We start from the raw sequence: 56,150 nt of genomic DNA on the forward strand, positions 1-56,150 counted from the left end.
GTCTCCGCCGTGGCCGCCGAGGGGTACCGCGAACTGGCCGAGCACCTGGCCGAGGCCCATCCCGCGCCCTCGACGCCCGACGAACTCGCCGCGGTGGCCGTCGCCTACGTGCGGTTCGCGCTGGACCACCCCGCCCTGTTCCGGGCGATGTTCGCCGAGCCCTGCGACCCGACGAGCGAGGAGCGGGTCGCCGCGACCGCCGCCATCTCCGCGTACGTCCACGGGATCGTGCGCGCCACCTTCCCCGACGTGGACGCGGACGCCCTGTCGACCACGGTGTGGGCCCTCGTCCACGGGCTCGCCTTCCTGCACCTCGACGGCAAGCTCGACACCTCCACGCCCGAGGTGGTCGCCGCCCAGGTCGACGGCGCCGTCCACGCCCTGTTCCACGCCTCCCCGGCGATGTCCCGGACCGCGGAGGCCGCGCGGACGCCCGCCTGACCCTCGGCACCGTTCCAGAACGGTGTCAGCGGTGGTCCGCGGCGAACCGCTCCATGATCCGCTCCAGGCCGTCCACGAGCAGGTCGACGAGTTCGGCCCCGGTGACGACCTCGTCGGTGGCGCCGACGGCCATCTCCTCGGCCATGGCCAGCCGGCCCCGCACGGCGAGCCGGTGCAGGGGCGCGGGCGCGTGGACGCCAGCGGCCTCCAGTACGCGGCCGGTCAGCACCTCGCGGTTCTCCTCGAAGACCTCCAGGACCAGTTCGTCGCCGCCCGCCGCGGCCCGTACGACGGCCACGTAGTTGCTCCTGCGGCGCTGTACGAAGGAGACGAAGCCGTCGACGATCCCCCGGACCCGCTCCGTCGGCGTGCCCTCCTCCGGCGCCTCCGCGTGCGTCAGCAGCCGGCGGCCGCCCGCCCGGACCACGGCGACGTAGTAGTCGCGCTTGCTCGGGAAGTAGTGGAAGAGCAGACCCCGGGAGATGCCGGCCTCGGCGGCCACCTCGTCGACGGACATCTCGTGGATGGGACGGGTGGTGAGCAGGCGCAGTCCGATGTCGATCAGCTGCGCCCGGCGTTCCTCCGGCTTCAGCCGCACACGGGTCGGCGCGGTCCTCGCGGTCACGGTCACCCCCCCTGGGCCGCTGGGCAATGCTCGACAAGGCGTGGTGACGGGCCCCGCCTACCCCTGCTCGTCGCCGCCGAAGGGTTCGCGGCGCAGGCGCCGGGACCGGAGCACCAGGAGCATCTCGAACCGGCGGTCGGGGTCGTCGAGCACGTCGCCCCACAGTTCGCGGATCTGCCGCAGGCGGTAGCGGGCCGTCTGGGGGTGCACGCCCAGGCGGTGGGCGACCTCCGGGGCCCCGCCGGAGGTCTCGATCCAGGCGAGCAGCGTGTCGGCGAGACGTCTCGCCTGGGCGGGGGCGACGTCGTTCAGGGGGGTCAGGCAGCGTGCGGCCGCCGCGTCGATGAGCTCCTGGGAGGGCAGCAGGAGCAGTTCCTCCACCCGGTCCGTGCAGTGGTGCAGTCCGCCGTGGGGCAGGAGGCCGTCCTCGATCAGCCGGACGGCGGTCTCCGCCCAGCGCAAGGACTCCACGGCGGCGGCGATCGGCACCGTCGGCCCGATCGCGCCGGACCAGCCGGCCGTGGCCCGGCGGACGTGGTCGGCACGGCCGGCGACGTCCGGGTCGGGGACGACCACGCGGGGCTGTTCGCTCTCCATGTCGAGGAGGACGCCCCGGCCGAGCGCGGGGGCGACGGCCTCGCGGGCGGGCCGGATCAGCACGCCTATCGCGACGGTCTCCGGCAGCTCCCAGCCGATGCGGGCGGCGCGCTCCCCGAGGGCCTGGGCGGGGTCGGAGTGCCGGCCCGACAGCAGCCGGTCGATCAGCCTCCGCTGGAGGCGCAGCCGCTCGCCCTCCTGCCGGGCCGCCGCCTCGGCGTAGCCGCGCACCGACTGCTCGACCAGGCCGTCCAGGTACTTGAAGCCGGCCTCGGCGAGTTCGTACATGGCGGGCGCCGCGATGTCGACCTGCTGGCCGATCTCGGCGAACCGCCGCCAGGCGAGCCGGACGCCGAGGCGGTAGACGGCCTGGAGCGAGTCGAGGCTGCGTCCTTTCAGACCCTCCACGCGGCCGAACTCCTGGAAGACCTCGTCGGGCACGCGCGGGTCGGCCTCCCCGGACAGGAGCTGCTGGACGAAGCCCTCGATGGCGCGCCGGATGCCGACGAGGGACTTCGGCTCGCCGGACCCGGCCTCCACGGGGCGCTGCCGGGGGAAGTCGTAGCGGATCGCGCGGAGGATCTCCCCCGCCAGGTCCGCCGACTCGGACAGCACGATGGCGGCGAACCGGTCCACCTTCGGTTGGGGGACGTCGCCCCAGACGAGTCGGGTCATCGGCTCGCCGGGGCCGTGTCATAGGTGACCAGCGGCACGTTCGGCTGCTCGGGTACGGCGTCGAGCACGGCCACGATCCCGAAGGCGGCGCCCACGGCGAGCACCGCGGCAATCACGACGGTTCCCGTTGCGGCGATCAGTCTGCTCATTGTGTCGGGTCAGCTCCTCGTTGGAGACGCCCCACCCCGGCCCCCACAGCCGACGGACAGTGTCAGCAGGACATTGACATCTCGTCAAGTGCTGCCTAGCGTCATCGGCCACAAGGGCTTGACCGGGTCCTGAGGTCCGTGCGTCTCCGTGCGAGTTGTCCCCACCAGGAGTCCCGGATGCGCCGTACCGCTTCACCATTGTCCCTGATCCTGCTCGGAGCAGGGGTTTTCCTGCTGGTCCTCGCGCCGCTGCTGACGAGCCACGTCCTGCTGGAGGCCAAGCGCACTCCGCTCGACGTCGACACGACGACCGTCTTCACCGGCACCGGCAGCTATTTCGACACCAAGCGGCTCAGGACGGTGCGCGAACAGCCCCTCACCATCACGCGGCAGGTCCGCGGCGACGTCGCCGAGGGCGCGAGGAGCGGGAACGCCGTGTGGGACGTGTCCACGTCGGTGGACATCGACGCCACGCTGCCGGCCTCCGACACCCGGGACTCCCTCCAGTGGACCCTGGAGCGGTGGGTGACGGACCGGCGCACGAACGAGCCGGCGCACTGCTGCGGCGAGTCGCCCGTCTTCGACGGCGAGGCCTACCTGAAGTTCCCCTTCGACGTCGAGAAGCGCGACCACCGCTGGTGGGACGGCACGCTCGGCGCCGTCGTACCGCTCCGCTACGAGGGTCCCGGCACGGTGCAGGGGCACGAGGGGCTGCGCTTCACCGGCAGCGTCCCGCCCACCCGCACCGGTGTGCGCCAGGTGCCGGGCAAGCTGGTGGGCCTGCCGAACCGGCCCCAGGTCCTCGCCGAGGAGTGGTACGCCAACGGCGGGATCGAGCTGGTCGTGGACCGGCCCACCGGGCGGATCCTCTACGCGGCGATCGGACCCCGGAAGACCCTGCGCGCGCCCGAGTCCGACAAGGACGCCGTCGTACTGCTGGACAGCGGGAAGCTCGCCTTCACCGAGGCCACGCAGCGGCAGCAGGTACGGCTCGCGGCGGCGGACGGCGGCAAGCTGCGGCTGCTCGGCAGCACCCTTCCCCTGGGGGCGGGCGTGCTCGGAGCGGTGCTCGCGCTGATCGGCGGGATTCTGGTGGCGCGGGGGCGAATTGCCCCAACTGCGCGCGACTGACGCTCACTTGGCGACACATCGCCCCGTCTGAGCGGCGGCCAAGTTGTCATACCGGTGAGTAGCCCTGCGTCGATCACCTGTCGAAGACTGACGTCCCCAACCAAGCACGACCTCACCCCGGTCACCCCTGCCCACCTCCGTTCCCCTCCTTTCCCCTCCTTTCCCCTTCCTTCCCACCCCCGTCCCGGCCTTTCCCCCGGCCCCGTCCCCGCCCCTTTCCCGGCCCTCGCCCGGCCCCGTCCCCGCCCCTTTCCCGGCCCTCGCCCGGCCCCGTCCCCACCCCTCGCCCGGCCTCGTCCCCACCCCCGCCCCGCCTTCCGCCTTCCGCCTTCCCGAACGAGTTGGAGCGCGCATGCCCCAGCACGTCCCTTCCCCACTGCTCGCGCCGGTTCCGCCGCCTCCCCACCAGCCCATGGTCGGGACCGTCCAGCCCCGCGCCCGCCGGAGCGAACCGCCCCGGCGCATCGCCTTCCTCGCCCACCGCGGCCTGGGCAATCCCGCCGCGGGGGGTTCGGAAGTCCTCATCGACCAGATCGCCTCCGGACTGACCGGGTTCGGTCACGACGTGACGCTGCTGTGCGGAGGCACCGCGGCGCGGCGCCCCTACCGCGTCGTGTCCGCCGGGGGCCCGCTCGGGCACTTCGCCGGCGCCCGGTCCGCCTTCGCCCGGCACGTCGGGTCGTGCGACCTGCTCGTCGAGGTGTGCAACGGCATGCCCTACCTGTCGCCGCTGTGGCACGACGGCCCGACCGTGTGCCTGGTCAACCACGTCCACACCGACCTGTGGGGGATGCGCTTCCCCCGGCCCGTCGCCCGTACGGGACGGCTGCTCGAACACTGGGCGCTCGCCCGGGCCCACCGGGGCAACCTCCTGGTCGCCGTGTCCCCCTCCACCGAGGAGGCGCTCCGCGCGATCGGGGTGCCGCCGGAGCGGATCCGCGTCGTGCACAACGGCGTCCACGAACCCGCGCCGCGGACCCCCCGGTCGGCGACGCCGGTCTTCGTCGCGCTCGGCCGGCTCGTCGACTACAAGCGCGTCGACCTCCTGCTGCGCCTGTGGGAGCGGGTCCGGCCGGTGACCGGCGGCCGGCTCGTCGTCATCGGCGACGGGCCGGAGCGCGAGCGCCTCGAACGACTGGCGGGCGCCGGCGTCGAGTTCACCGGCCAGGTGTCCGAGGAGGAGAAGCACCGGCTGCTGTGCGAGGCGTGGCTGCTGCTGCACCCCGCGGCCGTCGAGGGCTGGGGGCTCGTCGTGACCGAGGCGGGCGCGCGCGGCACGCCGACCGTCGGGTTCGACGTGCCGGGGCTGCGCGACTCCGTCCGGGACGGTGTCACCGGCGTCCTGGCGCGCGGGGAGTCGTCCTTCGCCGCCGCCTGGTGCACGCTGGCCCTCGACGCCCCGGGCCGGGAGGCCATGGGCGAGGCCGCGGCCCGGCACGCCGCCGCGTTCCGGTGGAGCGGCACGGTGCGCCGCTTCCGCGCCATCGCGACGGAAGCGGTGGAACGCGCCCGGCCGCGCGGCCGGGGCGGACCGGCGGAAGGCGCGCGCACGTGAGGGATCCGTCGTTCCGCCGTTCCCTGGCGCTCTTCCGGGCCTTCCTCCGCGAGCAGGACGACCCGCACACCGCGTACGAGCTCCTGGCGAGGGACGCCGCCGACCAGATCGAGCGCCACGTCCGGCTGGACGGCAGGATCGTCCTGGACGTCGGCGGCGGGCGCGGCTACTTCACGAGGGAGTTCCGGCGCCGGGGCGCCCACGGCTACCTGTTCGAACCCGACCTCGCCGAACTGGCGCCGGGCCAGAGGTCCGGGGCCGTCGTCGCGGACGGCTATCTGCTGCCGCTGGCCGACGGCACGGCCGACGTCTGCTTCTCGTCCAACGTCCTGGAGCACGTGCGCGATCCCGGCACGTTCCTCAGCGAGCTGGTGCGGGTCACCCGGCCCGGCGGCCTGATCTACGTCTCGTTCACCAACTGGCTCTCGCCGTGGGGCGGTCACGAGTGGGCGCCCTGGCACTACCTGGGCGCCGAGCGGGCGCGGGCCCGCTACGAGCGGCGCACCGGCCGGGCCGCCAAGCACCGGCTGGGCGAGAACCTGTTCGTGATCGGCGTCGGCCCGACCCTGCGCCGCGTCAGGGACCGGGACGACGTCGAGATCGTCTCCGCGCGCTCGCGCTACTGGCCCGTTCTCCCCGGGGCCGTCACCCGGGTGCCGGTGCTCCGCGAGTTCGCGACGTGGAACCTCCTCCTCCTACTCCGGCGGTGCCCATGACCACCACGCTCCACGCCCGTCCGCCGGCCCCGCCCGGTCCCGAGACCGGCACGGCGCCTGCTCCGCCGCCGAAGGCGTCCCGGCGCTGGCTGCTGGGCTTCTGGGCGGCGGTCCTCCTCGCCTTCCTGGCGGTCTCACCGGGCCGGATGACGTTCGACACCAAGCTGGGCGTCGTCACCGACCCGTGGAAGTTCCTGAACGACCTGGGCCAGTTGTGGCACGACCGGGCCGGTTTCGGCGGCATCGCCGACCAGTACATCGGCTACGTGATCCCGATGCTGCCCTTCCACGCCGCCGCCGACCTGGTGCGGCTGCCGGTCTGGCTGGCCGAACGGCTCTGGCTCTCGATCGTGGTCACCACCGCGTTCTGGGGCGCCCTGCGCCTGGCCGAACGGCTCGGCGTCGGCGCGCACGGCCCGCGGCTCGTCGGCGCGGCCGCCTACGCGCTGTGGCCGACGTTCACGATCGTCGTCGGCTCCACGTCCGCCGCCGCCCTGCCCGGCGCGATGCTGCCGTGGGTCCTGCTGCCGCTCACCCGCCCGGACACGAGCCCGCGGCTGACCGCGGCACGCTCCGCGCTGCTGATCCCGCTGATGGGCGGGGTGAACGCCGCGTCCACGCTGGCGTCGCTGCTGCCCGTCGGCCTGTACCTGCTGTCCCGGCCCCCGGGGCGCCGCAAACGGGCCCTGATCGCGTGGTGGACGCCGTGCGTGGTCCTCGCGACGGCCTGGTGGATCGTCCCGCTGCTGCTCCTGGGGGCGTACGGGGAGAACTTCATGCCGTACGTGGAGACTTCCCGGACGACCACGGCGACGATGTCGGCGACCGAGGTGCTCCGCGGCGCGGGGAACTGGGTGGGCTACCTGAACTTCGGCGAGGCGTGGCTGCCCGCCGGCTGGACCGTCGTCGCGTCGGCGCTCGTGGTGGTCTGCTCGGCGCTCGCCGCGGCGCTCGGACTGGCGGGCCTCGCCCGCCGGGACCTGCCGGAGCGGCGCTGGCTGGTGCTGACCGTCACCGTCACCGCCCTGATCACGCTCGCCGGGTACGGGGGCGCGTTCGGCGGCCCCTTCCACGCGACGGTGCGGGAGTGGCTGGACGGGCCGCTGGTGCCGTTCCGGAACGTCTACAAGTTCCAGACGGGGCTCGCCCTCGCACTGGTCCTCGGCCTCGTGCACCTGACCGCCACGGGCCTCCCCCGCCCGCTGTCGGCCCGGGCCCGCCGCCTCGGGCCCGTCGTGGTCGCCGCCCTCGTCCTGCCCGGCCTCGCCTGGCCGTACCTCAACGGGACGATCCTGCAGCCGGGGGCGTTCCGGAAGCTGCCCTCGCACTGGGAGGCCACCGCCGACTGGCTGGCCGAGCACGCGCCCGAGGACCGCGCCCTCGTCGTCCCGGCGACCGCGCACGGCATCCACACCTGGGGCTCGACGATCGACCAGCCCCTGGACGTCCTCGCCCGGTCCCCCTGGGCGCAGCGCGACTACGTGCCGTTCGGCACCCCCGGCAACCGGCGCGCCCTGGACGCCGTCGAGCAGGCCCTGGCGACCGGCGGCGAGGTCCCCGGGCTCGCCGCCTACCTGGCCCGGGCGGGGCTGTACCACGTCGTCGTGCGCAACGACCTCGACCCGGACCAGCTCGGGCACGTGCCCACGGCGACGGTGAAGCGGGCCCTGGAGGCCTCCGGGTACCGCCGGGTCACCGGCTTCGGCCCGCTCCTGACCGACGGCCGCATCCCCGACGACACGCCGCTGCAGGTCGAGGGGCTCTATCCGCGCCAGCGCGCGGTCGAGATCTACGCGCCCCCGGCGGGCACGCCGCGTCCCGGCCCCGCCCGGATGTCGCCGGTGTCCGACCTGGCGGTGGTCAGCGGCGGTCCCGAGTCCCTGCTGCCCCTGTCGGCATCGGGCGCCGTGACCGGCCGGCCGGCGGTCCTGGCCGGCGACGCCCACCCCGGCGCGGACGCCCCGGCGCTCCACGCGGCCGGCGACGGGCTGCGCCGCGCCGACACCCGGTTCGGCCTGGTGAACTCCGGCACGTCCCACACGTACACCGCCGAGGAGCGCAACGCCGAACGGGCGGTCCAGGACCCCGGGGCGGAGCCGCGCCAGATCCTGCCCGTCTCCGGCGTGCGCCACCAGACCACCGCCGTCCTGCGGGGCGCGGAGTCGGTGACGGCCTCGTCGGTGGGCAACTGGCTGTTCCACCTCCCCCAGTACGACCCCGTCAACGCCTTCGACGGCAACCCGGAGACCGCCTGGGCCGAGGGTTCCCCCGGTTCGCCCCGGGGCGAGTGGCTGCGGATCGCCTTCACCGGTCCGACCCCGGTCCCCGGGAGCCTGGACCTCACCCCGCTGCCCGGCGGCGCGCTGCGCGCCGCGCCCACATCGGTGCGGATCGAGACGGACCGCGGCAGCCGGGTCAGCCCGCTCCGCCCCGACGGCAGCACCCAGCGGGTCGCCGCGCCGGAGGGCGAGGCCACCTGGCTGAAGGTGACGGTCCTCGCGTCCCAGCAGGGCCGCCCCGGGCTGACCGGCGCCGGCTTCTCCGAGATCGCCGTCCCCGGCGTGCGGGTCACCCGGATGCTGCGCCTGCCGGACGACGCGCCGAGCGGGGCCACCGGCGCGGTGGCGTACTCGCTCAACCGCGGCAGCGATCCCGGCGGGCTGTCCGTCGCGCCCGCCGAGGTGGGACTGCACCGGGAGTTCACGGCGACCAGGCCGGGCGGGCACACCGTCAGGGCCTCCGCCCTGCCCGTACCGGGCAAGGAGCTCGACGACCTGCTGTTCGAACTGACCGGCAAGCGGGACAGGCTCGTGGTGAGCGCGGACTCGACCGCGCGGCTCGGCACGAACCTGAGCCCGCGCAACCTGACGGACGGCGACCTGACCACGGCGTGGGTCTCCGGCGACCGGCCCGTGCTCCGGCTGTCCTGGCCGGAGAAGACCTCCGTCGGCGAGATCGTCCTCGTCGCGTCCGGCGGTCTGGCGAGTCGGCCGGAGCAGATCCGGATCGGCTCTCCCGACGGGGCGGCGATCGCCTCGGTCGACGAGAACGGGGTCGCGCGGTTCTCCCCCGTCACGACCGACCGGATGGACGTCACGATCTCCCGCGTCGCGCCGCTGACCCTGCACAACCCGGTGGCGGACGCGCAGTTGCAGCTTCCGGTGGGCCTGAGCGAGCTGCACGTCCCGGCGCTGGAGAAGTACCGCGCGCCGCAGCCCGACCCGGCGAAGGGGTTCGCGCTGCCGTGCGGGAAGGGCCCGGTCCTCTCGGTCGACGGCCGGTTCCTGGAGACCCGGGCCGAGGGCCGGGTGCGGGACCTGACGGAGCGCCGTCCGATCGCCGTGTCCCTGTGCGCCGACGGCGGGCGGGTCTCCCTGGACCGCGGCACCCGCACCGTCGAGGCCGGGGACACCGGCCCCCTCGCGATCACCCGCGTCGACCTGACGGCCGGTGAGCCGCCGGCCGCCTCCGCCGCCGCCCCGAGGACCGTGGAGGCCGTGTCGGGCGGTGGCGACCGGCGCGTCCTGCGGGTGGGCGCCGGCGAGGCCTCGTACCTCCAGCTCCACGAGAACCACAACGCGGGCTGGAGGGCCGAGCTCGACGGGCGGGAACTGCGGCCGCTGCGCCTCGACGGCTGGCAGCAGGCCTGGCTCGTCCCCGCCGGAGCGGGCGGCTCGGTGACCCTGGTGTACGAACCCTCCCGCCTGTACGACACGGGGCTGGCCGTCGCCGGAGTGCTACTCGTGGTGCTCGCCGGGCTCGCGCTCGTCGGCCGCCGCCGGCACTCCGCACCGGCGGAGGACGGGCCGGAGACGGAGCCGCCCGGCCCCGGCCTGCTGCTCGGCACGGTCGTGCCGACCCTGGTGGGCGTGGTGGTCGCGGGACCGCTCGCGGCGATCGTGCCCGTGCTCGCCGTGGTCGCCCGGCTGCGTCCGGCCCTGCTCGGCCCCCTCGGCCTCGCGGCGATGACCGGGGCCGGGATCGTCGCCCTGACCGGCAGCGGCGAACCGACCACCCTGGGCCGGGGGGCGTACGGATCCGCCGCCCAGGTCCTCGCCCTGGTCGCCCTGTTCGCGGCGCTCGTCACCGTACGCGGCGAGCACTCCCCCCGGAGCGGCGCCCACCGCGCCGGGACGACGCCCCGGCCGCCGTCCGGCGAGCGGGAGGCGCCCGACGGGCGGGACGGGTGGGGGACGTCCGGACCGGCGGGCCGGGACGCCGGCGGCCCGTGGCCGCCCGACCGGCCGGGACGTCCCGGGGAAGGGGGACGCTGATGGCCGCCGGACAGCGGGCGGAGGTCTTCGGGCCGGCCCCGGACCGCGAGCCGCCGCGCGTACCGTTCCCGGTCGCGGACGAGATCGCCCGGCACTGCGCCGACGCGCGCGAGCCGAACACCGTGCACATCGAGATCCACCTGCCGGGCCGGATCCGGCCGGACCGCCTGCGCGAGGCGTTCGACCGGGCCCTGTCCCGGCACCCCCGGGCGCTGATGCGGGAGCGGCGGCGCGGACCGCTCGCACGTCACTACGAGTGGGAGCTGACCGACCGCCCCCACGGCGACGTGGTGCTCTTCCCGCCGTGCGCGCCCGGGGCCCTCGCCCGGGCCCGGGAGCGGGCCCTGGCCGTGGCCCCGTCGCTGCTCTCCGCGCCGCCGCTGCGCCTCGAAGTGGTCGAGGAGCCGGGGACCGACGGCTGCGTCCTGGTCCTCGCCGTGCACCACACGGCGCTCGACGGGCCGGCCTGTCTGCGGATCGTCGCGACCGCCGCGGAGATCTACGGCGGTTCCGCCGCCCCTCCGGTCGCCGCGCCGGCCCGCCCGCCGGCCGGGGGCCCCGCCCCGCGGCCGGCGGGTTCGCGGGCGGCGGTGGCGCGGGTCGCGCCGGGGAGCCCCGGGGACACGCCGGGGAACGCGATGCTGGTCACCGAACTGCCGGTGCCCCGGCGCGCTCCGGGCGCCCCGCACACCGTCAACGACCAGCTCATGGCCGCCACGGCGCTGACGGTCGCCGACTGGAACCGCCGACAAGGGGTGCCCGAGCGGCCGCTGCGCATCACCATGCCCGTCGACGACCGGACCCGGGGTCCTGCGATGCCGATCGGCAACGGCACCCGGCTGGTGGAGGTCGGCTTCGCGCCCTCCGAGCTGGAGCCGGGAACGGACGTCGGCACCCTGCTGCGGATCACGGCCGGGCGCACCCGCGCCCTCAAGGCGCTCGCCCGGCCGCCGCTGGGGCGCGGGGCCGCGCTGCTCACCTCGCCGGTCCTCCCGGTCGCCGCCCGGGCCGCCCTGACGCGGGGCGTGCGGCGCCTCGCGGCCCCGTGGACATCGACGACGCTGCTCAGCAACCTCGGCCGGATCCCCTACCCGCTCGACTTCGGCGACGCGGGCCGGGCCGGGGCGGTCTGGGTGTCGGCCCCGGCCGCGATGCCGCGCGGCCTGACGTTCACCACGGCGTCGACGGGCGGCCGGCTCCACCTGGTGCTGCGCTGGTCCCGGACGCTCCTGGGCGACGAGGACGGCCTCCTGCTGGGCCGGATGTTCGCCGACCGGCTCGCGACGACCGATGCGGAGGCACTGTGAGCGGCCCGAACGACGTGACGTCCGGCGGGAGGGCACGCGCCGGAGGAACGCCCGGTGGAGTGAAGCTCGATGGAGCAGCACCACGGGCCGGCGGGCCGGCGGGGCTGCGGGACTTCTACGAGGACCCCGCCGTCCCCGTGGCCTCCGGCGACGCCCGGAGCCGGCGGCAGGCCCGTCTGCTGGCCGCCGCGCTCGACCGGCCCGGCGCGCTCGTCCTCGACGTCGGCTGCGGCGACGGCACCGCCGCAGCCGTCGCGGGGCCGATCCTCGCCGGGCACCGGATCGTGGGGGTCGACTGGTCCCACGACGCGCTGCGCCGCGCGGGGCCGCGGATGTCCCACGTCGTGCGCGGCGAACTGGACGGCGGCGGGCTGCCGTTCGCCGACGGGTGCGCGGACGCCGTGCTGTTCAGCGAGGTCATCGAGCACCTCGTCGACCCCGACCGGGCCATGGACGAACTGCGGCGCGTCCTGCGCCCGGGCGGCCACCTGATGCTCTCCACCCCCAACCTCGCGGCCTGGTACAACCGCGCGCTGCTGCTGGCCGGCCGGCAGCCGGTGTTCTCGGAGGTGAGCCTCCGGGGCATCCACGGACGGCCCGGCACGGAAGTGGTGGGCCATCTGCGCCTGTTCACGGCACGGGCGCTCCGCTCGTTCCTGCGGTCGTCCGGTTTCGAGGACGTGCGCGTCTCCGCCGCGCCGTTCCACGGCGTGCCGCGCGGACTGCGCCTGATCGACCGCGCCGCGTGCGCGGTGCCCTCGGCGGCGTCCATCCTCCTCGCGCACGCCCGGCGGAGGTAGCGCCCGTGTGGTGGGGTGTGGGCGCGGCACTGGTCGCCAACGTCCTCTACAGCGTCGGCTTCGTCCTGGAGAAGCGGGCGCTGGGCGCGCTGCCCGCGCTCTCCGCCGGGCGGCCGGTGCGGGTGGTCGTCACGCTGGCGACCAGCCCGCTGTGGCTGGCCGGTTCGCTGGCGCTCGCCGCCGGCTTCGCCGCCCAGCTGGTCGTCTACCGGACGCTGCCGATCGCCGCGGCGCAGGGCGTCTTCGTGTCCGGCCTCGTCCTGCTCCCGCTCCTGTCGTCCGCGGTCCTCGGCGAGCGGCCCACGGGCCGGGAGCGCCACGCGCTCGGCGCGGTGCTCGTGGCGCTCCTCATGGTCGTGGCGTCGGTGCGCGAGGAGGACGAGGTCGTGGGCACGGAGGCGCCGTGGGGCCTGGTCCTCCTGGTGTCCGTTCCGACGCTCGTGACGGGAGTGGCGCTCTACGCCCAGGTCGAGCGGCGGGCGCGGCGGCGCCACCGGGTGCCGACCACCGGCATCGGGTACGGCGTGGCCGTGGGGCTGCTGTACGGCGTCAGCTCGCTCGCCGTCAAAGGGGCGGCGGGCAGGCTCACGGGCGACGGGGCGGGCGGGGTGGCGCGCGCCCTGCTCGGCTCGCCCTACCCGTACCTGATGCTGTTCACCGCCGGTGCCGGGCTCGTCATGTCGCAGACCGCGCTCCAGCGGTGCCGCGCGTCCCTGATCGTGCCCGTCTGCACGACGGTGACGGCCCTGTTCACGGCGGTGGTGGGGACGCCGGTCTTCGGGGAGCGCCTCCCGGACGATCCGCTGCCGCTGTTCCTCCGCGTGGCGGGAACGGCGCTGGCCCTGTCGGTGCTGCTCGCCATGCCCCGCCACGATCCCCCGCCCCCGGCCGGCGACACGGCCGTACCACCGCGTGCGGCAGACCGCCGGACCCGGTCCTTCATCCCGGCGAACGACGAGGATTCCCATGGACACCGACGAGACCCTGCTGCGCATCCTGGCCTGTCCCCTCGACAAGGGCCCGCTCACCCTGCCCGCCGGCCGGGACGTGCTCTATAACCCCCGGCTGCGCCTGCGCTACCCGATCGTGGACGGCATTCCGCAGCTCCTCCCGTCCTCCGGCCTCCGTGTCTCCGCCGAGGAGCACGAGCGGTACGCGGGTCCGGCGGAGGCCTGAACGACGCCGGGAGGGCACGGTGGTGCACCGTGCCCTCCCGGCCCGCGAGGCCCTCCCCGGGCTCAGCCGCGCGGTTCGTCCGAAGCGTCGGCGGGGACGGGGGGCGCCGTCGGCCGGAGCTTCAGCCAGACGAGGAAGAAGAGCCCGAGGGCGAGCATGCCCAGGCCCGTCCAGAGGTTGATGTTGACGCCGACGGCCTTCTTCAGGTCGGCGTCGTCGGCGGTGACGCCCGCGAGGGTCACGATCACGCCGTAGAGGGTGAACAGGCCGCCGATGATGCGCCGGATGTCGAAGAGCCGGGCGGCCGTGGCGGACTTCCGTTCCAGCTCGGAGACTTCGCGCTGCAGTTCGGACATGGTGGGTGCCTCCGGGCGTTCAGAAGGAGTACGGCAGGTAGCAGAGGGCGGCCAGGACGACGGCCCCCCAGCCGAGGAGGGCGGGGCGGCGGTACCAGGCGTCGTCGCCGTCGGACGGCGCCTCGTCCATGCCGGGCGACCTCGTCCCGTACACGAGCCCGGCCAGTTCGGCCTCGGGCTTGGGGGCGGTGAAGAGCGTGACGACGACCATCACCACCGCGCCGGCGACGAAGCCGACGATGGCCGAGACGAAGTTGGCGCCCTGGTCGGTGGGGATGCCGATGACGCCCTGCTTGTAGATGACGAAGTAGTTGACCATCGCGGCCACCGTGCCCGCGATCAGGCCCCAGAAGCCGGACTTGACCGAGGCGCGCTTCCAGAACATGCCGATGATGAAGACGACGAACATCGGCACGTTGAAGAAGGAGAACAGGGTCTGGAGGTACCCCATGATGTTGGAGAAGCTGGCGGCGAGGAAAGCGGTGCCGATGGAGGCGAGGACGCCGAGGGCGGTGACCAGGCGTCCGAAGCGCAGGTAGTAGCCGTCCTCGCGGCCCTTCACCACGTACTTGGCCCAGATGTCGGCGGTGAAGACGGTGTTGAACGACGACACGTTGGCGGCCATGCCCGCCATGAAGGCGGCGAGCAGGCCGGTGACGGCGATGCCGAGCACGCCGTTGGGCAGCAGCTCCTGCATCAGCAGCGGGATGGCGTCGTTGTAGGTGAGGCCGGAGCCGTCGGTGCCGATCCTGGGCACCAGGACGGCGGCGACCAGGCCGGGGATCATCACCACGAAGACGATGAAGATCTTGGGGAACGCGGCGATGAGCGGGGTGCGCCTGGCCGCCGACAGGTTCTTGGCGGACAGGGCCCGCTGCACCTCGGCGAAGTTGGTGGTCCAGTAGCCGAAGGAGAGGACGAAGCCGAGGCCGAGGACGATGGTCAGCCAGTTGGCGCCGAGCGGGTTGGCGTCGCCGATGCCGGTGCCGCCCCAGGCGGACAGGAAGTCGGCGCCGTGCTCCTTCTCCAGGGAGGAGGTCAGGCCGTCCCAGCCGCCGACCCGCTTGAGGCCGAGGATCGTGAGCGGTATGAGCGCGGCGAGGATCACGAAGAACTGCAGGACCTCGTTGTAGATCGCCGAGGAGAGGCCGCCGACGGTGATGTACGCCAGGACGAAGAACCCGGCCACGACGATGGAGACCCACTGCGGCCAGCCGAGGAGCGCCTCCACGACGATCGACAGGGCGTAGAGGTTGACGCCCGCGATGAGGATGGCGGCGAAGGCGAAGAGGACCGAACTCAGCAGGTGCGCGGGCCGGTCGAAGCGCTGGAGCAGGAACTCGGGGACCGAGCGGACCTTGGAGCCGTAGTAGAAGGGCATCATCACCAGGCCGAGGAAAACCATGGCGGGGATGGCGCCGATCCAGTACCAGTGGACGACGGCCACGCCGTACTGGGCTCCGGTCGCCGCCATGCCGAGGATCTCCGTGGCTCCCAGGTTGGCGGCGACGAACGCGAGCCCGGTGACCCAGGCCGGGAGCGACCGGCCCGAGAGGAAGAAGTCGAGGCTGGTTCTCACACTCGCCCGGGCGGCGAAGCCGATGCCCAGGACCACGACGAAGTAGATCGCCAGGATCGAGTAGTCGAGCCAGTTGGTGGGGAGCCGCAGCTCCGCGGCCAGGTGCATGGGGTACTCACTTCGTCGCCCGAAAGGAACAGGCGCGAACCTACGCACGAAACGACAAGAAGTGAACAGCAGCTTTGGTCATTTTTGATTGATCGTGATCGAACATGGTGGAAATTTCCGACAAAAGCGTAGGTAGGGAGCAGCGGCGTGAACCCCGGCGGCCGGGTGGCCGGCCGCCGGGGCGCTGCGGGACGGACGTCAGCCGAGCCGCGGGTCCCACTTCATGTTCTCGCCGCCCCAGCAGTCCCAGATCTGGATGCGGGTGCGGTTGGCGGTGTTCTGGCCCGCCGCCTCCAGGCAGCGCCCCGAGTTCGGGTTGCGCAGGGTGCCGTCGGCGTTCAGGACCCACTTCTGGTTGGCGCCGCCCCAGCAGTCCCGGATGCCGACGGCGCTGCCGTTGGCCGTGGCGCCCGCGCCGCCCGCCACTTCCAGGCACTTGCCGACCGCGCGGACCGTGCCGTCGGCCGCGAAGGTCCACTGCTGCGGCGCGCCGCCCCAGCAGTCCCACAGGATGACGGGGGTGCCGTTGGCGGGGTTGCCGTCGACGACGTCGAGGCAGCGCCTGCTCTGGCGGCCGACGAGGGTGCGCGAACCGGTGGAGCCGCCGTCGGCGGTGAAGGAGAAGTCGTCCACGGCGAGCCCGGCGCCGCCGACCCACGGCTCGAAGCCCGCCTGGACGCTGGTCATGTACCAGGAGGACTGGATCTGGCCGCGGGAGACCGCGTCGTCGGTGAAGGAGCGGATCGCGAAGTTCAGGGAGCCGGTGCCGCCGGTGCGGACGTAGGAGATGACGTTCCAGCCGATGTTGCCGATCCACACGTCCCAGGTGGCGCCCTCGATGGTGGCGGTGGCGACGCGGGAGCCGATGGGCTGCGGGCGGCCGCGGTGGTCGAGCCAGATCATCAGCTCGGCGCCGGTGTTCTGCCCGTCGGTGCGGGGCGTCGGGTCGAACCAGATGTCGTACGAGGCGTTCCACTCGCCGGATCCGGGCCGGGTCATGGCCACGGAGCTGCGGGCGGCGCCGGACTCGGAGACCCGGCGGGGCAGTCCGCTGCCGGTGGTGCAGTTGCCGTAGTGGCAGCCGGCGTAGATCGAGGGGTAGCCGGCGGGCACGTTGTTCGTGGGGTTGTCGTGCTCGGCGACCGTGACGGCGAAGCCGCGCTCGCGGACGTCGACGCACTGGCGGGTGGTGGCGCCCCAGCGGTTGTTCTGCACGACGTACCGGCCCTGCTGGACCGTCGTGGAGGCGTACTGGTCGCACAGGACGGGGGCCGCAGCGGCGGGCGGCGCGGCCGTCACGAGCGAGCCGAGGAGCGTCGCGAGGAGCGCGAACACGGCTGCCCACAGGGGTGTGCGGCGGCCGGTGGGGGACGGTGCCTGGGGTGGCATGCGGGTCACCTTTCGGGTGGGGGCGGGTGGGTCCCGGGGTGTGCCGGGAGGTCAGGGGCGCTGGAGGATCCAGAGCTGGGGCTGGAGGCCGTTGCAGGTCCACTGCCGGACGTCGGCGCCGGCCTCGCGCCCGTCCCCCGCCACGTCGAGGCAGTGGCCGCTGTTGGCGTTGACCAGGCGGTACGCGGCGCCGTCGGCCACCCCGGCCGCGTCACCGGTCCCGGCGGCGGAGCCGGTGGCGGCGTACGGCCGGCAGTCCGGGCCCGACCAGTCGGTCGCGATCTCCAGGAACCGGCTGCCGTCGGGCGAGGGGGTCCAGGCGAGGGTGGGCGCGGCGCGGAGGTGGCGGCCGTCCACCGTCTCGGGGCGGCCGCCGAGGGCGCGCGGGTCGCCCCGGTTCCAGCCGTCGGCCGAGGAGCGCAGGTACACCGCGCACCGGTACGGGCCGCCGGGGCCGCAGATCTCGTACGACATGAGGAAGGAGCCGCCCGGCAGCCGGCGCACCACGGGCATGCCGGGACGGTCCTCGAACCGGGCGGAGGCGACGGTGGAGCGGTGGTCGCGCCAGGTCACGCCGTCGTGGCTGCGGGCGGCGGCGAGCTTCCGGCTGTGCGCGGGGTCGGTCTCGTCGGCGTAGTGGCAGACGAGGGCGCCGTCGGCGGCGACCGAGAACTCCGGCTCCCACAGACCGCCGGTGGTGCCGGCGACCGCGCAGGAGGAGAGGTACGACCAACTGCGGCCGGTGTCGTTGCTGCGCCAGATCCGCAGCGCCGTGCGGCGGTCGGCCTCGCCCTGTCCGGCGGAGGAGGCCCGGAGCAGCGTGCCCGGCGGCAACGTGCCTACCTGCCGGGGGAGTTCGAAGAGGGTGGAGCAGCACAGGCCCTGCCCGCCGGCGGACTCGGGGTCGGCGATCCGGCCGACCTGGCGGAAGCTCGCGCCGTTGTCGGTGCTCTCGTGGACGAGGCCGACGCCGTTGCCGCCTTCGAAGGAGACGACGCTCGCGAGGATCCGCCCGTTGGCGGAGCCGGAGGCGGCGAGGCGGACGGCCCGGGGGTAGAGCCCGGTGCCGGAGCCGAGCGGAGTGCCGGTCGCGGCGGCGGCGAGGGGGTGCGCGGCGGGCACGGGTCTTCCGGCCGGGTCCGGGCTTCCGGCCCGGACGGGACCGCCGGTGAGCAGTGCGAGGACGAGGGCGAGGACGAGGACCGGGTGGGCGAGGGCGGCGGGGGTGCGGGGCGACCGGGACACGAGGTCTTCCTTTCCGGACGTCCGGAAACGGGGTGGCGGGGACGGGGAAGGGGCCCGGGCGGGGCCGCCGGTGTGGGGGGCGCGGCCCCGGCCCGGGCGGGGGTGGTGCGGTCAGCCGCCGTAGACGCGGAACTCGTACAGCGAGATGCCGTACGGGGTGGCGCGGCTCTGGCCCAGGACGCGGACGTAGCGACCGGTGCCGTTCACGGTGAGGGTGTCGGTGCCCCCGTCACCGGTCGTGGTCGCGTACAGGTCGGTCCAGGTGGAGAATCCGGGATCGTTCGACACCTGGACGCGGTAGCCCCGGGCGTACGCCGCCTCCCAGTCGAGGACGACGCGGCTGACGGTGCGGCTCGCGCCGAGGTCGACGTTGATCCACTGGTTGTCCTGGAAGGCGCTCCCCCACCGGGTGGAGGGGTTGCCGTCGACCGCCCGGTCGGGGTTGTCGCCCGCCTCGGTGGAGGACGCCCAGGCGTTCTTCCCCCGCGACAGCAGGGTGCCGCCGCCGGTGTCGGCCGCCGTGGAGACCTGGAGCGGGACGGAGGCCGCGGAGACGTTGCCGGCGGCGTCGCGGGCGCGGACGGTGTAGGTGTACGCCGTGCCGGCCGTCAGGCCCGTGTCGGTGTAGGAGGCGGTGGTGGAGGTGCCGACCCTGGTGGTGCCCCGGTGGACGTCGTAGCCGGTGACGCCGGTGTCGTCGGTCGAGGGCGTCCAGGACAGGCTCACGCTCGTGGACGTCTTCGCCGGTGCGGTCAGGGCGGCGGGGACGGTGGGGGCCCGGGTGTCGCCGCCCGGGTCGCCGCCGCCGTACAGGTCGGTGAGGCTGATGCCGGTGGTGCTGCCGGCGCCGCCGAGCCTCACCTGGTGGTCGAGGCCGACGAACTTGCCGCCGCTCTGCCACAGGGCGGGCTTGAGCAGGGCGTACTTGGCCTCGTCCCAGGTGGCCCAGTCGTTGAGCAGCAGGCCGCCGGTGTCACCGGAGTTGGGGTTGAGGCACCAGAACGTCTGGTGGATCCGGTTCTCCGCGATGAGGTCGCGCAGCGCGGTCATCCACTTCTGGTTGGGGCCGTTGTCGAGGAAGCCGCCCCACTCGCCGATGAGCAGCGGAGCGGTGTTCTCCTTGTGCAGGTGGAGCCAGTTGGGGTCCCAGACGTCGCGCTCCAGGGTGGTGCGGTTCCAGTCGCCCTGGAACCAGGGCTGCTGGAAGACGAGCGGCCCGTAGTCGTGCGGGGAGTAGACGAGCTGGGAGTTGCCCGCGCCGAGGTTCACCGGGTGGTCGCGGACGCCGCGCAGGTTCCCGCCCCACCAGTTGAAGTGGTAGTCGGTCTCGGCCCGGGAGGACCAGGACTTGCCCGCCCGAGGATAGATCTCGATGCCCTCGCACAGGACCAGGACCTTGGGGTTGACGGCCAGGATGCGCTTGCCGGCGGTCTCGCAGGCGTACTTGAAGTTGTCCTGGTCGGTGGAGCCGTCCCACTTGGCGCGCGGGCTCTCGGTCTGCTTGCCGTGCGGTTCGTTCTTGACGTCCATCGCGACGATGGTGTCGTTGTCCTTGTAGCGGGCCGTCACCCATTCCCAGGCGGAGTGGAACCGCTCGCCGGTGACGGTCCCCTTCCACCACACCGGGTGGATGTGGCCGGAGTTGTCGGCCTCGGCGCTGTGCACGTCGAGCAGGACCTTGATGCCGTACCGCTCGCACAGGGCGAGCCAGTGGTCGAAGACCTGGAGGGTGGTGAGGTCCTTCAGCTCCGGGTTGGCATAGGTGTTGACGCCGCTGGGGACGGCGGCCTGGCCGTTCTTCCACTCCAGGAGGAGCTGGGTGGAGACGGGCACCCGGACGATGTTGATGCCGCGGTCGGCCATCGACTTGGTGATGGTGGTGATGTTCCCGGACCACAGGCCGTGGAAGACCCGCTCGGTGGCGTTGAAGCCGAACCAGTTGGTGCCGGTGAGCCAGACCTTGTCGCCGTTCTCGTCGACGATCTGGTTGCCCCGGGTGTGCAGCCAGTCCTTGGCGGGGGCGGGCGCCGCGGCGGCGGTGGGGGGACGTACGGGGGACGGCGTTCCGGCGGCGTGGGCCGCGAGCCCGCCGGAGGCGAGGGCCGTGGCCAGCACGCTCGCCACGGCCACGGCGCGGATCGCGACGCCCCGGCGTCTGCTGAACAGGTTCACGCGTGTTCCCTTTCGTGCGACGGTCGGCGGGTGCGGGAGCGGGTCCGTTCGGGAGTGGGGGGATGGGAGCGCTCCCATATCGTGACGGTTACATGCCAACCGGGGGTGTGGGAAGCGGCGTGCACGGATGCGCGACTTTTCGACGTTCCTACCGGCAGGAAACGGGGGCGATTTCGCGCCACACCGGAGCGCACGCCGAGGACGTACGGACCGGGAGCCCGTCACCGCATCCACGGACCGGGCCGGGGGCGAAATGAGGAGCGGACGGACGAGCACGGGAAGGTGGGCCCATGAACGACGTACCGGCCGGTCCGAAGGAGTCCGTGTGGGACTACCCGCGGCCCCCGGCCGTGGTGGACGACGGCCGCCGGGTGACGGTCACGGTGGGTTCCGAGGTCGTGGCGGACACGCGCGCGAGCCTGCGGGTCCTCGAGACCAGCCACCCGCCGGTCTTCTACCTGCCCCGGCGGGACGTGCGCGCGGAGTTCCTGCGCCCCGGCGCGGGCCGGACCCACTGCGAGTGGAAGGGCGCGGCGTCGTACTGGGACGTCGTCGTCGGGGAGGACGTGGTCCCCCGGGCCGCCTGGAGCTACGAGCGGCCCCTCGGCCCGTACGAGGCTCTGCGCGGACACCTGGCCTTCTACCCGTCCCTGGTCCGCTGCGCGGTCGACGGCGAGGCGGTGACAGCGCAGGAGGGCGACTTCTACGGCGGGTGGATCACGCACGAGATCGAGGGGCCCTTCAAGGGCGGGCCGGGCACCTGGGGCTGGTGAGGGGCGCGGGGGCGCGCACCGGTCCGTACCGGAAATCCGCGGGCCACTTCGGCCGGCCGCAGCTACCATCCGGTCCGTGACGAGCCGATGATGACAGCGGACGACGTGCTCGGCGTCCTCGCCGTGCTGCGGCGGGCGGACGTGGACGTCTGGATCGGCGGCGGGTGGGGCGTCGACGCCCTGGTCGGCGAGGAGACCAGGGCGCACCGCGATCTGGACCTGATGCACCGGCGGGAGCAGGAGCCCGCGGTCCTGACCGCGCTCGCCGGGGCCGGCTTCGCGGAGACCCTGGACGTGCGCCCGGTGCGGTTCGTCCTGGCCGACCGCGCGGGGCGCGAACTGGACCTGCACCCGCTGGTCTTCGCCGCCGACGGCTCGGCCGTCCAGGCCTCGTTCGACCCGGCGGCGCCGTTCGCGTATCCCGCCGCGTGCTTCGTCACCGGCACCGTCCGGGGGACGACGGTGCCGTGCCTGTCGGCGGAGCAGCAGGCCTTCTTCCACCAGGGGTACGAGCCGGCCGGGCGCGACCGCCACGACATGGCCCTGCTGCGGCGGAGGTTCGGCGTCGACACCCACTTCTGACCGTCCGCTCCGACCGCCCGCCGCCCGCCCGCCGCCCGGCCCCGCCCGGCATCCGGCATCCGGCCCCGCCCGGCATCCGGCATCCGGCATCCGGCATCCGGCATCCGGCAGAGCAGGTTCAGACGGGCGGGGCCGTACTGCCCCTGACCACGAGCCGGGTCGCGAGTTCGAGGCGGAGGTTCTCGACGTGTTCGCCGTCGATGATCCGGAGCAGGGTGTTCGCCGCCATCGCCGCCATGTCGAACAGCGGCTGGCGCACGGTGGTGAGCGCCGGGTGCGTCCAGCGGGCGACGGGCAGGTCGTCGAAGCCGACGACGCTCACGTCCTCGGGGATCCGGCGCCCCCGGGACCGCAGCTCCTCGAAGGCGCCGAGGGCCTGGAGGTCGCTGGCGGCGAAGATCGCGGTGGGCGGCTCCTCCCCCGCCGCCTCCAGGGCGTCGAGCAGCCGGGCCGTCTCGCGCCGTCCCGAGGCGTCGTTGAAGTCGCCGTGCGGGACGAAGCCCGCCGGTACGGGGAGTTCGGCCCGTTCCATGGTGGCCCGGTAGCCGTCGGCGCGGGCCCGGCTGCACAACAGCTGCCGGGGCCCGGCCAGATGGGCGATGCGGGTGTGGCCGAGTTCGATGAGGTGCTCGGTGGCGCCGACCGCGCCGGCCCAGTTGGTGGCGCCGACGGTGGGGACGAGGGCGTCGACGTGCCCGACGGGGTCGACGAGGACGAAGGGGACGTCCATCGCCGCGAGGCGTCGGCGCTGCTGCGGGGTCAGCTCCGACACGACGAGGATGGCGCCGCTGCTGCGGCGGGCGGCGAGCTGGTCGATCCACTCGCGGGTGTCGGCGCTGCGGCCGTGGACGGCGGAGAGCACCATGCTGGCGCCGGCCGCGTGCAGGACCTCGTCCACGCCCCGGACGATCTCGACGGACCAGAGGCTGTCGAGTTCGTTGAGCACCAGGTCGACGACGCTGCCCCGGCGGCGGGCGGGGCGCCGCTGGTAGCCGAGGGCGTCCATGACCGCCTCGACCCGTTCCTTGGTGTCGGCCGACACGTCGGCGCGGCCGTTGAGGACCTTGGAGACCGTGGAGACGGAGACCCCCGCCTCCGAGGCGACCGCGTGCAGGGTGACCCTGCCGCCCTGCGCGTCCGTCCGCTCCTCCGCCATGCCCTGCCTTCCGCTCCGGGGTGCCCCGTGGGACGCCTGCCTCGTGCCTTCCGGAAGGGTAACGGTCGGTGGGGTCCGCCCCCTTCGTACCGTCATGGGCGCACGGTCCCGCCGTCGTGCCGTTCCCGGTAGTCGGGCCAGGTGAACTCGGCGGGGGCCCGGCCGCCGGTGAGGTCCTGGGCGCACATCCCGGCGAAGGCGCCGGTGAAGCCCCACGCCGTGTAGTGGCCGGTGTCCGGATCGCCCCGGGTGGCGCTCTCGTCGGAGAGCAGGGTGACGTCGAGGGCGTCGCCGACCGGGAGCCAGGGGTCCGTTCCGGCCGGGCGCCAGGAGAACCGGCCCTCGGGGCCGCGCACGGAGAGCCTCAGTTCGAGCGGTCCGTCGCCGACGGGCCGGGGCGGGACGGGCTCGGTGTAGCGGCCGTGGGCGCACGTGCCGAGCCTGATCACCCGGCCGAGTTCGTCGTCCCAGGTGAGGTGGAGGTAGTGCCAGAGCGTGGTGTTGTAGTAGTGCACCAGGCCCGCCATCCTGAGCGGCGAGTCGGGGCGGGCGTCGAGGCGGGCGGAGAAGTCGAAGCCGGTGGCCTGCTGGCGGCGGGCCACGAGGCTCTGCCCGTGGGTGGAGCCGAGGGACTGGCCCCCGTACAGGCGCAGTCCGCCGTGGACGGGCTCGATCCACTCGGGGTCGGGGTGGCGGCGGAGGGTGGACCACGGGGGCGCCGGGCGGACCTCGGCGCCGGGGCCGGCGGCGGACAGCGGCAGCGGGGCGGGGGCGGGCCCGGACACGGGGGCGGGTACGGGTACGGGTACGACGGTGCGGGGCAGCGCGTCGCCGCCCGGCAGCGGAGGCTCGCCCGCGAGGCGCGGCCAGCCGTCGGCGGTCCACTCGACGCGTTGGAGGGCGGTCTCGCGGCCGAGGACGCACGCGCCGCGCGGGGTGAGGGGGCGGGCGGTCAGATGGGCGAGGTACCAGTCGCCGCCGGGCGTCTCGACGAGGCTGCCGTGGCCCGCCTTCTGCAGCGGCGCCTCGGGGTGGTGCCGGGAGGTGAGGAGGGGCCCTGCGGGATCGGCCTCGTACGGTCCGGTGAGTTCGCGGGCGCGGGCGACGGTGACGGCGTGGTTCCAGGAGGTGCCGCCCTCGGCGGTGAGCAGGTAGTACCAGCCGTCGCGACGGTGGAGGTGCGGGCCCTCGGTGTGGGCGAGTTCGGTGCCGGTGAAGACGCGGTGGACGGGGCCGGTGGCGGCGCCCCGCGCGCGGTCCCACTCCTGGAGCAGGATGCCGGCGAAGGGGTGCCGGCCGGGCCGGTGGTCCCACTCCATCCACAGGGCCCAGCTCCGGCCGTCGCCGTCGGGTCCGTCGTCGTGGAAGAGGGAGGGGTCGAAGCCGTGCGACGGGAAGGGGACCGGGTCGGACCAGGGCCCGGCGAGGTCGGGGGCCGTGGTCACCCGGTTGCGGACGTCCTTGAAGGCGCCGGCGAGGCTGGTGACGTCGCTGTAGACGAGGTGGAAGAGGCCGTCGGCGTACGAGAGGCAGGGCGCCCACACGCCGCCGGAGTCCGGCCGGCCCGCCAGGTCGAGCAGGCGCGGCTCCTGGAGCAGGCCGCCGAGGGGCCGCCAGTGCACGAGGTCGCGGGAGTGGTGCACGGCGACGCCGGGGAGCCACTCGAAGGTGGAGGTGGCGATGTAGTAGTCGTCGCCGACGCGCAGGATCGACGGGTCGGGGTGGAAGCCGGGCAGGACGGGGTTGACGAGGGCGGGCCCGGGAGGGGCCCCGTCCCCCCCGCCGGGGGACGGCCGCGGCGCGGGGTCCGTACGGTCCCGGCCGGGTGGTGCGGTGGGCACGGCGGTCATGGTTCTCCTGCTTTCGGGGAGTCGGAAGCGGTGGGCCCTCGGGTGTTCGGGGTGTCGGGGCCGGTAGGCCCTCGGGCTTTCGGGCTTTCGGGGTGTCGGGGCCGGTCGGCCCACGGGCTTTCGAGGTGTCGGAGCCGGTCGGCCCTCGGGTGTTCGAAGTGCCGGGGCCGGTCAGCCCTTGACGGCGCCGGCCATCACGCCGGAGACGATCCGGCGGGCGAGGACGGTGAAGGCGACCAGGACGGGGAGGGCCGAGACGACGACGCCGGCGAGCATGAGGGTGTAGTCCGTGTAGTAGCCGGCGGCGAGCTGGTTGAGCGCGATCTGGACGGTGCCGTTCTCCGGGGGGAGTGCGATCAGCGGCCAGAAGTAGTCGTTCCAGGCGAACATGAAGGTGAACATGCCGAGCACGGTGGCCGTGGTGCGGACGCCGGGGACGACGACGTGCCAGTAGGTGCGCAGGAGGCCCGCGCCGTCGACCCGGGCCGCTTCGACGAGTTCGTCGGGGACGTTCTCCTCGACGGCCTGGCGCATCCAGAAGACGCCGACGGCCGAGACGAGGGCGGGCACGATGAGCGCGGAGAGCTTCCCGTACATGCCGAGGTCGGTGACCAGGATGTAGAGCGGGATGACGCCGAGCTGGGTCGGCACCATGACGGTCACGACGACGCAGACGAGCAGGGCGTCGCGGCCCCGGAAGCGGAGTTTGGCGAAGGCGAAGCCGGCGAGCGAGGACAGCAGCACGTTGGAGACGGCGGTGGTGCCGGCGACGAGGAAGGAGTTGCCGAGCGCCTGCCAGAAGGCGGAGAGCTCGAAGACGCGTCGGACGTTCTCGATCAGGTGGCCGCCGGGGACGAGCGGCGGGGTGGTGCCGGCGAGGACGGAGTTGTCGTCGTGGGAGGCGACGACGAAGCTCCAGTAGAGGGGGAAGACGGAGGCGGCGGTGACGGCCGCGAGCAGCAGGTAGGCGACCGGGCCCGCCGAGTCGAGCCGCCGGGGCCCTCGTTTCGGCACGGTGCGGAAGAGGCGGCGGTCCGCCGGGGCGGCGGGTTCGGGGCGGGGCCGGAGGGGCGCGGAGACGGCCATGGGGTTCCTCTGCGGGCTTCGGGGGACGGGGCGGCGGTCGGTCTCGGCGGCGGGTCAGCGGCGCTCGGCGCGGCGGGCGAGGAGGAAGTTCAGCGCCGCCACGAGGGCGATGACCAGGAAGAGCACCCAGGAGACGGCGGACGCGTAGCCGGCGTCGTTGTTGATGAAGCCGTACTTGTAGAGCATCAGGGTCAGCGTCTGGAACTGGTGCTCGGCGCCGCCCTCGGCGTTGCCCTGCTGGTCGAAGAGGAACGGCTCGGCGAAGAGCTGGAGTCCGCCGATGGTCGAGATGACGACGGTGAAGAGGAGCGTCGGCCGGATGGCGGGGAGGGTCACCTTGCGGAAGGTGAGGAGGCGGGAGGCGCCGTCGATCGCGGCGGACTCGTACAGCTCGCGCGGGACGACCTGCATGGCGGCGAGGTAGATGAGAGCGTTGTAGCCGGTCCAGCGCCACATCACCATGAAGCTGATGGCGAGGTGCGAACTCCAGGTGTCGGCGGTCCAGTCGACGGGGGCGTCGATGAGGCCGACGCCCTGGAGGAGCCGGTTGACGACGCCGTAGTCGCGTCCGAAGAGCTGGGAGAAGACGAGGGCGACGGCGACGACGGAGACGTACTGCGGCACGAGGACCAGGGCCCGCCAGACGGTGCGGGCCCGCAGGTGGCGGTCGAGGAGCCAGGCCACGCCGAGGGCGGCGAGGAGTTGGGGGACGGTGGAGAGCAGGAAGATGCTGAGGGTGTTGAACAGGGCGGTGAGGAAGTCGGCGTCGTCGAGCAGGCGCCGGAAGTTGTCCAGGCCCACCCACTCCCCCTGCCCCGAGAGCCGGTCCCAGTCGTGCAGCGACACCCAGAAGGTCCGGAGCAGCGGGTACGCGCCGAAGACGGCGAAGACGAGGAAGAAGGGGGCGACGAAGAGGTACGGGGCCGCGTTCCGCCCCGGGCGCGGTCGGCGCGGGCGCGGCGCCGTCGCACGGCCGGTCGGGAGCGGGCGGGTCTGGACCGCCATGGGTGTCTCCGGGTGGGGTGAGGGGCGGGCGGGCCGTGCGGATCGGGTCGGGACCGGTGTGGGCGGGGGCGGACCGCGCGGGTCGGGTCGGGACCGGTACGGGCGGGGGCGGACCGCGCGGAACGGGTCGGGCCGGTACGGGCGGGGGCGGACCGGCCGTCGGTGTCAGCGCAGGTTCTTGGCGGCTTCCGCGACCGCCTTGTCCCACGCGGCGGCGGGGTCGGCCTTGCCCTGCTCGACGAGCTGGAGGGCGTTGCCGAACGGGATGCGGGCCTGCTGGTCCTTGCTGCCCCGGTAGTTGGGCTTGAGGGACTTGGCCGAGGCGGCGAAGATCCTGCCGGTGGGCGCCTTGGAGAACCAGTCCTGCTCGGCTCCCTGGACGTCGGGGTCGTCGAGGACCGGGACGAGGGACGGCAGCGCGCCGACGGGGCCGGTGAAGATCTTCTTCTGGGACGCGGCCGAGGTGAGGAAGTCCGCCAGTTCGGCCGCCTCCTTCACGTGCTTTCCCTGCTTGGGCACGGTCAGGAAGGAGCCGCCCCAGTTACCGCCGCCGCCCGGCACGGCGGCGATGTCCCAGGACCCGGCGGCGGAGTCGCCGGCGGCGGTCTTGATGAGTCCGGTCATCCAGGCGGGGCAGGTCATGGTGGCCATGCGGCCGAGCTTGATGCCGGTGTTCCACTGCTGGCTGAAGGGCTGGAGGTTGGCGGACTGCCCGGTGGCGGTGGCCCTGGCCGTGGCCTCGAAGAACTCCTTGACCTTCGGGTTGGTCTCGCCGATGTACCGGTCCTGCGCGTCGAAGAAGCCGAACTCGGTCTGGTTCATCATCGCCGTGAAGATGTTGCCCGAACTGTCGAACCACGCCTTGTCCTCGACCTTGGACCGGAACTTCTCGCCGGTGGCGAAGTACGCGTCCCAGGTGGGCCAGAGGGCGGAGACCGCGTCGCGCTCGGTCGGCAGGCCGGCCTCGGCGAAGAGGTCCTTGCGGTAGCAGACGGCGAGGCTGCCGACGTCGGTGCCGTAGCCCATCACGAAGTCGGAGGTGCCGAGGGTGGCCTGCTGCCACTTCCAGTCCAGGTACTCGCCGCGCCGGTCGTTCGCGCCGTACTCGGCGAGGTTGGCGAACTTGTCCTTCACCGCACGGAACTTGGGGAGGTAGCCCTCCTCGATGGCGACCACGTCGGCGGCTCCGCTGCCGGAGGCCACCTGGGTCGAGAGCTGGTTGTGGTGCTGGTCGAACTGGGAGATGCGCTCCTTGATCACCACGTCGGGGTGGGTGCGCTTGTACTCCTCGATCAGCGGCTTGTAGCCGAAGTCGCTGAAGGTCGCGACCGTCAGGGTGATCTTGCCGTCGGCCCCGCCGGAGCCCGAGCCGCAGGCGGACAGAGCGACGAGCGAGGCGGCGGCGGCGAGCGCGCCGACGGTTCTGCGGGCACGGGTACGACCCATGGCGATCCTCCGGGAACGGGAGACGGGAGACGGGAGATGGGAGACGGGAGACGGGTGAGCGCCACCAAGGTCGTGGACGACCGAAAACTCTGTCAAGGTTTTCGCTGAAAGTACCGGCACAAGTTCTTCATCCTCCTGAACTACCCCTACTGCCACGGGTTTGAGGCTCCGAAAGTTTTCGTAGCGATGGCTTTCTGACCTGCTGCGGACGACGAAAACTCCGCAGGCCGTTGACCCGGGTCCGTCCCGACAGCACCATGCGACCGCCGCCGGCTCCCGTACCGGACGGCCCTCTTCCCCCCGTTCCCCCACGCCCGGAAGGCTCCGCATGACCTCCTCCGCCGCGCCACCCCGCAGACCCCTCCTCCGCGCGATCGCCGCCGGCGTCACGACGGTCGCCGCCCTGCTCGCCCTCACGGCGCTCCCCTCCCCCGCCGGCGCGGCCGACACGGCCGTCCGGGCCGGGACGCCCGGCCTGCCGCCCGCCGGGAAGGTCGCCCTGGTCCTGGGCCAGGACAGCGACACCCTGAGCGACTACCGCCGGGACGTCCTCGGCAACGCCTCGCTCGGCGCCCCCGCGCCCGGGGCGGTGACCCTCTACACGAACCTGGTCCTCGGCGGCTCCCCCGCTCCCCTCGCGGGCATGACCGGGCCGGCCGACTGGGGCGCCGGAACGGTCGACTTCGCCCGCACCCTGCGGGAGTACCCGAACTCCTCGCTGGCCGTCGGCCTCTACCTCTCGGACGCCACCTCGGGCTGCGGCAACCAGCCTCTGCGCGCGATCATCGGCCGCCCCGACGCCGACGTCACCGCCGGGAGCCCGAACCTGATCACCCGGTACCGCGCCGAGGTCGACGAGATGATCAACCGGTTCAAGGCGTACGACCGGGACGTGCTGCTGCGCATCGGCTACGAGTTCGACGGGCCGTGGAACTGCTACAGCGCCGACTTCTACAAGGAGGCGTTCCGGTACGTCAAGGGCCGCATCGACGCGCTCGGCGCCACCCGCGTCGCCACCGTCTGGCAGAGCGCGGCCTGGCCGGTGAACACCCACCCGGACCACCCGGAGTGGAACTACATCGTGACCGACCCGGCCCACCTGAACGACTGGTACCCCGGTGACGCGTACGTGGACTGGGTCGGCCTGTCGTCGTTCTACAACTCCCGCTCGGTGCGGACCCAGTGGGGCTGCGGTGCGTACGACACCGACCCGATCGGCCTGCAGAACCGGATCCTGGACTTCGCCCGCTCCCACGGCAAGCCGGCCGTGGTCGCCGAGGCCGCCCCGCAGGGCGCGCGGACCGGGGCGAAGAGCACGAGCTGCATCTTCCGCAACAGCCCGGCGCCCAGCAGCGGCCAGGCGATCTGGGACGGCTGGCACGCCGGCTACTTCGACTGGATCGACCGCAACCGGGACGTGATCCGGGCCGCCGCCTACATCAACACGAACTGGGACGCCCAGACGCAGTGGCAGTGCGCGGGCGGCGCGCAGGCGGGCGGCCCCGGCTGCGCGAACGGCAACTGGGGCGACTCCCGCGTCCAGGCCGACCCGACGGTGCTGTCCCGCTTCCTGGCCGAGATCAAGAAGTCGACGTGGACGAACGGCACGCCGGGCCCGACCCCGACACCCACCCCCACCCCGACCCCGACGCCCACCCCGACGCCGACTCCCGGTCAGCCGGGCTTCACGCAGGGCGTGACCAGTGGTTCCGGCACCACGATCTGGTTCGCCCCGCAGGGCTTCCAGGCCACCTTCGTCACCGTGCAGTACCGCATCGACGGCGGCCGGCCGCAGAACCACTTCCTCTCCTACGACTCCGGCGACCGCCGCTGGGAGCTGCCGGTGCAGGTGCCCGCCGGAGCCACGGTCACCTACTCCTTCAACTACCAGCCCACCACCCAGACCAGCCAGATCACCACTCCGGCCTACACCTGGAAGGCCGCCTGAGCCGGCGGCACCGGCCGGGCGCCGCCACGGCGCCCGGCCCCCCTCACCCCTCGCCCCACACCGCACGAGGAGAGCAGGCAGCATGCCGAACCCACGCCCCCTGAGGACCGCCGCGCGGTTCCTCGCCGTCGCGGCCCTCGCCGCCCTGACGGTCCTGCCGGGCGGCCCCGCCGCCGCCCGCGCCGACGACACCGCCCGCTGCGGGGCGAGGCGGACAGCCCCTCCGCGCCGAGTGCCCCACCGCGCAGCTCCGGTTCGTCATCCCACGCCCCGTCCGAAGCGCTGCGCCACACCCGTGACAGGGCGCCTACGGCTTCGTCAACGCGCCGGTCTCGTGCATGGCGACGCGGCCCGTCCTGTCGCTCCGGAGAGCGCGGGCCCGGGGCCGCACCCGATCCGGCGCCGCGACGGCTAGACCGCGTGCGAGCGCACGAGGCGAGCGAGTTGCCGGCCTGCCATGCGCAGGGGTTCCTCGCTGCGGTTGACCTGGGCGGTGACCTCGGCTCCCTCCAGGGCGCAGACGATGGTGACCGCCAGCTCCCGGGCGCTCCGGGCGGGAAATCCGCAGCGCAGCAGCTTGTCGTGGACCAGTTGCTCCCAGCTCCGCAGCGCGTCGGCGCACGCCCGCTGGATCTCCGAGTCGGTCCCGAGCGTCTCCAGGGCCGCCGCCGTGACCGGGCAGCCCTCGATCCAGTCCGACCGGCTCAGCTCGTGGGCGAGTTGCCGGGCGCAGGCCGCCACCGCCTCCGCCGGGTCGTCCTCGCCGTCCAGCGCCTCCCGCAGGAGCGTCCCGAACTCCTCGGCGCCGTACTCGATCGCGGCGACCCCGACGGCCTCCTTGCCGCCCGGGAAGAAGTGGTAGACGGAGCCGAGGGTGGCCTGCGCCTCCTGGGCGATCTGCTTGATTCCCGTACCGACGTAGCCCTGCCGCTGCAGGAGGCGTGCTGCGGCGACGACGATCCGGTCCCGCGTGTTGGTCTGCATGCGGGCAGAGTACCGGTTCATTGGATAGAGCGTTCGTTCCAGTGCTGTGGTACGTTCTCGCCACGCTCTAGATAGAGCGATCGTTCTAGCGAAGAATGGAGATCCCACCATGAGCGACGCCAAGCAGTCGGTGACCGTCATCGGCCTCGGCCCCATGGGGCGGGCCATGGCCGGCGCCTTCCTCGACCACGGATACGAGGTCACCGTCTGGAACCGCACCGTGTCGCGCGCGGACGCCCTGGTCGCACGGGGGGCGGTGCTCGCGCCGACCGTGGAGGAGGCCCTCGCCTCCCACGAGCTGGTGGTCCTCAGCCTCACGGACTACGACGCCGTGTACGCCACGCTCGGACCCGCCGCGGCCGCGCTGACCGGCCGGAGCCTGGTGAACCTCAGTTCGGACACACCGGAGAAGGCCCGGGCCATGGCCCGCTGGGCGGCCGAGCGGGGTGCCGTCCAGCTGACCGGCGGCGTCACCGTGCCGCCCTCCGGGATCGGCCGGGCCGAATCGTCGGTCTTCTACAGCGGCCCGCGTCAGGTCTTCGACCGGCACCGGCCCGCCCTCGAAGTCATCACCGGGCGGACCGACCACCTGGGAGAGGACCCGGGGCTCGCCGCGCTCATGTACCAGATCGGCATGGTCATGTTCTGGCCCGCCATGCTGGGCTACTGGCAGGCCATAGCCCTCGCCGGGGCCAACGGCCTGAGGGCGGCGGACATCCTGCCGCACGCCGTGGAGACCGCGAACTCGCTGCCCGGATTCTTCTCCTTCTACGCCGAACGCATCGACGCCGGCCGGCACACCGGCGACGTGGACCGCCTGGCCATGGGGGCGGCCAGCGCCGAACACGTCCTGCACACCAGCGCGGACGCGGAAGTCAGCACCACGCTCCCGGCCGCGGTCGTCGAGCTCTTCCGGCGCGGCATGGACACCGGCCGTGCCGCGGACAGCTTCTCCGCCCTGGTGGAGCTGATGGCGCACCCGTAAGGGCCACGGCCTCCGGACGGCCGCGTCGGTACGGTCAACCCGACTCGCGGAGTCGTGCGGGACGGGCCTCAGCCGGTGCCGCCGAGTGACGAGGCCGCTTCGCGTGCGTCGATGAGTTCGTCCCGATGGCCCCGCCGCCCAGTCGCACGCCGTGGCCATCGGGGCGAGGAGGCTGCGGCCGAGCGGGGTCAGCGCGTAGTCGACCCGGCGCGCCGGCCCGGCGTGGACCGTGCGGGTACCGGACGGCCCCGGCCGGGCGGCCGGCCGCATCTCCCACGCCGACTTCGCGATCGCGCTGCTCGACGAGATCGACGCTCCGCGGCACCACCGCACGCACATCGGCGTCGAGGCCGGCTGATGGACGAGCGGGAAGAGGTCCTCGACAGTCCGGACGAGTGGGTGGCGCGGCACATCCGCCAGTACCTGGAGACGAACGGCCGGATCAGGCCGGGCATGAACGACCTGCTCCTGACGACCCGCGGCCGCAGGTCCGGGAAACTGCGCCGCACGACCCTGGTCCACGTGCGGGACGGCGACCGCTACGTCCTCGCCGCTTCCCGCGCGGGCGCCGACCGGCACCCGGCCCGGTACCTCAACCTGACCGCGAACCCCGACGTCACGCTCCAGGTCGGTCCGGAAACCTTCCCCGCGACCGCGAGGACCGCCACGCCCGAGGAGAAACCACGGCTGTGGGACCTCATCGTGGCGGCCGTACCGTCGTACCGGGCCTCTCAGGAGGCGACCAGCCGCGAGATCCCGGTGGCGATCGTCGACCGTACGCGCCGACCCTCCGCGGCGGCGCGCCCCCGAAACCCGATGACCGCCAGGTCGGAGCACCTGTCAGGCTCCGCCCCGTGGAGATGCTCGACGTACTGACCGGCATGGCGAAGACGGGCCGACTGGGCCCGGTGTCCGGCGGAGCCGCTCCCGGACCGGGGCGCGGGGCTCAGGCCGTCTGCGGTCCCATCAGCCGGACGAGGAGGTCGTCGAGGCTGACCAGTCCGGTGAGCGTCCCCTCGTCGTCGCGCACGACGGCGAGGGAGGAGCGGCGGCGGCGCAGTTGTTCGACGGCCTCGGAGACCGTGGTGCCGGTGGTCAGTTCGGGGACGGGGCGGGCGAGGTCGCGGGCGGTGAGGGCCCGGCCGCGGGTGCGGGCGACCAGGGCGTCGCGGGCGTGGACCGAGCCGAGGAACCGGTCGCCGTCGCGGACCAGGAGGCGCGAGCGGCCCGCCTCGGAGGCCCGGGCCAGGAGGGCGTCCAGGTCGGCGCCGGCCGGGACCGTGACGATGTCGGCGGTCGGGGTCTGCAGGCGCGCCACCGGCGTCTGGGGCTCGACGAGGGAGCGGGTGATGAGCTGGGAGTCGGTCTTGTTGATCAGTCCCAGCCGCTCGGACTCCACGACGAGGTGGGTGAGCTGTTCGCGGTTGTGGACGGCGGTCAGTTCGTCGCGGGGCTGGACGCGGCACAGGCGCACGAGCGCGTTGCTGACCTTGTTCAGGAGCCAGATCAGCGGGCGCACGGTCTTGACCAGGGCCCTGAAGGGCGGGGCGAGGAGCATGGCCGAGCGCTCGGGGTGGGCGATGGCCCAGGACTTGGGGGCCATCTCGCCGACGACCATGTGGAGGAAGACCACGACGATCATGGCGACGGCGAAGGAGATCCCGTAGCTGAGGCCCGCGGGCAAACCCCACTCGACCAGGAGGGGGTCGAGTTCGTGGGAGACGGCGGGCTTGGAGATCGCGCCGAGGCCGAGGGTGCACAGGGTGATGCCGAGCTGGGCGCCGGCGAGCATCAGGGACAGTTCGCGCATGCCGGCGAGTGCCGCCCCGGCGCCGCGCTGCCCCTCGGCGACGGCCTTCTCGATGCGGTGGCGCTTGGCCGCGACGAGGGCGAACTCGGCGGCGACGAAGAATCCGCTGCCGATCAGCAGCAGGACGGTGACGAGAAGTGCCATGGGGAAGCTCATGTCCGGGCCTCCTCGGCCTGCTCGGCGCGGACCTTCTCGATGCGGACGTGCTCGGGGACGTGGCGGTCGAGGCTGAGGACCTCGATCCGCACGTCGTCCACGGTGAGCCGGTCCCCGATGGTCGGGAAGCGGCCGAGGCGGTCGATGATCAGGCCGGCCACGGTGTCGTAGTCGTCCTCCTCGGGCAGGGCGATGCCGGTGGCCTGCTCGATCTCGTCGAGGCGCCGGCCCGCGTCCACCCGCCAGCCCTCGCCGTCCGGAGCGGCCACGACGACGATCCTGTCGCTCTCGTCGGCGATGTCGCCGATCAGTTCCTCGGCGATGTCCTCGTAGGTGACGACGCCGGCGACGCCGCCGTGCTCGTCGAGGACGACGGCGAACTCGTCGTCGCGCTCGCGCATCTGCGCCACCGCCCTCGGCAGCGGCAGCGTGTCGGGCAGCAGGAGCGGGCGGCGGGCGGCCCCGCCCGCGGTCGTGGTGCCGAAGGTGGTCCTGGGCAGGCGCATCAGCTCGTTCACGCCCAGGACGCCGGCGATGTCGTCGGGGTGGTCGCCGAGGACCGGGTAGTTGGAGTGGCCGTGCCGGGCGATCAGCTCCACGGCTTCGGCGAGGGTGGCGTCCTTGCGCACGAAGACGGCGTCGGCGCGCGGCACCATGACCTCGGCCATGGTCCGCTCGGAGAACTCCAGGGCGTGGTCGAGCAGCTCGGCGGTGGCGGGCGGCAGCTCGCCCTGTTCGTGGGACTCGCCGATCAGATGGCTCAGCTCCTCCAGTGTCGCGCCGTGGTGCAGCTCCTCGACCGGCTCGATGCCGACCTTGCGCAGCAGCTTGTTGGCGGCGCCGTCGAAGACGTGGACGACCGGACCGACGACCTTCAGGTAGAGGAGGGTGGAGGGGGCCAGCGACTTGGCCAGCCGCTCGGGCACCGCCAGCGCCAGGTTCTTCGGCGCGAGTTCACCCAGGACCATCTGCAGGACGGTGGCCAGGACGAAGGCGAGGACGACGGAGATCGCGGAGACCGCACCACCGGACAGGCCCGTGCCCTCCAGGAGGGGCCTGAGGAGAGCGGAGACGGACGGTTCGGCGAGGAAGCCGACGACCAGGCCGGTGACGGTGATGCCGAGCTGCGCGCCGGAGAGCATGAACGAGAGGCGTTCGAGGACCTTCAGCGCGCGGGCCGCCCGCTTGTCCCCGGCTTCGGCCTCCCGGGCGAGCGCGAGGCGGTCGGCGGCGACGTAGGCGAACTCCTGGGCGACGAAGTAGCCGGTGCCGACGGTCAGCACGAGGACGGCCGACAGGCCGAGAGCGGCGTTCATCGGCCACCGCCCCCGGGCACGTGGGGGCGGGTCGTTCTGGCGGACAAGGAGGTGCTCCTTCTGGGGAGGGTGGTCGGAACCCGAGTATCTGCGGGTACGTGACGAGGGCGCGGGATCACACGGCGGCGGGACCGGCCGGTTCCCCCCGGAGGTCCTCCGTCGTCACGTGGCCGACCACGGCTCCGGCCGGGCCGGTGACGGGAGGGCGGGAGCCCGGCGCCAGGAGCAGCGGAAGCGCCTCGGTCACCGTGCCGCTCCCGCTCCCCGGCACGGTTCGTCCGGGCAGGCGGTGGCACGGCGGGGACCGGGAGGCTCACCCATCGCGGGTCGCTCACTCCTTCTCGTTCCGGAGGGGGAAATGATCGCGGAAGCACGCAGATCTTCTACACCACTGTAAAGGAAAGGCGAACGGCCATCGAGGACCAGGGGCGGGTCACCCGGTCGGCCGACCGGCGCGTCGGGAGCGCCGGGCCGGCACTCGTCGCGGAGGCCGGTGCCGACGCCGTCGCCTTTGCTCCGTTCTCCTCCGGTGAGCCTGCGCAGGCGGCGGTGGCCAGGCCGGCGGTCGCGGCGAGTGCCGGCGCGGCGAGACAGTGGGAGGGCATGGACGCTCCTTGGTGACGGGCGGTCTGTACCGGTCGGTCCACGGCAGGGGCCGCGGGAAGGGCCGTCCCGGTTCCCGTGACCCGCCGCGCACACGGAGTCTTGGAGTGAGGAATCCTGATGCGAGGGTGGCCGCAGAACCCGTTCGGGTCCCCTCCGGCGTGACCGGGTAGCGCCCCCCGGTCACGTTGTCGGGCCGGCTTCGAGTGGGGTGACGACGGCGTCGGCGGTGACCGGTCCCGCGCGTTCGAATTCGAGGACGAAGGTGATCCGCTCGCCCGGACGCCACAGTGGTGACGCCCGGACCGTGAGGGCCGGGCCGAACGGGGACATCGTGAGCCTGGTCCGGGCGGGGACGGTGAGGGGGCCGTTCGGCTCCCGGTAGGCCCCGTTGGCCTCGTTCATGCGATGGCGGGTGATCTCGGCGGGCCCGGGGGCGTGCCCCGTACCGTCGCCGAGACGAGACGGTCGGGGGCTCCACCGGTGTTGACGAGCGGGAAGTAGGCGTTGGTGGAGCGGCCGGGGACGGCGGGCAGCAGGACGCGGCCCTCGCCGGCCTCGATCCGGGCCGGGGGTGCCCGCTTGGCCCGCGAGGGTCCAGGCGGAGAGGCCGAAGGTCCCTGCGACCCCCATGAGGAGGGCGACGGCGCCGGTGCGGAGAGCGTCGGTGAGGCGGGGGCGGTCGTAGCGCCATGCGGGGGGAGGTGTCGTGTTCATCGCGTACCGGCCGGGATCCGGCGGGTGCCCGCCGCGCGTGGCCGGGACCGGCGGGCGGTTCCGGTCGGAGTGCCGGGCTGCCAGGTGCGCAGCCGGAGGCTGTTGGCGACGACCAGGACGGAGCCGGCGGACATGGCGAGTGCGGCGAGCACGGGGTTGAGCAGGCCGACCATGGCGAGGGGCATGGTGACGAGGTTGTAGCCGAAGGCCCGGACCAGGTTGGCCCTGATGGTGGCCAGGGCGCGGCGGGCCAGGCGTACGGCGTCGGCGTCGATGTCGCCGTGGACCTCGGCGATTCCCGGGTCTTCGGCGACGGCGCGGGCCACGGCCGCGCGGTCGCCGGTGGCGAGCACCGGGCGGACGCCGAGCCTGCGGAGCCGGTCCACGGCCCGGTAGCTGCCGGGGCGGACCAGGTCGGCGACTTCCAGCAGGGCCTGCGCCTTTCCGTCCACCCGGACCACAACGGCGGTGCGGGCCGCGTCCTCGGCGCGCTCCAGCGCCTCCCCAACTCTTCGGGCAGTTCCTCCGCCTCGGCCGTGACGCCCTCGACCGTCCGTTTCCCCACCAGTCCGCCGACGCCCTTCCCGGAATGGCCCGGAAGTCGTGGACCCGGGGGATCGAGCCGCCACCCGGGGCACGGCGCGCGTGGGCGGTGATGGCCCGGCCGAGCGGGTGTTCCGAACCGGCCTCGACCGAGCCGCGCGGCGGTGGGTCCCGCCCCGAGGGGTGGGACCCACCGATGGACAGCCGGTCTCCGTTCAGCCGTCAGGCGGCTGTCAGGACCGTCCCGGAGTCCATGAGGGAGCGCGCCAGCGCCGCCCGCGCCCGGGAGACACGGGACCGCACGGTGCCGATCGGACAGTGGACCGTCCGGGCCGCTTCGTCGTACGACAGGTCGAGCAGCTGCGTCAGGACGAACGCCTCCCGGCGGTCCTCGGGCAGCGCCGCGATCAACGACCGCAACAGGACGCCCTCCTCGAATCCGGGCAGGTCGGTCGGCTGTGACCGTTCGACGACGTCCTGCCAGTCGACGAGGTCGGAGACTCGGGGGCGCGAGGTCTTGTAGCGGATGCTGTCGATCACCGCGCGCCGGGCGATGGAGAGGATCCACAGCCGCGCCGGGGCCCTCCCCTCGTAGCGGTGAAGACTGGTGAGGGCGCGCAGCAAGGTCTCCTGGGCCAGGTCCTCGGCCGCCTGGGCGTCGTCGGCGAGGCGGCCGACATAGCGCCGCACATCCGTCTGGACCGCGCGGACGAAACGGTCGGCGGCGTCCGCGTCGCCCCGCGAGGCGGCGAGGGCCCAGGCGGTGAGGGCGTCGTCCGTGACTTTTCCGGACAGGGCAGGGCTCATGGTGGGGTCGGGTCCTTCCCGGTGTCCGGGCAGGGCGGCGTGCGTCCGCCGGCTGCCCGTGAAGGTGTGGCCCCGCGCTCGGGCGCGAGGTACTTCCGGACGGCGTACGGACGCGGTCCGGGCGCTCCCGCTGTCAGACGACAGCGAGCCTCACCGGAGGACCCCGGGTGATCAGTGTGTGGACGAGCAGGCGCAGCCGGGCCGGGCGGGCGGACGGCTCCGGACGGCGGGTCCGCGGCGGCTCCCATGCCGGTACGGGCATCGGCAGCAGCAGGGCGAAGGGGATCAGAACCCGGTCGGTGGCCGCGCGCAGGATGCGGAAGAGGGCGCGCTCGCCGTGGGCGAGCCAGAGCCCGCACAGCAGGGCTGCCGCAACGTGCGCGGCGAGCATGCCCCAGGAGGCGCTACCGGTCATCGGGGCCATGTCGTGGCCGCCGCCCCCGTGACCGTTGCCGTGTCCGGTGTGCTGAAGGGCGAGTATCGCGGACGATCCCCCGCTCAGCGGCGGCAGTTGGATGCTCCGGGTCAGCCCGGCGTCCTCGGCCACATCGTAGGCACGGGCTGCCGCGGCAAGGTCGGTGTGCGGCCCGCACAGGAGGAAGTCGGCCCACTGGCGCGCCGGCGCGGAATCCGCGTCCGATGCTCCCGCCGGTGAAGGGTTGAGCGCCTGGGCGAGGGCGAAGGCTCCGTGCGACGCGGCCTGCGCCGCTGCGGTGAACACCACCACCGCCACGCGGCCTCGCTCTCGGCCCGCCAAGGCCCAGCCCGCACAGGTGACGGCCGCGGCCACGAGGGCGAGCACGCGCCAGGGAACGGGCTCACCGGACATCAGCACGTGACCGACGGACGCGAGCACCACGCACACCACCGCGAACATCGCGGCGCGTGTCGCGCGCAGGCTGCCACCGACCGTCATGGCCCGAATCCTGGCAGCTCGCGCCCGGCGGGCACAGACCGGGTGCCGCAGCGGGCGCGATACGACGTGCCCTGAAGCGGCCCGCCGACCGCACCCCGTACCGTGAACGGGAACCAGAAAGGTCGGGGCACCGACTCTTTCCGGGCGAATCCGCCCGGTCACCACTCCACAGGGGTTCCCTCCGGCTCTCTGCCACGGGGAAAAACCTCCGGGACGGTGCCGACCCACCCCGCAGGGGACTTCCGCGGTGACGGCCGCGTCCCGAACCGCTCGGTGTCGTCGTCCGAGCCCTCCCTCGCACCTGTCCGGTCCGTCTCCCGGTCCGTCTTCCGGTCCGTCCTCCGGTCCGTGCGATCGCCCGGATCCGGGTGTCGGCACAGGAAGTCGTGTCATCCCGGAACCAGGGCGTCGCTCCGTCCGACTACTGCGGTGGGGTGGGGGTGAGCGGCCCCTTCCGCATGCTGCGGTGAGAGGTGGGGGATGGGCGGATTGGACGTGCGGATGCGCGGGGTCACGTGCAGGCACGGCCGGGTGGAGGCGGTCTCGGGGGTGGACCTGGAGATCGCCGCCGGAGACCGGGTGGCGCTGACCGGTACGAACGGCTCGGGCAAGACGACGCTGCTGCGTGCCGTCCTCGGCCTGCACCGGCAGGCCGGCGGCTCGATCCTGGTCGGTGGCCGCAGCGCGCGTACGGCGGCCGAGTGGGCGTGGCGGCGGCGCTCGTGCGCCTGGATCCCGCAGAAGCCGGCCGTCGGCAGGTTCCCCCTGCTCGGTGCCGAACTGCTCGCCGGCGGTGGCGCGCCCGCGGAGGCCGAGGAAGCGGCCGGCCGGCTCGGGGTGGGCAAGCTGGTCGAGCGGCCGCTGCACACCCTGTCCGGTGGGCAGCTCCAGCGGATGTACCTCGCTCGGGCGATCGGTTGTGTCGCCGCCGGAGCCCGGGTGCTGCTGGCGGACGAGCCGACCGCCGCGCTGGACTTCGACGGGCAGGCGGAGGCCGCGGACGTCCTGGCGTCGCTGCCGGTGACCCTGGTCGTGGTCACGCACGACCGGGCGCTGGCCGACCGGTGCGACCGGGTGCTGGAGATGGCGGCGGGCCGGCTGCGGGAGGTCGGGTGAGTACCCTCGCGACCGCCGACGTCAGCGCGCTGCTCCAGCTCGTCCCGGTGCAGCGGGCCGGGCTGGCCCTGCTCCTCGCGGCCGTCGGGCTGCCCGTGATCGGTGTGATCATCGTGGGCCTGGACATCATGCCGGTCCGGTTCGCGATGATGCACGTCGCGCTGTTCGGGATCGCCGTCGGTCTCGTCACGGGACTCGACCCGATGCTGTGCGCGCTGGTGGCCTGCGCTCTGGCCGGGGCGGGCGTGGCACCCCTGGCCCGCACCCCGGACGGGCTGTCCGGGGCGATGGGGCTGCTGATGAGCCTGGCGATCGCCGCGGCTCTGCTGCTCCTGGCGGTGTCCGGGGTGAACGCCTCGGGCGCCTTCGCGCTGCTGTGGGGCTCGATCCTGTCCGTCGGCACACCGGATCTGGTCGTACTCGGCGTGCTGGCCGTCGTCGTGCCGGCGCTGTTCTGGTGGCGACGCCGGGACGTCGGCCTGTTGCTGTACGACCGGGAGCTGGCCGAGTGTTCGGGCGTTCCGGTCCGTGCCCTCACCGCCGCGCTGCTGGTCCTGGTGGCCGTGGCGGTCGCGGGAGCGATCAAGCTGACCGGGGCGCTGCTCGTCGACGCGCTGACCCTGCTGCCCGCCCTGGCCGCCCGGCGGCTGGGCAGCTCACTGAAGTCGATCACCCTGTGGGCGATCGGGATCGGGGTCGCGGTGAACCTGACCGGGTTCCTGCTGGCCCTGTGGCTGGACTGGCCACCCGGGCCCGTCCTCGTCCTGACGGCGGGGGCGGTCGTCCTCGCCGTGCACCTCATATCCGAACGGAGAACCACCTCATGGCGCGCACCGGCGTCCGCATCCCCTCCCTCCTCGCACTGAGCGCGCTCGGCATGGCCCTCGTCACCGGCTGCGGCGGCGACGGGGACGACACGTCCTCCCCCTCCTCCTCCGCGACCGACGGCGGGGCGAGCGGTTCCCCGGCACCCGCCGACGACAAGCGGAAGCCCGTGGTCGTGGTCACCACGACCTGGGAGGGCGCGTTCGCCAAGGCCGCCGGCGCCGACGACGTCAAGGTCATCGTCCCGCAGTCGGTGCACCACGCCCCCGACTACGACCCGAAGCCCTCCGACCTCGCCGCCGTCGCCCGGGCCGACTTCGTGCTGTACGCGCCCTTCGAGCCGTACGCCGCCAAGATCAAGGAGGCGGCCGGCTCGAAGGCGAAGCTGGTCGAGGTCAACCTCGACAACGACCCCGACAAGGTCAAGGCCGAGGTCGACAAGCTGGCCGCGCTGTTCGGCACCGACGAGGCCGCGACGAAGTGGAAGACCGGGTTCGACAGCGAGTACGGCAAGCTCAACAAGGACGTCCGGGCCGCCTGGCCCGGCGGAAAGAGCCCCGTCACCGTCACCCAGGTGTTCACCGTGTGGGCGGCGAAGCTGGCGGGCATCACCCCGGCCGGCACGTACGGACCGGAGGCCGTGACCCCCGCGCAGCTGGCCGAACTCTCCGGCAGGAAGCCCGCCCTGGTCCTGGAGAACGCCCACATGTCCACCGGCACGGTGCTGCCCGACTCCGGCGCCGAGCAGGTGCAGATCGTCAACTACCCGGGAGAGGACCTCGACCTGCTGGCCGTCTACCGCAACGCGGCGGCCGAGATCAAGAAGGGCATGGGCGGGTCCTGACCACATCCGCACCGCGGGGAACGGGGCCGGACACCTGCCTCACACGTGACCGGCCCCGCCCGATCAGCCCGCCTCGGCGAGCGGCTGCCTGTCCACCTGGGCGCCGAGAGGCGTGACGCTCGGGGTGAGGCGGTCCCGCAGCGCGGCCCGGTCGGGCTTGCCGGCCGCCGTGAGCGGCACGGCCGGCACGACCAGGAGTCGTTCGGGGTGCTTGCGGCGCTCCATGCCCCGCGCGGACAGGTACTCGCCGAGCGACTCCAGGGTGGGCGCCTCCTCCCCCCGGGGAACCACGCAGGCCGCGAGCCGTTCGCCCATCACCGGATCGGGGACCCCGACACACACCACGTCCCGGACCCGCGGGTGCGAGGTGAGTTCGCGTTCGACCTCGGCCGGGCTGATGTTGGCGCCGCCCCGGATGACGATGTCCTTCAGCCGCCCGACCACGTGCAGGACTCCGTCCGCGTCGAGGAATCCGAGGTCGCCGGTGCGGACCCAACCGCCGGGCGTGCGGTAGCGGGCGTCCAGGTCGGGAGCGCCGACGTAGCACAGCGGGGACATCGGGCCCCGGGAGATGATCTCGCCGACGGCGCCCTCGGCGAGCGCGTCGTGGGTGTCCGGGTCGGCGATCCGTATCTCGGTGACGCGGGGGTCGGGGAGGCCGGCGACGACGCCCGAGCCGTCCGTGGGCGGGACCGCGTGGGCCAGCCCGGTGTGGCAGTTCACGCCGTCGGCCGAGCCGTACAGGTTGACGACCGGACAGCCGAACGCCTTCGCCGCGGCGGCCGCGGTCGTCTCGTCCAGCGGGGCCCCGCCGAGGACGAGGGCGGTGGGCGCCGGAAGCGGCTCGGAACCGGCGTCGAGACGTTCCAGCATCATGCGGACCATCGTCGGCACGCCCAGGACGTGGGTGGGCCGGTGCTCCCGGAGGGCCGCGAGGGCGGCGTCCGGGGCGAAGTGGTCGAGGAGGACCAGTGTGCCGCCGTGGCGGGCAAGGGTCACCGCCGTGCCGTTGGAGCCGAACGCGGAGGCCAGGGGCACGAGGAAGAGGCAGCGGGGCGGCGTGCGGTCCGGCATGAGCGACGCGAGGAAGTTGCCGCGCCCGCCGGCCAGGGCGTTGTGCGAGTACGCGATCATCTTGGGCTCGGCCTCGGAGCCGGAGGAGACCAGGATGCGGGCGGCGCTGTCCGGGTCGGGGCGTGCGGGCGTGAACGCCTCCGGGTCACTGCGCATCAGTCCGGCCCAGGCCACCGTGCCTTCCGGTGCTTGTCCCGGGCCGACGGCGACGACGTGGCGCAGGTCGGGAAGGGACTGGGCGAGGACACGGAGATCGGCGGCGTGGTGGAAGTCGCGGTGCTCGACGGCGGCAATGACGGCCACGGCCCGGGCGCGGCGCAGCAGGCATTCGGCCTCCAGGACGCCACGGCCCACGGGGAAGGGCAGGGCGACGGCGCCGAGGGCGGCCAGGGCCAGGTCGGCGATGACGGCGTTGCGGTGATCGGGGAGCTGTACGCCGACCACGTCGCCCTCGCGTATGCCGAGGTCTCCGAGACCGGCGGCCAGACATCGCACCTTGCGGTCGAGGGCGGTGTAACAGAGCTTGCCCTTGGCGTCGAGGACGGCGGTGTGGTGCGGGTCGGCGACCTGGCGGGCCCGGAAGAGGCTGTACAGGTCGAGGTCGGGGCAGGTTCCGTCGGCCGCCCAGGAGCGGCGGAGTCCGGCGGGCACCAGGTCGTGCAGGTCGACGGTCATGCGAAGCTCCAGGGGGCCGGGACGGCGGGGGCGCCGTGCGCGTCGCGGTGGACCGCGCCGCTGAAGCGCGGGTCGTGGTGCAGGCCGGACAGGTCCGTGGTGACGGTGGTCGCGGCCAGGCCGTGGCCGTGCAGCAGGGCCAGCGCCTCCGTGGTGGGCAGCGCGGCCAGGTCATGGGACGCGGCGGCCCGGGCATCGTGGTCCGCGGGGGCGATCCAGCCGTCCGCCGTGGGCAGAGGACGACGGAATCCGGCGGGGCGGCGGGGGTTCTCACCCCGTCCGATCCGTGCCAGCACGGGCGCGGTGAGGGTGTCGGCCGCGCCGAGCAGCGAGGATTCCACGCGCACTCCCCGTCCGGTGCGTTCGCGCAGCAGGAGTCCGGCCAGGACCGCCTCGGTGCCGTGCAGGCCGCCGAGCACGTCGAGCAGCGTCATCAGGGACGGTGCGGGCGGTTCGTCCCGGGGCCGGACCGCCTCGCCGACGCCGGTGCGGGCCTGGACCATGAAGTCGGTGCCCATGGGAGCGTCGTCGATCCGGTCCGCCCAGCCGCCGGTGTACGCGTAGACGAGGGCGGGGTTGGCCCTGGCCAGGTCCTCCGCGTCCAGGCCCAGTTCGGTGGCCTTGCCCGGTGCCCAGTTGTGGAGGAACACGTCCGCGTCGGCGGCCATCTCGGTCAGCCTGCGCCGGTCGGCCGCCGCCTTGATGTCGATCTCGACGGCCTTCTTGCCGCGATTGAGGGCGAGCCAGCGGGCCGATGTGCCCGACGAGGTGGGCGGCATGCCGCGGAGCGGGTCCCCGCCCGGAGGCTCGATCCTGATCACCTCTGCGCCCAGCAGACCCAGCAGATGGGCGGCCAGGGGCGCTTGGATGCGGCGGCCGGCCTCCAGCACGGTGAGGCCCGTCAGCGGACCGCCGCCGGTCGTCGGCCCGGCGGGCCTCGCCGTGGGCACGGGCCGTCGCGGCGTCACCCCGCCGGCCGGCCGGAAGGACCACGGGGGCGTGCCGTCGGCCTCGGCGTACCGCTCCGCCAGGGTGCGCAGGACACACACCTCGGCGCCCGACAGGTCCGCGGCCCGGCGGATCTCCGCCAGCGATCTGACGCGCGTGGTCTCGTGCAGCACCGGCGGGAAGGGCGCGCAGGCCGTGGCGTAGCGGAACTGGAACGGACGCCAGCCCGCCCGGATCGCGTCGGCGGGTGCTTCCAGGGTCCGCCAGAAGGCCGCCCAAGCACCGGGGTCGAGAGTCTCCAGCTCGAAGAGGACGCCCTCGACGGAGGTGAAGGGCGGCCCTCCGGGGGCGAGTTCGGCCGCCTCGCCCTCGTCGGCGCCGGCGGCGGCCAGGTACTGGGAGACCGCGAGCAGCCCGGCCCGGTCGGCGCCCGCCCCGATGTGGCCGACCGCGGCTCCGCGGGCCTGGCCGACCAGGCCCGCGAGCAGCCCCTGGACGACCAGGACCCCGGTGGCGGTGGCGGTGTAGTCGACGGCCAGTCCGGCCGGGAGGCCGGTCCGACGCCCATGAACGGCCATCACGCCGGTGGCGGCCTGGACCGTGGCCTCGTCGACGAGACCGCTCCCGGAAGCACCCCAGTACACGGTGGCGGACACGGAGTCGAAACCCCGACCGCTCACCGTGATCCCGTCGTCCCCGACCCCGCCCGGCGACCGGTCCGCACGGGCCCCGAGCAGTTCCAGGTGTGCGGCGACGACGCCGGCGATCTCCACGGGTCCCGAGACGGTGGTGTCCATCGCGTCGAGTGGTCGAAGGGCCGCCGTGGTTGCTGGTGACGCCATGCCTCTCCTCTCCCGGCACACGGCGGTGGCCGGCGCCCGAGTCGTACCGAAGACGGGAACCGGGACGCCGGTGAGCCCGACCGGTTCCACAGAGAGAGTCGGACACACGTTCCCGGGAGTTCCCGGACAGCCGAGGAGGCATCGCCGTGCGGGATTCCGCAGCGCTGGACGACCCCACCCGATCCGGGCCCGCGTCGGCCGAGTTGACCGAACGTGTACGACGGTTCGTCGGCTCCGTGGTGGTACCGGCGGAGGCGGTGCTCGACGCCGGCGGACCGGCGGCGGCCGAGGCCCTGGCCGACCTCCGCACACGGGCCCGCGCGGAGGGGCTCTGGGCTCTGCCGCTTCCAGCGGAACTGGGCGGCGGCGGGCTGCCGTTCGCCGCCTACGTGCGGCTCGCGGAGGCCGAGGGAGCCAGCGATCACGGGCCGGCGGCCCTCGGCTCCGCTCCCCTGCTGGACGTCGGCATGCTGTCCCGGCACGCGACCGACCGGGTCCGCGACGCCTGTCTGCGCCCCCTCGTCGCGGGAACCCTGCGGACCTGCTACGCCATGACGGAACCCGGCGCCCCCGGCACCGAACCCTGGCTCACCTCGACCACCGCCCTCCGCACGCCGGACGGCGGCTGGCGGATCAGCGGCCGCAAGTGGTTCGTCTCCGGAGCCGCCCGGGCCGACCTGGTGACCGTGCTGGCCCGGACCGGGAGCGCACCGGGCGACCGGGACGGCCTGTCGCTCTTCCTCGTCCCGACCGACACGCCCGGGTTCCGGGTGGTGCGGGAGCTCCCCGTGCTCGGCGCGACAGGACAGTACGAGATCGAGTTCGACGGCGTCGCGGTTCCGGACGGTCACCTGGTGGGGCCTGAGGGCGGCGCACTGGCCATCGCGGGTGAGCGGCTCGCCGTCGGCAGGACACTGCGGTGCCTGCGCTGGCTCGGCCAGGCCCAGCGAGCCTTCGACCTCATGTGCGAGCGGGCGGTGATCCGTCGGGGGTCGCGCGGCCCGCTGGCCGATCACCAGCTCGTCCAGCAGCACGTGTTCGACGCGCTCCTGGCCCTGCGCGCCACCCGGCCGCTGGTCCACGAGGCGGCGGCGCTGATCGCGGCCGGGCAGGACGCCCGTACGGAGGTGGGGCTGGCCAAAGTGGCCGCGGCGCGGATGCTCCAGCAGGTGGCCGACGCGGCGATCCAGGTGTTCGGAGCGGCCGGCCTGGGCCCGGACACCCCCCTGCCCGCGCTGTTCCGCGGAGGGCGGGCCGCGCGCATCCTCGACGGCCCCGACGAACTCCACATCACCTCCGTCGCGCGCCGGGTCCTCCGCGACCGGGCGGAAGCGGCCGCTACACGCGGGTGAGGTCGACCAGACCGTTCAGCGAGGCCAGACCGAGGGCCAGGAAGAAGTCGCCCCAGACCAGTTCGTGGCGCTCGGCCAGGCCCCGGCCCGCGTCGTAGCAGCCGTCCAGCAGCATGCCCGCGGGACGGCCGGATCCCCCGTAGGTGAGGTGGTTCTCGGCCAGGGCGCTCAGCGTGACGACTCCCCGGCAGGAGCACGCGTGCGCCCAGTCCTCGGGCAGCCGGGCGAGTTTGAGCAGGGCGACGGCGGTGATCGCGGCGGCCGAGGTGTCCAGGGGGCCGTACGGGGCCGCGTGGTCGTCCGGGAGCACGAACGGCCCCGACAGGACACCCTCCAGCGAGAGCAGACGCCGGGCCGCCGCGGTCAGGCGAACGCGGTCGTGGGCGGCGGCCCCGGGAAGGAGCAGGGCGTCCGCCACGGCGAGGAGAAGCCAGGCCCGGCCTCGGCTCCACCCCCGCCCGGGCTCCTCGCACGGCCGCCAGCCGACGTCCCCTCCCTCGAACCGCCAGGCGGGCAGCGGTTCTCCCTCCGCTCCGAGGCACAGGTCCAGGTGTCGGCGGAGGTGCTCGGCAGCGGCCCCGGGCGCGACCGTCGCCAGCAGGGGCACGGTCCCGGGCACACCGTCGGCGCGGGCCTGCAGCCGGGGGCCGCCGAAGGCGTCCCCCCAGGGAACGACACCGAGTTCGGGGTCACGGGCCGCGAGAACGGCACGCGCGGCCCGCTCCTGAAGGACGGCCGCCTGCGGGTCGCCGTCGGCAAGGGCGGTCGGATACCAGAAGATCAGCCCCCGGGTGACCGTGTCCTCGTCGGCCCAGGGCGCCAGGGCCGCCGTGCGTCCGGCAGCTGTACGCCGATCGGCCTCCGATCCGCTGTACCGGGCCCGCAGCCACAGCAGTCCGGCCCAGAATCCGCCGGTCCAGGAGCCACGCCCCGTCGTCTTCCACATGCCGTCCCGAGGTTCCGCGTACAGCGGGAACCGCTCCCCGACCTGGGCCTCGGTCGTGGTGACGCGTTCCATCACGGCGGCCAGGGCCCGGTCGCCCCAGTCGTCCGCCACGCCGCTCACGGGGCCGGCACCCGCCGGTCGCGGCGGCACCAGACGTACGCGAGGGCCGCGGCGGCCGTGAACTCCGCGGCCACGAGCAGCCATCCCGTGCCGTAACGGCCGGTCTCCGCGAACGGCGCGAAGACGGCGGGACCGATCGCGAAGCCGGCGAAGAAGCCGGCGGCGACCAGGGCCGAATCCTGCCCTGCCCCGCCCTGTTTCGCCCGCTGCACCACCAGCACCATGGACACGGCGTTCGCCGAGACCGCGAACACGCCCACCGTGACCGCCCCGGCCCACACCAGCGGGGCGGCCCACCGCGCGGCGCCGATCAGGAGTGCCGCGCCGACGGCTCCGCACGCCAGGAGGGCGGGCAGCCGCTCCGCCCGCCCGGGCCCGGCCGCCCGGGACCACCCGACACGGCCGATGATCCCCGTGACGCCGAGGACCGCGACGAGAGCCGCCGCGACGGCAGGTCCGAGGCCCAGAGATTCCGACCCGTACAGCGCGAGATAGGTGTTGACCGACGCGATCCCCGCGCCGAGGAAGAGGGAGTAGCCGCACAGCCAGGCCGTCATGCCTTCGGGGGCCCGCAGCCGGCCGGCGGGTGACGCGGGTGGCGCGTCATCGGCGGGCAGGGACCGGTACGCCCAGGCAGCGGCCGACAGCGCGGCAGCCGCGGCGGTCCACACGGCGGCGCGCCAGCCGAGACCCGCGGCGAGCCCGGCCAGCGGAAGTCCCGCCGCGAACGCGCCCAGTTGCACACCCGACTGCTTCATACCGGTCACCGCGCCACGCCGTTCGGGGACCACCGCCGCCAGCACGGCCTTGTTGGTGGCCGGATTGGCGAGCGCCTGCGGGATGCCCCCCAGGGCCACCGCCCCCAGCAGCAGCCCGGCACCGGGTGCGGCACCGATCAGCGCCAGGGCGACGGCGGAGACCACGAGCAGCAGCACCAGCGAGCGTCGCGGGCCCATCCGGTCGACGATCCGTCCCCCGACCGGGGAGAGGAGGGCGGCGGTACCGAAGCCGAGGGTCGTGGTCAGGCCGAGCACCGTCGGCGAGACGCCCAGGCCGTCCACCAGACGCGGGCCGAGCGCTCCCAGCAGGAACAACTGGAGCATGGAGAAGGCCATCGCGCAGGTGAGCAAGGCTGTGAGTCGCGCATGCCCCCGCCCGTCCGGCCGGGCTCCCGCTTCCGTACCGTGTGACGCCACAGGTCTCGTCTCCGTCTCTCGCGGTGCGGTGGGGCCGATGCGGACCGTCGGACAGTCGGTCGCGCCGACCGCACGGCGGGTTCCCGGCGACCCCTGTGGCATGGAACACACCGCGCGGCTGCCGACCGAGCGGGTACGCGCCTTCCCGGCGCCCGCGACGGTCCCGGGCGGTGTACGGGGACGTGGTGCGCGAGGTCGCGGGTGGCGGGTTTCGCACCCCTGTACATAGGGTGCGGCCGTTCCGCTTGCCGGCGGACGACAACTGAATGCCTACCCGATGGGGGAAGCCGGTGCGAATCCGGCGCTGACCTGCAACCGTGAGCGGCGGAGCACCACGTGCCGCGAGTCGGAACGCCCGTTGCGCGGGTGTACTGCTTCTCACTGTCATGGTCTGCAGCGCGGAGCCCGGCAACTGCCTCTGGAACCCGCCGCGATCGTCCACGACCGCGCGTGCGGCTCCTTCCTGTGACGAAGCCCCGGGAGTCTGTTGCCGACCCCTTGTCGAAGGGATCTGTGCCATGGTCGGCGTCAGACCACCGGTCAGGCTCGCTGCCGTGCTCGGCGCCTGCGGCTCGTTCCTCGCCGTCGGCACGGTCGTCCGCTGCGCCCCCGGCGACCAGGCAACCGGCCTCGCCGCCCTGAGGAACGCGGGCTTCACGATCGCCGGCACCCAGCGCTGGGGCGAGGCGTTCGTCTGCCGGATCGAAGGCAAGCCCACCGCCGCCACCGAGGCCTGCGTGAACACTCCCCCGGCCTCCGCCCACTGGTCGTACTAGCACGCCCCCGACGGCGGCAACTGGGCCCACAGCCAGTCCGGAGCCTCGGGCCGCAAGCCCGCGCAGGGCAGCTTCGAGGGCTGGTCGTTCTCCCTGAACAAGACCTCCACGACCAACCCGGCGCCGCGCGTCGCCCCCGTCCGCCCGTAACGGACACCAGGCCTTTGGCCTCCGGCCCCCGGGTCCGGTGAACGAGGCAGCCTCCGGCGTGCCTCGTTCGCGCCGGACAGACCCTGGGCTCGGACCACGCGCATCGTCTCCCTGCTGCCCGCCGCGACCGGCATCGTGGCCGAACTCGGCCTGGCGTCCGATCCGGTGGGCAGGACCCGCGCGTGCGACTGGCCGCCGGAGGAGGTGGCCGGGGTGCCGGTGGTGACCTCAGCCGAGTTCTCCTCGGACGTCCTGACCAGCCGTGAGATCTCCGCCGCGGTCGGCGGCGCCGGGCACGGCGGCTCCTCGCTCCACACCCTGGACGTCGAAGCGCTCGGGGCCCTCGCGCCGGAGGTCGTGCTCAACCAGGACCTGCCGACGGCCGTCGAGATGCTCGACGCCTGGCACGGGCGGCTGCCACTGGCCGAGATGGGCCGCCGCTGGCCCGCGCCCGCCGTCCTCCCCCTCGCCGTGGCACTGGAAGAGGGACGCGCCGTCCCGCACCGGTGGGAGGAGGTCCGCGCGCTGCCCGCGGACGCGATCGACGGACGGCTGGTCGAAGCCGCCCACGCGGTACCACGGTTGAGGGCGCTCTTCCCGATCGTCTCCCACGCCGCCCTGAGCTTCAGCGACACCCCGCTCCCGCCGCACTCCGACGCCTTCCCCCGGGCCGCCCCGCACGGGGAACACGGCTGGCTCGTCGGCAGCCAGACGGAACCGGCCTCCGCGCACACCGCCGTCACCAGCGCCGAAGAAGCCGTCGCCCACCTCGTACGACTGCTGCCCGACACCGGCTCCGAGCGGACTCCCACCCGCACGGACGGCTGACGGGCAGGTCGCGCCGTCGGCCTCGCCGGAGCACCCGCCTCGGACCTCGCCGTACGAGCCGGTACGGGCCTTACGCGGAGAGCTCTCGTAGGTCCAGCGGCCTTCTCCAGAAGTTGCGGCGGTGCACCGCCTCGAGTTCGGTCTGGAGCGGGGACGGGGGCACCGCCAGCACGGGGCAGGCGGCGTGAGCGAGGCAGTGCCGTGCCACCGAGGGGCGAACGAGGCGGCGAAACACGGTACGCGGCCCCGTACCGACCACGAGGAGGTCTTCCGGGTCACGCGCGGCGTTCACGAGGGCGGCACCCGGGGTGCCGTGCACCGTGAGACCCGCGAGGGCGACACCGGGTCCCGCCGTACCGAAGGCCGTGTCGAGGACGTCCCTCAGCCGCTCGACGGCCGCAGCCCGGTGCTCCGCCAGGGCGGAGGGCCCGCAACCGTTTCGGCTTCCGAGTTCGCCACCGGGCGGCTGCCAGGCGAGGACGGCCCACAGTTCCGCGTCGCGCGCGCGGGCCTCCGCCGCCGCCCTGTGCAGCACGGTCATGCCCCCCGGGGTGCCTGTTGCACCGACCACGACTCTCCGCACGGCCTGTGTCCTTTCCTTCTCGTCTTCCGTCTCCTATGAAAGGGCTTCGCCGATGGTTCAACGCGTTCGTTGACGCTTCCCTCACGCCGTGGCCGCGGGTCATGACGGATCCCTGATGCCGGGCGGCGCCGTCCGTCAGTGACGCGTATGGACCGGGCCGGTCGCCGTATGGGACCCGTTATGGGCCGTCCTCGGGCGAGGAGGTCGGGGGATAGCTTCGTCGTCGTGTCCCGGACCGCCTCCCCGCGTCCGGGGCCCACCACCCGTCCCTCGCGGTTCCCGCAGGAGAGCCCCATGTGTCTGTTCCAGTACGACGACGATCCCGAGCCCGAGGAACCGGTCCCGGCCGGACTCCTCCACGTGCCCGTCCGGCCGGGAACGACGGAGGTGGTGCTGCGCATGTTCCGCACCCCTCTGGGCGAACGTACCGCCGTCGGCTTCACCCGCCCCGACCTGCTGACCTCCGTCCTCGGCCCGGAGCAGCCCTGGATCCGGCTGTCCGAACCGGCGCTGCGCGCGCTGGCCTCGCCCCTCGGCGCGTACCGGCTGACGATCGACCCGACGCTCACCGCCTCCCCGGTCACCCGCCTGCCGGCGGACACCGCCGGGATCGCGGCCCGTGCCCTGTGAGGAGGTTCCTATGACCACCGAGATCGTCACCGAGGTCACCGCCGGCGCGGAGGACCTGTCCGTGTGGCCCGCGTCCACGCGGCGCCTCCCGCACGGCGACCTGGCCGTCGGCGGGGTGTCCCTGGCGGAGGTGGCCGAGCGCTTCGCCACTCCCGTCTACGTCCTCGACGAGGGCGAGGTGCGCGACCGCTGCCGGATCTACCGGGACGCCTTCCCCGACGCCGACGTGCTGTACGCGGCCAAGGCGTTCCTGTCCCGTGCGATGGTCCGCTGGGTGCGGGAGGAGGGGCTCGGCCTGGACGTGTGCTCCGCCGGGGAGCTGGAGCTCGCCGTCACGGCCGGGTTCCCTCCGGAGCGCGTCGTGCTGCACGGCAACGCGAAGTCGCCCCGCGACCTGGAGACGGCGCTGCGGCTCGGCGTGGGGCGGATCGTCATCGACGGTCCGTCGGAGATCGCCCGGATCGCGGCCGCGGTCGTCCCGGGCGAGCGGCAGAAGGTCATGGTGCGCGTGGTGCCGGGCGTCTCGGCCGGCGGACACGACAAGATCCGTACCGGTACGGACGACCAGAAGTTCGGCCTGTCCCTGACCGACGGCGGAGCGCAGCACGCCGTCTCGCGGATCCTGGGCCTGCCGAGGCTCGAACTGACCGGCCTGCACTGCCACATCGGCTCCCAGATCACCGAGGTGAAGCCCTACCTGGTGGCCCTGCGCCGGATGGTCGGGCTGATGGCCCGCGTCCGTGACGCGCACGGCGTCGTCCTGACCGAGCTGGACATGGGCGGCGGCCACGGCATCGCCTACCGGCCCGGCGAGCCCTCCCTCGACCTCACCGCCCTCGCCCGGCGGCTGCGCGCGGAGCTCGCCGAGGGCTGCGCCGCCGCCCGGCTGCCCCTCCCCCGGCTCGTCGTCGAGCCCGGGCGGGCCGTGGCCGGGCCCGCCGGAATCGCCCTGTACCGGGTGCTCGCCGTCAAGCGCACCGGCGAGAAGGTGTTCGTCGCGGTGGACGGCGGCATGAGCGACAACCCGCGCCCCGCACTGTACGGGGCACGCTACGCACCCCGTCTCGTCGGCCGCCGCTCGGCGGCCGAAGCCCGTGCGGTCACCGTGGTGGGCCGGCACTGCGAGGCCGGCGACGTCCTCGCGGCCGACGCCGAACTGCCCGGCGACGTCCGGCCCGGCGACCTGCTCGCCGTACCGGTGGCCGGTGCCTACCAGCTGTCCATGGCCTCCGGCTACAACCTCGTCGGCCGCCCCGCCGTCATCGCGGTCCACGACGGCACGGCCCGGGTGCTGGTCCGGCGCGAGACGCTGGAGGACTTCCGCGTACGGGACGTCGGGGAGTGAGGTCGCCTCCCGGTCCCCGTCTGTGAAGGGGGCCGGGCCGACAGGGTCGCCATCCCGCGAGGGGCGGCCCTGTCGGTCGCCCCGTCTGCTGTCCTCGTGTCGATCGGGGACACCGACCCCGAGGACCGGTCCGCCACGTGGCCCTTTCTCTGCCTCCTGCAACTGCTCCGCGGTGGGCTCGTACGGACCGCTCCAGGCGAACCGCCCGGCAGGCCTTCCTCGCACGGCCCTTCCTTGAAGGTGGCGTCCGCCACCGAACTCATGTCGCCCCCTCCGTGGAGGGGTCCGGGAGCGAGAGGTGAGGGCTGTCTGCCGTGCGGAGGCTGAGCACCATGGTCAACCCGCCTCCGGGGGTGTCCTCGGTGGTCACCGTGCCGCCCATCGCCTCGACGAATCCGCGGCCCACCGCCAGGCCCAGGCCGACGCCCTCGCCACGCGGGGCGTCGCCATGGCGCTGGAAGGCCTCGAAGATGCGCTCCTTGGCCTCGTCGGGGACGCCGGGGCCGCGGTCGACGACGCGGAGTTCGACGCGGCCGGCGAGGGCGCTCGCCGAGACGAGGACGGGCTCCCCGTACGGGCTGTACTGGACGGCGTTCTCCACGATGTTGGCGACGGCCCGTTCCAGCAGGCCGCGGTCGACGGCGACCATCGGGAGCGTCTCGGGGATGTCGAGGTCGACGCTGCCCTCGGGGACGCCGAGCAACGCCATGGGGACGACCTCGTCGAGGTCGGTCTCCCTGATCACGGCCGTGACGGTTCCGGTCTCCAGGCGGGACACGTCGAGGAGGTTGCCGACCAGGTGATCGAGCCGGTCGGTGCCGTCCTCGATGTTCGCGAGCAGTTCCGCGCGGTCCTCTTCCGACCACTCCACGTCGTCGGCCTGCAGGGAGGAGACGGATGCCTTGATGCCGGCGAGCGGAGTGCGCAGGTCGTGGCTGACGGCGGCGAGGAGCGAGGTGCGGATCCTGTTGCCCTCGGCGAGCTCGCGGGCCTTCTCCGCCTGGTCCACGAGGCGCTGCCGGTCGAGGACGACGGCGGCCTGGGCGGCGAAGGCTCCGAGAACACGTCTGTCCTCGGCCGGCAGGACACGGCCCGTGAGGCCGAGGGCCAGGTGGTCGCCGACAGGTATGTCCACATCGGCGGCCTCGGGACGGCCGACAGGACGGTGGCCGACGGCGGCGACGCAGGACCACGGTCCGGTGTCCGCATCGCGCTCCAAGAGCGCCACCGACTCCATGGAGAAGGTTTCCCGGAGCCGTTCGAGCAGGGCGTCCAGACCGGTCTCCCCGCGCAGCACGCTGCCGGCGAGGAAGGAGAGCGTCTCCGCCTCCGCACGCAGCCGGGCGGCCTGATGCGTGCGGCGGGCGGCGAGGTCCACCACGGAGGCGACCGAGACGGCGACCCCGACGAAGATCACCAAAGCGACGATGTTGCGCGGGTCGGCGATCGTGAGCCGGTGGAGCGGCGGGGTGAAGTACCAGTTGAGCAGGAGCGATCCGACGGCCGCGGACCCCAGGGCGGGTCGGAGCCCGCCGAGCAGGGCCGCGGCCACGGTGAGCGCCAGGAAGAGCAGTACGTCGTTGGCCAGGCCGACATCGGGCAGAACGCCGCTCAACAGCAGGGTGAGCAGGACGGGCCCTGCGAGACCGACGGCCCAGCCCCACAGGGTGCGGGGCCGACCCAGCCGCGTCCGGGCGGGGACCGGCAGGCTGCGGCCCTTGGCCGCCTCGTCGTGGGTGACGATGTGGACGTCGAGGTCCGGCCCCGACTCCCTGGCGACCGTACCGCTGACGCCTGGCCCGAAGACGTACTGCCAGGACCGGCGGCGGCTCACGCCGAGGACGATCTGGGTGGCGTTGACCCCGCGCGCGAAGGCGAGGAGGCCGGCGGACACGTCGTCGCCGACGACGTGGTGGAAGGTGCCTCCCAGTTCCTCGACGAGGGTCCGCTGGACGGCGAGCTCCTTCGGGGACGCCGAGGTCAGGCCGTCGCTGCGGGAGATGTAGACGGCCAGCACCTCACCGCCCGCGCCCTTCTCCGCCAGGCGTACGGCACGGCGTATCAGGGTCCGGCCCTCCGGCCCCCCGGTGAGGCCGACGACGATCCTTTCCCTCGAACCCCAGATCTTCGAGACCCGGTGCTCGGTCCGGTACTCCTGGAGGTACTCGTCGACCCGGTCGGCGGTCCAGAGCAGCGCCAGTTCGCGCAGGGCGGTGAGGTTGCCGGGGCGGAAGTAGTTGGAGAGGGCCGCGTCGACCTTGTCCGGCTTGTAGATGTTGCCGTGCGCCATGCGCCGGCGCAGCGCCTGCGGCGACATGTCGACCAGCTCGATCTGGTCGGCGCGCCGGACGACCTCGTCGGGGACCGTCTCCTTCTGCCGGACGCCGGTGATCGACTCGACGACGTCCCCGAGCGACTCCAGGTGCTGGATGTTGACGGTCGAGACGACGTCGATGCCGGCCGCGAGCAGTTCCTCGACGTCCTGCCAGCGCTTGGCGTTGCGTGAGCCCGGGACGTTCGTGTGAGGCAGTTCGTCCACGAGCGCGACGGCGGGTCGCCGGGCCAGGACCGCGTCCACGTCCATCTCCGTGAAGGACGTGCCCCGGTACTCGATCGTCCGGCGCGGGACCATTTCCAGGCCGTGCAGCATGACCTCGGTCCGGGGCCGGTCGTGGTGCTCCACGAACGCGACGACGCAGTCCGTGCCCCGCTCGACGCGCCGGTGCCCCTCGGAGAGCATGGAGTACGTCTTGCCGACGCCCGGCGCCGCTCCCAGGTAGATGCGCAACTTTCCGCGTCCCATGTTCTGCGTCTCTCCTACGGCTCGAAACGGTGGCCCGTGCCGGGCTCGGTGATCAGTACGTCCGGTGGCCGGCCGGTGGACCCGGAGGGGTCCCGGGTCCACCGGCTCCCGTGCAGCTT

At 73.8% G+C, this 56,150-nt stretch carries 48 protein-coding genes, 2 pseudogenes and 1 riboswitch (1 of these 51 cut by a window edge); of the genes and pseudogenes, 23 read left to right on the plus strand and 27 right to left on the minus strand.

Annotated elements, in window-relative coordinates; translation table 11 throughout:
* Nucleotides 1-441: the 3' portion of a TetR/AcrR family transcriptional regulator gene (locus ACWGSR_RS01140; protein WP_453563099.1), read on the plus strand. Its footprint begins 174 nt before the window's first position; the window shows 441 of its 615 coding nt (coding positions 175-615); its start codon lies off the left edge, out of view; the stop codon is at nt 439-441.
* A 25-nt stretch (nt 442-466) separates the two neighbouring features.
* Here the strand turns inward: ACWGSR_RS01140 and ACWGSR_RS01145 are convergent, their stop codons facing one another.
* From ACWGSR_RS01145 to ACWGSR_RS01155, 3 genes are read right to left on the minus strand one after another with little or no spacing between them, the layout of a single operon-like run.
* Complete coding sequence (locus ACWGSR_RS01145; protein WP_376243004.1) at nt 467-1,066, minus strand: TetR/AcrR family transcriptional regulator; 600 nt, start codon at nt 1,064-1,066, stop codon at nt 467-469.
* 57 nt (nt 1,067-1,123) lie between these two features.
* The gene (locus ACWGSR_RS01150) at nt 1,124-2,338 is read right to left on the minus strand and encodes a PucR family transcriptional regulator (protein WP_376243002.1); all 1,215 of its coding nucleotides are present in this window, start codon (nt 2,336-2,338) and stop codon (nt 1,124-1,126) included.
* On the minus strand, nt 2,335-2,487 hold the full coding sequence (locus ACWGSR_RS01155) for a hypothetical protein (RefSeq protein ID WP_167345333.1): 153 nt from the start codon (nt 2,485-2,487) through the stop codon (nt 2,335-2,337). Before ACWGSR_RS01155 ends, ACWGSR_RS01150 begins: the two co-directional genes overlap by 4 nt.
* Before the next feature lie 177 nt (nt 2,488-2,664).
* On the opposite strand from ACWGSR_RS01155, the gene ACWGSR_RS01160 reads away from it, so the two are divergent.
* The 8 genes and pseudogenes from ACWGSR_RS01160 (at nt 2,665) to ACWGSR_RS01195 (ending at nt 13,446) form a co-directional block, all read left to right on the plus strand.
* The gene (locus ACWGSR_RS01160; protein ID WP_453562818.1) at nt 2,665-3,618 is read left to right on the plus strand and encodes a DUF3068 domain-containing protein; all 954 of its coding nucleotides are present in this window, start codon (nt 2,665-2,667) and stop codon (nt 3,616-3,618) included.
* 352 nt (nt 3,619-3,970) lie between these two features.
* Entirely contained in the window at nt 3,971-5,173 is a 1,203-nt protein-coding gene (locus ACWGSR_RS01165; protein ID WP_453562820.1) for a glycosyltransferase family 4 protein, read from the plus strand.
* Complete coding sequence (locus ACWGSR_RS01170) at nt 5,170-5,889, plus strand: class I SAM-dependent methyltransferase (RefSeq protein ID WP_376242996.1); 720 nt, start codon at nt 5,170-5,172, stop codon at nt 5,887-5,889. The genes ACWGSR_RS01165 and ACWGSR_RS01170 overlap by 4 nt, the downstream gene beginning before the upstream one ends.
* Nucleotides 5,886-10,163 carry an alpha-(1->3)-arabinofuranosyltransferase domain-containing protein gene (locus ACWGSR_RS01175; RefSeq protein ID WP_453562822.1) on the plus strand — a complete coding sequence of 1,426 codons (4,278 nt, stop codon included), beginning with the start codon at nt 5,886-5,888 and terminating at the stop codon, nt 10,161-10,163. The genes ACWGSR_RS01170 and ACWGSR_RS01175 overlap by 4 nt, the downstream gene beginning before the upstream one ends.
* Nucleotides 10,163-11,470 carry a condensation protein gene (locus tag ACWGSR_RS01180; RefSeq protein WP_453562823.1) on the plus strand — a complete coding sequence of 436 codons (1,308 nt, stop codon included), beginning with the start codon at nt 10,163-10,165 and terminating at the stop codon, nt 11,468-11,470. The genes ACWGSR_RS01175 and ACWGSR_RS01180 overlap by 1 nt, the downstream gene beginning before the upstream one ends.
* 59 nt (nt 11,471-11,529) lie before the next feature.
* The gene (locus ACWGSR_RS01185; RefSeq protein ID WP_453562824.1) at nt 11,530-12,270 is read left to right on the plus strand and encodes a class I SAM-dependent methyltransferase; all 741 of its coding nucleotides are present in this window, start codon (nt 11,530-11,532) and stop codon (nt 12,268-12,270) included.
* A 5-nt stretch (nt 12,271-12,275) separates the two neighbouring features.
* A pseudogene (locus ACWGSR_RS01190) lies at nt 12,276-13,160 on the plus strand (hypothetical protein); the annotation flags it as partial.
* A gap of 76 nt (nt 13,161-13,236) precedes the next feature.
* Nucleotides 13,237-13,446 carry a Trm112 family protein gene (locus ACWGSR_RS01195; protein ID WP_376242988.1) on the plus strand — a complete coding sequence of 70 codons (210 nt, stop codon included), beginning with the start codon at nt 13,237-13,239 and terminating at the stop codon, nt 13,444-13,446.
* 62 nt (nt 13,447-13,508) lie between these two features.
* Here ACWGSR_RS01195 and ACWGSR_RS01200 read toward each other — a convergent pair whose 3' ends face one another.
* From ACWGSR_RS01200 to ACWGSR_RS01220, 5 genes are all read right to left on the minus strand, one after another.
* The gene (locus tag ACWGSR_RS01200; RefSeq protein ID WP_383319790.1) at nt 13,509-13,802 is read right to left on the minus strand and encodes a hypothetical protein; all 294 of its coding nucleotides are present in this window, start codon (nt 13,800-13,802) and stop codon (nt 13,509-13,511) included.
* Between the two features lie 19 nt (nt 13,803-13,821).
* Nucleotides 13,822-15,489, minus strand: a complete 1,668-nt coding sequence (locus tag ACWGSR_RS01205; RefSeq protein WP_376242984.1) for a sodium:solute symporter family protein — start codon at nt 15,487-15,489, stop codon at nt 13,822-13,824.
* Between the two features lie 198 nt (nt 15,490-15,687).
* On the minus strand, nt 15,688-16,878 hold the full coding sequence (locus tag ACWGSR_RS01210) for a GH12 family glycosyl hydrolase domain-containing protein (RefSeq protein ID WP_453562826.1): 1,191 nt from the start codon (nt 16,876-16,878) through the stop codon (nt 15,688-15,690).
* A gap of 51 nt (nt 16,879-16,929) precedes the next feature.
* Nucleotides 16,930-18,123 carry an RICIN domain-containing protein gene (locus tag ACWGSR_RS01215; protein WP_453562827.1) on the minus strand — a complete coding sequence of 398 codons (1,194 nt, stop codon included), beginning with the start codon at nt 18,121-18,123 and terminating at the stop codon, nt 16,930-16,932.
* A gap of 111 nt (nt 18,124-18,234) precedes the next feature.
* The gene (locus ACWGSR_RS01220; RefSeq protein ID WP_453562828.1) at nt 18,235-20,295 is read right to left on the minus strand and encodes a cellulase family glycosylhydrolase; all 2,061 of its coding nucleotides are present in this window, start codon (nt 20,293-20,295) and stop codon (nt 18,235-18,237) included.
* A gap of 290 nt (nt 20,296-20,585) precedes the next feature.
* Here ACWGSR_RS01220 and ACWGSR_RS01225 point away from each other — a divergent pair, with 290 nt between their 5' ends.
* Together ACWGSR_RS01225 and ACWGSR_RS01230 are read left to right on the plus strand one after the other, a co-directional pair.
* The gene (locus tag ACWGSR_RS01225; protein WP_376242976.1) at nt 20,586-21,068 is read left to right on the plus strand and encodes a DUF427 domain-containing protein; all 483 of its coding nucleotides are present in this window, start codon (nt 20,586-20,588) and stop codon (nt 21,066-21,068) included.
* A 90-nt stretch (nt 21,069-21,158) separates the two neighbouring features.
* Entirely contained in the window at nt 21,159-21,650 is a 492-nt protein-coding gene (locus tag ACWGSR_RS01230; RefSeq protein ID WP_453562829.1) for a nucleotidyltransferase domain-containing protein, read from the plus strand.
* Nucleotides 21,651-21,768: 118 nt separating this feature from the next.
* On the opposite strand, the gene ACWGSR_RS01235 is transcribed toward ACWGSR_RS01230, so the two are convergent.
* The 5 genes from ACWGSR_RS01235 to ACWGSR_RS01255 form a co-directional block, all read right to left on the minus strand.
* Nucleotides 21,769-22,806: a LacI family DNA-binding transcriptional regulator gene (locus tag ACWGSR_RS01235; protein ID WP_376242972.1), complete on the minus strand. Its 1,038-nt coding sequence runs from the start codon at nt 22,804-22,806 to the stop codon at nt 21,769-21,771.
* Between the two features lie 92 nt (nt 22,807-22,898).
* The gene (locus ACWGSR_RS01240) at nt 22,899-24,656 is read right to left on the minus strand and encodes a glycoside hydrolase family 43 protein (RefSeq protein ID WP_453562831.1); all 1,758 of its coding nucleotides are present in this window, start codon (nt 24,654-24,656) and stop codon (nt 22,899-22,901) included.
* Between the two features lie 171 nt (nt 24,657-24,827).
* The gene (locus tag ACWGSR_RS01245; RefSeq protein ID WP_453562833.1) at nt 24,828-25,742 is read right to left on the minus strand and encodes a carbohydrate ABC transporter permease; all 915 of its coding nucleotides are present in this window, start codon (nt 25,740-25,742) and stop codon (nt 24,828-24,830) included.
* Nucleotides 25,743-25,796: 54 nt separating this feature from the next.
* Nucleotides 25,797-26,747, minus strand: coding sequence for a carbohydrate ABC transporter permease (locus ACWGSR_RS01250; RefSeq protein ID WP_453562834.1), 951 nt, complete (start codon nt 26,745-26,747; stop codon nt 25,797-25,799).
* A gap of 165 nt (nt 26,748-26,912) precedes the next feature.
* Entirely contained in the window at nt 26,913-28,193 is a 1,281-nt protein-coding gene (locus ACWGSR_RS01255) for an extracellular solute-binding protein (RefSeq protein ID WP_453562836.1), read from the minus strand.
* Between the two features lie 328 nt (nt 28,194-28,521).
* Here ACWGSR_RS01255 and ACWGSR_RS01260 point away from each other — a divergent pair, with 328 nt between their 5' ends.
* Entirely contained in the window at nt 28,522-30,141 is a 1,620-nt protein-coding gene (locus ACWGSR_RS01260; protein ID WP_453562838.1) for an endo-1,3-beta-xylanase, read from the plus strand.
* Between the two features lie 411 nt (nt 30,142-30,552).
* Here the strand turns inward: ACWGSR_RS01260 and ACWGSR_RS01265 are convergent, their stop codons facing one another.
* Entirely contained in the window at nt 30,553-31,125 is a 573-nt protein-coding gene (locus ACWGSR_RS01265; RefSeq protein WP_453562839.1) for a TetR/AcrR family transcriptional regulator, read from the minus strand.
* A gap of 109 nt (nt 31,126-31,234) precedes the next feature.
* Between ACWGSR_RS01265 and ACWGSR_RS01270 the strand changes: the two genes are divergently transcribed.
* The 3 genes from ACWGSR_RS01270 (at nt 31,235) to ACWGSR_RS01280 (ending at nt 32,986) form a co-directional block, all read left to right on the plus strand.
* Entirely contained in the window at nt 31,235-32,110 is an 876-nt protein-coding gene (locus ACWGSR_RS01270; RefSeq protein ID WP_453562841.1) for an NAD(P)-dependent oxidoreductase, read from the plus strand.
* Between the two features lie 229 nt (nt 32,111-32,339).
* Nucleotides 32,340-32,468, plus strand: a complete 129-nt coding sequence (locus tag ACWGSR_RS01275; protein ID WP_453562843.1) for a hypothetical protein — start codon at nt 32,340-32,342, stop codon at nt 32,466-32,468.
* Nucleotides 32,468-32,986 (plus strand): nitroreductase family deazaflavin-dependent oxidoreductase, encoded by a 519-nt coding sequence (locus ACWGSR_RS01280; RefSeq protein ID WP_453562845.1) that lies wholly within the window; start codon nt 32,468-32,470, stop codon nt 32,984-32,986. Before ACWGSR_RS01275 ends, ACWGSR_RS01280 begins: the two co-directional genes overlap by 1 nt.
* A 70-nt stretch (nt 32,987-33,056) precedes the next feature.
* Here the strand turns inward: ACWGSR_RS01280 and ACWGSR_RS01285 are convergent, their stop codons facing one another.
* From ACWGSR_RS01285 to ACWGSR_RS01315, 7 genes and pseudogenes are all read right to left on the minus strand, one after another.
* A complete protein-coding gene (locus ACWGSR_RS01285; protein WP_453562846.1) occupies nt 33,057-34,076 on the minus strand; it encodes a hemolysin family protein in 1,020 nt (339 codons plus the stop codon).
* Nucleotides 34,073-35,392 carry a hemolysin family protein gene (locus ACWGSR_RS01290; RefSeq protein WP_453562848.1) on the minus strand — a complete coding sequence of 440 codons (1,320 nt, stop codon included), beginning with the start codon at nt 35,390-35,392 and terminating at the stop codon, nt 34,073-34,075. Before ACWGSR_RS01290 ends, ACWGSR_RS01285 begins: the two co-directional genes overlap by 4 nt.
* 115 nt (nt 35,393-35,507) lie before the next feature.
* A complete protein-coding gene (locus ACWGSR_RS01295; protein WP_376245186.1) occupies nt 35,508-35,639 on the minus strand; it encodes a hypothetical protein in 132 nt (43 codons plus the stop codon).
* 539 nt (nt 35,640-36,178) lie between these two features.
* Entirely contained in the window at nt 36,179-36,400 is a 222-nt protein-coding gene (locus ACWGSR_RS01300) for a hypothetical protein (RefSeq protein ID WP_453562849.1), read from the minus strand.
* A 308-nt stretch (nt 36,401-36,708) separates the two neighbouring features.
* Nucleotides 36,709-37,411, minus strand: a pseudogene (locus tag ACWGSR_RS01305) (HAD family hydrolase); the annotation flags it as partial.
* Nucleotides 37,412-37,477: 66 nt separating this feature from the next.
* Nucleotides 37,478-38,062 carry a sigma-70 family RNA polymerase sigma factor gene (locus tag ACWGSR_RS01310; protein ID WP_453562851.1) on the minus strand — a complete coding sequence of 195 codons (585 nt, stop codon included), beginning with the start codon at nt 38,060-38,062 and terminating at the stop codon, nt 37,478-37,480.
* Nucleotides 38,063-38,195: 133 nt separating this feature from the next.
* A complete protein-coding gene (locus tag ACWGSR_RS01315; protein WP_376245194.1) occupies nt 38,196-38,978 on the minus strand; it encodes a hypothetical protein in 783 nt (260 codons plus the stop codon).
* A gap of 480 nt (nt 38,979-39,458) precedes the next feature.
* On the opposite strand from ACWGSR_RS01315, the gene ACWGSR_RS01320 reads away from it, so the two are divergent.
* From ACWGSR_RS01320 to ACWGSR_RS01330, 3 genes are read left to right on the plus strand one after another with little or no spacing between them, the layout of a single operon-like run.
* Nucleotides 39,459-40,094 (plus strand): ATP-binding cassette domain-containing protein, encoded by a 636-nt coding sequence (locus ACWGSR_RS01320; RefSeq protein ID WP_453562853.1) that lies wholly within the window; start codon nt 39,459-39,461, stop codon nt 40,092-40,094.
* Nucleotides 40,091-40,960, plus strand: coding sequence for a metal ABC transporter permease (locus ACWGSR_RS01325; protein ID WP_376245200.1), 870 nt, complete (start codon nt 40,091-40,093; stop codon nt 40,958-40,960). The genes ACWGSR_RS01320 and ACWGSR_RS01325 overlap by 4 nt, the downstream gene beginning before the upstream one ends.
* Complete coding sequence (locus ACWGSR_RS01330; RefSeq protein ID WP_453562855.1) at nt 40,918-41,763, plus strand: metal ABC transporter solute-binding protein, Zn/Mn family; 846 nt, start codon at nt 40,918-40,920, stop codon at nt 41,761-41,763. The genes ACWGSR_RS01325 and ACWGSR_RS01330 overlap by 43 nt, the downstream gene beginning before the upstream one ends.
* A 63-nt stretch (nt 41,764-41,826) precedes the next feature.
* Here the strand turns inward: ACWGSR_RS01330 and ACWGSR_RS01335 are convergent, their stop codons facing one another.
* Complete coding sequence (locus ACWGSR_RS01335) at nt 41,827-43,512, minus strand: class I adenylate-forming enzyme family protein (RefSeq protein WP_453562857.1); 1,686 nt, start codon at nt 43,510-43,512, stop codon at nt 41,827-41,829.
* On the minus strand, nt 43,509-45,302 hold the full coding sequence (locus tag ACWGSR_RS01340) for a CoA transferase (protein ID WP_453562858.1): 1,794 nt from the start codon (nt 45,300-45,302) through the stop codon (nt 43,509-43,511). Before ACWGSR_RS01340 ends, ACWGSR_RS01335 begins: the two co-directional genes overlap by 4 nt.
* A gap of 146 nt (nt 45,303-45,448) precedes the next feature.
* Between ACWGSR_RS01340 and ACWGSR_RS01345 the strand changes: the two genes are divergently transcribed.
* A complete protein-coding gene (locus ACWGSR_RS01345; protein ID WP_376245212.1) occupies nt 45,449-46,654 on the plus strand; it encodes an acyl-CoA dehydrogenase family protein in 1,206 nt (401 codons plus the stop codon).
* Here the strand turns inward: ACWGSR_RS01345 and ACWGSR_RS01350 are convergent.
* Nucleotides 46,641-47,720: a sugar ABC transporter permease gene (locus ACWGSR_RS01350; RefSeq protein WP_453562860.1), complete on the minus strand. Its 1,080-nt coding sequence runs from the start codon at nt 47,718-47,720 to the stop codon at nt 46,641-46,643. The two genes, ACWGSR_RS01345 and ACWGSR_RS01350, sit on opposite strands and share 14 nt — an antisense overlap.
* Entirely contained in the window at nt 47,717-48,850 is a 1,134-nt protein-coding gene (locus ACWGSR_RS01355) for an MFS transporter (protein WP_453562862.1), read from the minus strand. Before ACWGSR_RS01355 ends, ACWGSR_RS01350 begins: the two co-directional genes overlap by 4 nt.
* 285 nt (nt 48,851-49,135) lie before the next feature.
* Nucleotides 49,136-49,344: riboswitch (cobalamin riboswitch) on the plus strand.
* Between the two features lie 90 nt (nt 49,345-49,434).
* On the opposite strand from ACWGSR_RS01355, the gene ACWGSR_RS01360 reads away from it, so the two are divergent.
* Both ACWGSR_RS01360 and ACWGSR_RS01365 read left to right on the plus strand, forming a co-directional pair.
* Nucleotides 49,435-49,692, plus strand: coding sequence for a hypothetical protein (locus ACWGSR_RS01360; RefSeq protein WP_453562864.1), 258 nt, complete (start codon nt 49,435-49,437; stop codon nt 49,690-49,692).
* Nucleotides 49,693-49,977: 285 nt separating this feature from the next.
* On the plus strand, nt 49,978-50,670 hold the full coding sequence (locus ACWGSR_RS01365) for a DUF6193 family natural product biosynthesis protein (protein WP_453562866.1): 693 nt from the start codon (nt 49,978-49,980) through the stop codon (nt 50,668-50,670).
* A 70-nt stretch (nt 50,671-50,740) separates the two neighbouring features.
* On the opposite strand, the gene ACWGSR_RS01370 is transcribed toward ACWGSR_RS01365, so the two are convergent.
* Nucleotides 50,741-51,253, minus strand: a complete 513-nt coding sequence (locus ACWGSR_RS01370) for a universal stress protein (protein WP_453562868.1) — start codon at nt 51,251-51,253, stop codon at nt 50,741-50,743.
* A gap of 294 nt (nt 51,254-51,547) precedes the next feature.
* Between ACWGSR_RS01370 and ACWGSR_RS01375 the strand changes: the two genes are divergently transcribed.
* Together ACWGSR_RS01375 and lysA are read left to right on the plus strand one after the other, a co-directional pair.
* The gene (locus ACWGSR_RS01375) at nt 51,548-51,883 is read left to right on the plus strand and encodes an SAV_915 family protein (protein ID WP_453562869.1); all 336 of its coding nucleotides are present in this window, start codon (nt 51,548-51,550) and stop codon (nt 51,881-51,883) included.
* 10 nt (nt 51,884-51,893) lie between these two features.
* Entirely contained in the window at nt 51,894-53,228 is a 1,335-nt protein-coding gene (gene lysA, locus ACWGSR_RS01380) for a diaminopimelate decarboxylase (protein WP_453562871.1), read from the plus strand.
* A 259-nt stretch (nt 53,229-53,487) separates the two neighbouring features.
* On the opposite strand, the gene ACWGSR_RS01385 is transcribed toward lysA, so the two are convergent.
* Complete coding sequence (locus tag ACWGSR_RS01385) at nt 53,488-56,031, minus strand: DUF4118 domain-containing protein (RefSeq protein ID WP_453562872.1); 2,544 nt, start codon at nt 56,029-56,031, stop codon at nt 53,488-53,490.
* Nucleotides 56,032-56,150 lie beyond the last annotated feature (119 nt).

It is taken from the genome of Streptomyces sp. NPDC055632 (genome assembly GCF_053618675.1).

Excerpts from the sequence above, each read along its gene's own strand:
- ACWGSR_RS01175 (WP_453562822.1), top strand. The coding sequence starts at position 5,886 with ATGACCACCACGCTCCACGCCCGTCCGCCGGCCCCGCCCGGTCCCGAG.
- ACWGSR_RS01180 (WP_453562823.1), top strand. The coding sequence starts at position 10,163 with ATGGCCGCCGGACAGCGGGCGGAGGTCTTCGGGCCGGCCCCGGACCGC.
- ACWGSR_RS01230 (WP_453562829.1), top strand. The coding sequence starts at position 21,159 with ATGACAGCGGACGACGTGCTCGGCGTCCTCGCCGTGCTGCGGCGGGCG.
- ACWGSR_RS01315 (WP_376245194.1), bottom strand. The coding sequence starts at position 38,978 with ATGACGGTCGGTGGCAGCCTGCGCGCGACACGCGCCGCGATGTTCGCG.
- ACWGSR_RS01385 (WP_453562872.1), bottom strand. The coding sequence starts at position 56,031 with ATGGGACGCGGAAAGTTGCGCATCTACCTGGGAGCGGCGCCGGGCGTC.
- ACWGSR_RS01150 (WP_376243002.1), bottom strand. The coding sequence starts at position 2,338 with ATGACCCGACTCGTCTGGGGCGACGTCCCCCAACCGAAGGTGGACCGG.
- ACWGSR_RS01290 (WP_453562848.1), bottom strand. The coding sequence starts at position 35,392 with ATGAACGCCGCTCTCGGCCTGTCGGCCGTCCTCGTGCTGACCGTCGGC.
- ACWGSR_RS01265 (WP_453562839.1), bottom strand. The coding sequence starts at position 31,125 with ATGCAGACCAACACGCGGGACCGGATCGTCGTCGCCGCAGCACGCCTC.
- ACWGSR_RS01200 (WP_383319790.1), bottom strand. The coding sequence starts at position 13,802 with ATGTCCGAACTGCAGCGCGAAGTCTCCGAGCTGGAACGGAAGTCCGCC.
- ACWGSR_RS01205 (WP_376242984.1), bottom strand. The coding sequence starts at position 15,489 with ATGCACCTGGCCGCGGAGCTGCGGCTCCCCACCAACTGGCTCGACTAC.
- ACWGSR_RS01235 (WP_376242972.1), bottom strand. The coding sequence starts at position 22,806 with ATGGCGGAGGAGCGGACGGACGCGCAGGGCGGCAGGGTCACCCTGCAC.
- ACWGSR_RS01260 (WP_453562838.1), top strand. The coding sequence starts at position 28,522 with ATGACCTCCTCCGCCGCGCCACCCCGCAGACCCCTCCTCCGCGCGATC.
- ACWGSR_RS01285 (WP_453562846.1), bottom strand. The coding sequence starts at position 34,076 with ATGAGCTTCCCCATGGCACTTCTCGTCACCGTCCTGCTGCTGATCGGC.
- lysA (WP_453562871.1), top strand. The coding sequence starts at position 51,894 with ATGACCACCGAGATCGTCACCGAGGTCACCGCCGGCGCGGAGGACCTG.
- ACWGSR_RS01330 (WP_453562855.1), top strand. The coding sequence starts at position 40,918 with ATGGCGCGCACCGGCGTCCGCATCCCCTCCCTCCTCGCACTGAGCGCG.
- ACWGSR_RS01310 (WP_453562851.1), bottom strand. The coding sequence starts at position 38,062 with ATGAGCCCTGCCCTGTCCGGAAAAGTCACGGACGACGCCCTCACCGCC.
- ACWGSR_RS01280 (WP_453562845.1), top strand. The coding sequence starts at position 32,468 with ATGGACGAGCGGGAAGAGGTCCTCGACAGTCCGGACGAGTGGGTGGCG.
- ACWGSR_RS01195 (WP_376242988.1), top strand. The coding sequence starts at position 13,237 with ATGGACACCGACGAGACCCTGCTGCGCATCCTGGCCTGTCCCCTCGAC.
- ACWGSR_RS01160 (WP_453562818.1), top strand. The coding sequence starts at position 2,665 with ATGCGCCGTACCGCTTCACCATTGTCCCTGATCCTGCTCGGAGCAGGG.
- ACWGSR_RS01255 (WP_453562836.1), bottom strand. The coding sequence starts at position 28,193 with ATGGGTCGTACCCGTGCCCGCAGAACCGTCGGCGCGCTCGCCGCCGCC.
- ACWGSR_RS01240 (WP_453562831.1), bottom strand. The coding sequence starts at position 24,656 with ATGACCGCCGTGCCCACCGCACCACCCGGCCGGGACCGTACGGACCCC.
- ACWGSR_RS01375 (WP_453562869.1), top strand. The coding sequence starts at position 51,548 with ATGTGTCTGTTCCAGTACGACGACGATCCCGAGCCCGAGGAACCGGTC.
- ACWGSR_RS01300 (WP_453562849.1), bottom strand. The coding sequence starts at position 36,400 with ATGAACGAGGCCAACGGGGCCTACCGGGAGCCGAACGGCCCCCTCACC.
- ACWGSR_RS01320 (WP_453562853.1), top strand. The coding sequence starts at position 39,459 with ATGGGCGGATTGGACGTGCGGATGCGCGGGGTCACGTGCAGGCACGGC.
- ACWGSR_RS01245 (WP_453562833.1), bottom strand. The coding sequence starts at position 25,742 with ATGGCCGTCTCCGCGCCCCTCCGGCCCCGCCCCGAACCCGCCGCCCCG.
- ACWGSR_RS01360 (WP_453562864.1), top strand. The coding sequence starts at position 49,435 with ATGGTCGGCGTCAGACCACCGGTCAGGCTCGCTGCCGTGCTCGGCGCC.
- ACWGSR_RS01165 (WP_453562820.1), top strand. The coding sequence starts at position 3,971 with ATGCCCCAGCACGTCCCTTCCCCACTGCTCGCGCCGGTTCCGCCGCCT.
- ACWGSR_RS01155 (WP_167345333.1), bottom strand. The coding sequence starts at position 2,487 with ATGAGCAGACTGATCGCCGCAACGGGAACCGTCGTGATTGCCGCGGTG.
- ACWGSR_RS01335 (WP_453562857.1), bottom strand. The coding sequence starts at position 43,512 with ATGACCGTCGACCTGCACGACCTGGTGCCCGCCGGACTCCGCCGCTCC.
- ACWGSR_RS01250 (WP_453562834.1), bottom strand. The coding sequence starts at position 26,747 with ATGGCGGTCCAGACCCGCCCGCTCCCGACCGGCCGTGCGACGGCGCCG.
- ACWGSR_RS01270 (WP_453562841.1), top strand. The coding sequence starts at position 31,235 with ATGAGCGACGCCAAGCAGTCGGTGACCGTCATCGGCCTCGGCCCCATG.
- ACWGSR_RS01210 (WP_453562826.1), bottom strand. The coding sequence starts at position 16,878 with ATGCCACCCCAGGCACCGTCCCCCACCGGCCGCCGCACACCCCTGTGG.
- ACWGSR_RS01340 (WP_453562858.1), bottom strand. The coding sequence starts at position 45,302 with ATGGCGTCACCAGCAACCACGGCGGCCCTTCGACCACTCGACGCGATG.
- ACWGSR_RS01225 (WP_376242976.1), top strand. The coding sequence starts at position 20,586 with ATGAACGACGTACCGGCCGGTCCGAAGGAGTCCGTGTGGGACTACCCG.